The 48,202-nt window shown below is 71.1% G+C and carries 39 protein-coding genes, 1 tRNA gene and 1 pseudogene; 23 read left to right on the top strand and 18 right to left on the bottom strand.

Annotated features, from left to right (window positions below):
• Positions 1-226 precede the first annotated feature (226 nt).
• Positions 227-2,992: a S8 family peptidase gene (locus ACZ60B_RS28525; protein ID WP_469391812.1), complete on the bottom strand. Its 2,766-nt coding sequence runs from the start codon at positions 2,990-2,992 to the stop codon at positions 227-229.
• Between the two features lie 245 nt (positions 2,993-3,237).
• A complete protein-coding gene (locus tag ACZ60B_RS28520) occupies positions 3,238-4,902 on the bottom strand; it encodes a phospholipase A2 (RefSeq protein WP_469391810.1) in 1,665 nt (554 codons plus the stop codon).
• A 213-nt stretch (positions 4,903-5,115) separates the two neighbouring features.
• Here ACZ60B_RS28520 and ACZ60B_RS28515 point away from each other — a divergent pair, with 213 nt between their 5' ends.
• The 3 genes from ACZ60B_RS28515 to ACZ60B_RS28505 all read left to right on the top strand — a co-directional run bounded on the left by ACZ60B_RS28515 (position 5,116) and on the right by ACZ60B_RS28505 (position 9,471).
• Complete coding sequence (locus tag ACZ60B_RS28515; protein WP_469391808.1) at positions 5,116-5,754, top strand: hypothetical protein; 639 nt, start codon at positions 5,116-5,118, stop codon at positions 5,752-5,754.
• A 395-nt stretch (positions 5,755-6,149) separates the two neighbouring features.
• Positions 6,150-8,450: an ArnT family glycosyltransferase gene (locus tag ACZ60B_RS28510; RefSeq protein WP_469391806.1), complete on the top strand. Its 2,301-nt coding sequence runs from the start codon at positions 6,150-6,152 to the stop codon at positions 8,448-8,450.
• A 217-nt stretch (positions 8,451-8,667) separates the two neighbouring features.
• Complete coding sequence (locus ACZ60B_RS28505) at positions 8,668-9,471, top strand: endonuclease I family protein (protein WP_469391804.1); 804 nt, start codon at positions 8,668-8,670, stop codon at positions 9,469-9,471.
• A gap of 128 nt (positions 9,472-9,599) precedes the next feature.
• Here ACZ60B_RS28505 and ACZ60B_RS28500 read toward each other — a convergent pair whose 3' ends face one another.
• From ACZ60B_RS28500 to ACZ60B_RS28465, 8 genes are all read right to left on the bottom strand, one after another.
• Positions 9,600-10,256 (bottom strand): hypothetical protein, encoded by a 657-nt coding sequence (locus tag ACZ60B_RS28500; RefSeq protein WP_469391802.1) that lies wholly within the window; start codon positions 10,254-10,256, stop codon positions 9,600-9,602.
• Positions 10,257-10,327: 71 nt separating this feature from the next.
• Positions 10,328-11,110, bottom strand: a complete 783-nt coding sequence (locus ACZ60B_RS28495; RefSeq protein WP_469391801.1) for an ABC transporter permease — start codon at positions 11,108-11,110, stop codon at positions 10,328-10,330.
• The gene (locus ACZ60B_RS28490) at positions 11,107-12,144 is read right to left on the bottom strand and encodes an ATP-binding cassette domain-containing protein (RefSeq protein ID WP_469391861.1); all 1,038 of its coding nucleotides are present in this window, start codon (positions 12,142-12,144) and stop codon (positions 11,107-11,109) included. Before ACZ60B_RS28490 ends, ACZ60B_RS28495 begins: the two co-directional genes overlap by 4 nt.
• 102 nt (positions 12,145-12,246) lie before the next feature.
• On the bottom strand, positions 12,247-13,104 hold the full coding sequence (locus ACZ60B_RS28485) for a DUF4097 family beta strand repeat-containing protein (RefSeq protein WP_469391799.1): 858 nt from the start codon (positions 13,102-13,104) through the stop codon (positions 12,247-12,249).
• 82 nt (positions 13,105-13,186) lie between these two features.
• Positions 13,187-13,726 (bottom strand): hypothetical protein, encoded by a 540-nt coding sequence (locus tag ACZ60B_RS28480; RefSeq protein ID WP_469391797.1) that lies wholly within the window; start codon positions 13,724-13,726, stop codon positions 13,187-13,189.
• A 271-nt stretch (positions 13,727-13,997) separates the two neighbouring features.
• Positions 13,998-15,683, bottom strand: coding sequence for a thiamine pyrophosphate-binding protein (locus ACZ60B_RS28475; protein WP_469391795.1), 1,686 nt, complete (start codon positions 15,681-15,683; stop codon positions 13,998-14,000).
• Complete coding sequence (speB, locus tag ACZ60B_RS28470; RefSeq protein WP_469391793.1) at positions 15,680-16,645, bottom strand: agmatinase; 966 nt, start codon at positions 16,643-16,645, stop codon at positions 15,680-15,682. The genes ACZ60B_RS28475 and speB overlap by 4 nt, the downstream gene beginning before the upstream one ends.
• Before the next feature lie 54 nt (positions 16,646-16,699).
• On the bottom strand, positions 16,700-18,163 hold the full coding sequence (locus ACZ60B_RS28465) for a sodium:solute symporter family protein (protein ID WP_469391791.1): 1,464 nt from the start codon (positions 18,161-18,163) through the stop codon (positions 16,700-16,702).
• Between the two features lie 189 nt (positions 18,164-18,352).
• Here ACZ60B_RS28465 and ACZ60B_RS28460 point away from each other — a divergent pair, with 189 nt between their 5' ends.
• Both ACZ60B_RS28460 and ACZ60B_RS28455 read left to right on the top strand, forming a co-directional pair.
• A complete protein-coding gene (locus ACZ60B_RS28460) occupies positions 18,353-19,858 on the top strand; it encodes a PucR family transcriptional regulator (RefSeq protein WP_469391789.1) in 1,506 nt (501 codons plus the stop codon).
• Between the two features lie 103 nt (positions 19,859-19,961).
• The gene (locus ACZ60B_RS28455; protein ID WP_469391787.1) at positions 19,962-20,750 is read left to right on the top strand and encodes a phosphatase; all 789 of its coding nucleotides are present in this window, start codon (positions 19,962-19,964) and stop codon (positions 20,748-20,750) included.
• A gap of 139 nt (positions 20,751-20,889) precedes the next feature.
• Here the strand turns inward: ACZ60B_RS28455 and ACZ60B_RS28450 are convergent, their stop codons facing one another.
• The 5 genes from ACZ60B_RS28450 to ACZ60B_RS28430 form a co-directional block, all read right to left on the bottom strand.
• A complete protein-coding gene (locus ACZ60B_RS28450) occupies positions 20,890-21,237 on the bottom strand; it encodes a hypothetical protein (RefSeq protein ID WP_469391785.1) in 348 nt (115 codons plus the stop codon).
• Between the two features lie 258 nt (positions 21,238-21,495).
• Positions 21,496-22,482: a cation diffusion facilitator family transporter gene (locus tag ACZ60B_RS28445; protein WP_469391783.1), complete on the bottom strand. Its 987-nt coding sequence runs from the start codon at positions 22,480-22,482 to the stop codon at positions 21,496-21,498.
• Positions 22,483-22,487: 5 nt separating this feature from the next.
• Positions 22,488-23,360: an acyl-CoA thioesterase gene (locus ACZ60B_RS28440; RefSeq protein ID WP_469391781.1), complete on the bottom strand. Its 873-nt coding sequence runs from the start codon at positions 23,358-23,360 to the stop codon at positions 22,488-22,490.
• A gap of 35 nt (positions 23,361-23,395) precedes the next feature.
• On the bottom strand, positions 23,396-24,553 hold the full coding sequence (locus tag ACZ60B_RS28435; protein ID WP_162469361.1) for an acyl-CoA dehydrogenase family protein: 1,158 nt from the start codon (positions 24,551-24,553) through the stop codon (positions 23,396-23,398).
• Positions 24,554-24,659: 106 nt separating this feature from the next.
• On the bottom strand, positions 24,660-25,283 hold the full coding sequence (locus tag ACZ60B_RS28430; protein ID WP_469391778.1) for an SACE_7040 family transcriptional regulator: 624 nt from the start codon (positions 25,281-25,283) through the stop codon (positions 24,660-24,662).
• Positions 25,284-25,378: 95 nt separating this feature from the next.
• On the opposite strand from ACZ60B_RS28430, the gene ACZ60B_RS28425 reads away from it, so the two are divergent.
• From ACZ60B_RS28425 to ACZ60B_RS28375, 11 genes are all read left to right on the top strand, one after another.
• Positions 25,379-26,995, top strand: a complete 1,617-nt coding sequence (locus tag ACZ60B_RS28425; RefSeq protein ID WP_469391776.1) for a carboxyl transferase domain-containing protein — start codon at positions 25,379-25,381, stop codon at positions 26,993-26,995.
• A 14-nt stretch (positions 26,996-27,009) separates the two neighbouring features.
• Positions 27,010-28,941 carry an acetyl/propionyl/methylcrotonyl-CoA carboxylase subunit alpha gene (locus ACZ60B_RS28420; RefSeq protein ID WP_469391774.1) on the top strand — a complete coding sequence of 644 codons (1,932 nt, stop codon included), beginning with the start codon at positions 27,010-27,012 and terminating at the stop codon, positions 28,939-28,941.
• Positions 28,942-28,958: 17 nt separating this feature from the next.
• Complete coding sequence (locus ACZ60B_RS28415; protein WP_469391859.1) at positions 28,959-29,879, top strand: hydroxymethylglutaryl-CoA lyase; 921 nt, start codon at positions 28,959-28,961, stop codon at positions 29,877-29,879.
• Positions 29,880-29,884: 5 nt separating this feature from the next.
• Entirely contained in the window at positions 29,885-31,045 is a 1,161-nt protein-coding gene (locus ACZ60B_RS28410) for an acyl-CoA dehydrogenase family protein (protein WP_469391857.1), read from the top strand.
• A 272-nt stretch (positions 31,046-31,317) separates the two neighbouring features.
• Positions 31,318-32,367: an ABC transporter substrate-binding protein gene (locus ACZ60B_RS28405; protein WP_469391772.1), complete on the top strand. Its 1,050-nt coding sequence runs from the start codon at positions 31,318-31,320 to the stop codon at positions 32,365-32,367.
• A 32-nt stretch (positions 32,368-32,399) separates the two neighbouring features.
• Positions 32,400-33,266, top strand: a complete 867-nt coding sequence (locus ACZ60B_RS28400; RefSeq protein ID WP_469391769.1) for a siderophore-interacting protein — start codon at positions 32,400-32,402, stop codon at positions 33,264-33,266.
• A 224-nt stretch (positions 33,267-33,490) separates the two neighbouring features.
• A complete protein-coding gene (desA, locus tag ACZ60B_RS28395; RefSeq protein ID WP_469391767.1) occupies positions 33,491-34,933 on the top strand; it encodes a lysine decarboxylase DesA in 1,443 nt (480 codons plus the stop codon).
• Positions 34,917-36,200: a lysine N(6)-hydroxylase/L-ornithine N(5)-oxygenase family protein gene (locus ACZ60B_RS28390; protein WP_469391766.1), complete on the top strand. Its 1,284-nt coding sequence runs from the start codon at positions 34,917-34,919 to the stop codon at positions 36,198-36,200. Before desA ends, ACZ60B_RS28390 begins: the two co-directional genes overlap by 17 nt.
• Positions 36,197-36,745 (top strand): GNAT family N-acetyltransferase, encoded by a 549-nt coding sequence (locus tag ACZ60B_RS28385; RefSeq protein ID WP_469391765.1) that lies wholly within the window; start codon positions 36,197-36,199, stop codon positions 36,743-36,745. The genes ACZ60B_RS28390 and ACZ60B_RS28385 overlap by 4 nt, the downstream gene beginning before the upstream one ends.
• Entirely contained in the window at positions 36,742-38,511 is a 1,770-nt protein-coding gene (locus ACZ60B_RS28380; protein WP_469391764.1) for an IucA/IucC family protein, read from the top strand. The genes ACZ60B_RS28385 and ACZ60B_RS28380 overlap by 4 nt, the downstream gene beginning before the upstream one ends.
• 108 nt (positions 38,512-38,619) lie before the next feature.
• Positions 38,620-39,507 (top strand): DUF4429 domain-containing protein, encoded by an 888-nt coding sequence (locus ACZ60B_RS28375; RefSeq protein ID WP_469391763.1) that lies wholly within the window; start codon positions 38,620-38,622, stop codon positions 39,505-39,507.
• A 21-nt stretch (positions 39,508-39,528) separates the two neighbouring features.
• On the opposite strand, the gene ACZ60B_RS28370 is transcribed toward ACZ60B_RS28375, so the two are convergent.
• Positions 39,529-41,094 carry a purple acid phosphatase family protein gene (locus ACZ60B_RS28370; protein WP_469391762.1) on the bottom strand — a complete coding sequence of 522 codons (1,566 nt, stop codon included), beginning with the start codon at positions 41,092-41,094 and terminating at the stop codon, positions 39,529-39,531.
• Between the two features lie 165 nt (positions 41,095-41,259).
• Here ACZ60B_RS28370 and ACZ60B_RS28365 point away from each other — a divergent pair, with 165 nt between their 5' ends.
• Together ACZ60B_RS28365 and glmS are read left to right on the top strand one after the other, a co-directional pair.
• On the top strand, positions 41,260-41,517 hold the full coding sequence (locus tag ACZ60B_RS28365; protein WP_469391761.1) for a hypothetical protein: 258 nt from the start codon (positions 41,260-41,262) through the stop codon (positions 41,515-41,517).
• A 13-nt stretch (positions 41,518-41,530) separates the two neighbouring features.
• A complete protein-coding gene (gene glmS, locus ACZ60B_RS28360) occupies positions 41,531-43,348 on the top strand; it encodes a glutamine--fructose-6-phosphate transaminase (isomerizing) (RefSeq protein WP_469391760.1) in 1,818 nt (605 codons plus the stop codon).
• Between the two features lie 108 nt (positions 43,349-43,456).
• On the opposite strand, the gene ACZ60B_RS28355 is transcribed toward glmS, so the two are convergent.
• Both ACZ60B_RS28355 and ACZ60B_RS28350 read right to left on the bottom strand, forming a co-directional pair.
• The gene (locus tag ACZ60B_RS28355; RefSeq protein ID WP_469391759.1) at positions 43,457-44,023 is read right to left on the bottom strand and encodes a GPR1/FUN34/YaaH family transporter; all 567 of its coding nucleotides are present in this window, start codon (positions 44,021-44,023) and stop codon (positions 43,457-43,459) included.
• A gap of 150 nt (positions 44,024-44,173) precedes the next feature.
• Complete coding sequence (locus tag ACZ60B_RS28350) at positions 44,174-44,701, bottom strand: universal stress protein (protein WP_152894508.1); 528 nt, start codon at positions 44,699-44,701, stop codon at positions 44,174-44,176.
• Positions 44,702-45,005: 304 nt separating this feature from the next.
• Here ACZ60B_RS28350 and ACZ60B_RS28345 point away from each other — a divergent pair, with 304 nt between their 5' ends.
• The 5 genes and pseudogenes from ACZ60B_RS28345 to ACZ60B_RS28325 all read left to right on the top strand — a co-directional run.
• Positions 45,006-45,344: a hypothetical protein gene (locus tag ACZ60B_RS28345; protein ID WP_469391757.1), complete on the top strand. Its 339-nt coding sequence runs from the start codon at positions 45,006-45,008 to the stop codon at positions 45,342-45,344.
• A gap of 376 nt (positions 45,345-45,720) precedes the next feature.
• A complete protein-coding gene (locus tag ACZ60B_RS28340) occupies positions 45,721-46,953 on the top strand; it encodes a helix-turn-helix domain-containing protein (RefSeq protein WP_469391755.1) in 1,233 nt (410 codons plus the stop codon).
• A 202-nt stretch (positions 46,954-47,155) separates the two neighbouring features.
• On the top strand, positions 47,156-47,764 hold the full coding sequence (gene orn / locus ACZ60B_RS28335; protein WP_469391753.1) for an oligoribonuclease: 609 nt from the start codon (positions 47,156-47,158) through the stop codon (positions 47,762-47,764).
• A 110-nt stretch (positions 47,765-47,874) separates the two neighbouring features.
• Positions 47,875-47,947: transfer RNA gene (locus ACZ60B_RS28330), tRNA-His, on the top strand.
• A 70-nt stretch (positions 47,948-48,017) separates the two neighbouring features.
• Positions 48,018-48,202: pseudogene (locus tag ACZ60B_RS28325) on the top strand (hypothetical protein); the annotation flags it as partial.

The raw sequence follows: 48,202 nt of genomic DNA, 5'->3' as shown, positions 1-48,202 counted from the left end.
GGAGAAAGCCGTCATCGCGATGACGACCGTCGCCCAACTCGTTCTCTTCATGGTCCCTCAGTGAGCAGGGGGCTGGTCCTGGCCCGCCCGAGAAAAGGCAGGCGGGGCACGACTCGGCCCGGATCGACATGCGGGAGGTGCACCCGGGGAGCCTCCGGGACCCGTGGCGCGGATCGACCCGCGACGCGGATCTCGGAGGCTCCCTGCGGGCCGGATTGCTACGGGGCTACTTCACGACTGCGCCGAAGCGGACGCCGGCGGCCGGGAGGCCTCCGATGCCGGGGGCGTACGAGGTGGTCGCGGCCACCGTGCCGCCGGTCACGTTGGACCAGGGCAGCACGTGCGCCGCGCCGTACGTCGACGGGCCGTAGGGCATGCCGACGTACAGGTTCGTAGCGGTCGCGGTGATGCTGATGCCGACCTGCTGGTTGGTCGCCGGGGTGCCCGGCAGACCGGCGGCGCCCGCCTGGATCCAGTGGTCGGAGTCGCCCGGGGCGCCCAGCAGCGAGAAGGTCTGGATCGCGCCGGCCTTGGTGGCCGTGCCGACCGCCTCACCCGGAATGCCGACCGCGAGCTTCATGGTCGCGGCGGTGCTCTCCGAACGCGGTGCGGTGTTCATGACGGCCACCCGCTCGCCGAAGCGGTCGCCCGCCTCGGCTCCGCCGCTCACGCCCTCGTTCTCCTGGTGGATGTCGCCGATCTGGCTGACCACACCCGCGGCGGTGATCCGCAGGGTCACCACGCGTCCCGCGTTCGCCTTGTCGACGTCGGTCACGGTCAGCGACTCGCCCGGCGAGCCCACCGCGAGGATCGAGTCGGTCGCGGCCGTGGCCCCGGCCGGACGGTACTCGGTCATCGACAGCGAGGAGCCGAACTGGTCGCCCGCCTCGGCCGCACCGGAGATCCCGTCGGTGTCCTGGTCGATGCCGGCGAGCGGGGTCGGGATGCCTCCCGCGTTCAGCTTGTGGTCGAAGACGGCCAGTCCGCCGGAGGCCGCCAGCGTGCCGATGGCCTCGTTCGGGATGCCGACCGCGATGTGGTTGGCGTCACCGGCGACCGAGAAGCCGAAGCCGTCGTTGGCCTCCGCCGTGCCCGGCACGTCCGTCTTCTCCTGGTGGACCGCCACGTTGGTGGTGCCTCGCAGGTAGAAGATCTCGCCCGCCTTGGCCACCGTGCCGATCGACTCGCCCGGCACACCGATCACCAGCCACGGCTCGCCCGCCGTGGTCGTGCCCGCGGCCAGCGAGTAGCCCATGTTGTCACCGGTCTCGGAGGCCGACCCGAGGATCGCGCCGGAACCGGAACCCTCCTCCAGGTGCAGGGCGGCCGGGCCGGTGCCGAAGCCGCCGACCCCGCCGTACAGCACGTCGACGAAACCGGCGTCCACCACGGTGCCGACGTCCTCGTTCGGCGTGCCGACGACCAGGTCGGTGTAGCCGTCCTTGTTGTAGTCGACCGTCGCCATGGCCGCGCCGAAGCCGTCACCGGTCTCCGAGCCGCCCGGCACCCAGTCCAGGTCCTGGGTGATCTCGGCGGTGCCCTTGCCCCCGCCGTACACGACCCGCACCAGACCGGCCTTGGTGTGGGTGCCCACGGCCGCCTCCGGGTCGGCGATCGCGATGTCCTCGATGCCGTCGCCGTTGAAGTCGTTGAAGCTGCCGGGCGTGTAGGTGAGTGCCTGGCCGATGTCGATGCGGGGGGTGGTCGCGCCGGTGTAGGTGATGGGCTTCCCGGTGGTCTTCAGCAGCGACTCCAGATAGGCGACGCTCTTGGTCGGGAACGCCTGCCGCAGGACCGCGAGGGCACCGGCCACGTGCGGCGCGGCCATGGACGTGCCGCTCTTGGAGGCGTATCCGCCGCCGGGCACCGAGGAGACGATGCTGGTGCCGGGAGCGAAGAAGTCCAGCAGCGGACCCCGGTTGGTGAACGAGGACAACTGGTCCTCGTCGGTCGTGGCACCCACCGCCAGAGCCGAGGAGACACAGGCCGGCGCGGTGACCGCGTCCGTATACGCGTTGTTCCCGGCCGCCACGACCGTGGCGACACCCGCGGCGAGAAGGTCGTCGATCAGGCCCTTGCGCGGGTCGTTGTCACAAGCACTCGCGTAACGGCCGCTGCCCAGACTGAGGTTGGCCGCCACGATCGGGATCCCCGACTGCTTCAGATCCCACACCTTCTCCAGCCCCGAGAGCTGGGCACTGGTGAAACTGCCCACACACGGCGCGGCACCCGGCCCGCAGAAGTCCTCCGAGGTGAACTCGCTGAAGATCTGGATGGCGACGATGTCGGCACCCGGAGCCACACCACGAGCGGGCGCACCCGTGATACCCGCACCGTTGCCCGCCGCGATACCCGCCACATGGGTTCCGTGATCACACTCGGCGATCGTCGCGCACGGCCCGGACCCGGCATCGGCCGAACCCGTCCCCTCCTGCTCCTCCGTGCCGTTGGGGCACAGACTCACAGCGGAGTAGTCGGCGTCGATCGGCGAGAAGCACGCCTCCGAGACCACCCGCCCCTTCAGAAACGGATGACCGGTGGCAACACCCGTGTCCAGCACCGCGATCGCGCTGCCCTTGCCGGTCAGGCCGGACGCGGCGGGCGCGGTGGCACCGATCAGCGGGACGCTCTGGTCCAGCGACGGCCGCACCGGGGTGTCCTCGGTGACACTGACCACGCTGCTCTGAGCGGCCAGTTCGTCCAGACCGGCCGCGTCCACCTTCAACGTGACCAGCGGCAACGTCTCGAAAGTCTGCAAAGTCCTGCCCGCGTCCGCCGCGGCAGGCAGGTCCGCGCGCTCCTTGGTGAGCACGTTGACCCGGATCTTCCCGCCGTTCGCCGTCTTGTCGTACAGCGGCGGATCAATAGGCCCGGAGGCGTCGTCAGCGGCCGCCGTGAGGCCCCGCGGCACGGACGCCTGGGCCGGAAGCACAGCGCCGAGGGAGAAAGCCGTCATCGCGATGACGACCGTCGCCCAACTCGTTCTCTTCATGGTCCCTCAGTGAGCAGGGGGCTGGTCCTGGCCCGCCCGAGAAAGACAGGCGGGGCACGACTCGGCCCGGAGCGACGTGTGGGGAGCAGCGGAGCCGTGCCGCAAAGCGGTGCACGGGTCTGTCGGGAGGGGAGCCGGGCGGCGCGAGGTCCGCACCACCCGGCTCCGTCATGCCCGAACGGCTTGCTCGGTCGTGCTGTCGTACATGTCGTACGGTGCGCCGTCGGAAGGCGCCGGACCCTCGATCAGTGGGTCTTGTTGGCGCCGTTCTTCGGGTTGCCCTTCAGGCCGACGGCCTTGTAGTACGTGTACGCGACGCCGTAGCAGGCCGGTCGCTGCGTGATGAAGTAGTGCTTGCAGCTGTAGGTCTTCATCGTCGTGTAGAAGGCGTTGTCGACGTTCGACTTCTTGCTGCGGTCGAGGTAGTACTTGTAGCCCTTGTAGGTGTTGCCGATCAGGCCGTAACCGTAGTCGTGCATGTCGCACGCGGTCTTGAAGCTGTAGCCGAGCGGATTGTTGATGTTGGGGCCGGGCGTGCTGCAACCGTCGTAGTTGATGCCTATGACCCAGTTTTTGGTCGGCGTCTGCTTCCAGTACGGCTTGTGCCAGCCGTAGTGCGCGGCCCAGGCGGCGCAGCCGTCCTCGAGGTACCACAGCCAGTCCGTCGCGCGGTTGCAGTGACGGGGGTAGGCCTGCGGGTCGGTGATCTCTCCGTCGGAGAAGTCCGTCGCCGGCGGGGCGGTGGCGGTCGCGTCGGTGATACCGGACGCGCCCACGATGGGCGACTGGGCGGTCGGACGGGCGGGACCGTCGGGCTCGACGTTCGGGGCGGCGGAACTGTCCGGGAACGTCAGGTCCCAGTTGCCGTTGGACGGCGAGGTGACGTCGGAGACACGTCCGGTGGCGTCGTAGGAGTACGCCGAGACCGGCTCGGTGCCCTCGGCCGGGTCGGCCACCGAACGCAGCAGGCCCGAGGCGTCGTAGGAGTACCGCGCGAGCGTCTGCGTCGTCGCACCGGTGGTGACGGTGATCTCCTTGGCGCGACCGGCGAACTCACCGAGAGTCGTGCCTGCGGCCGTCGTGGCGGTCGAGTAACTGACCTTCAGCGACTGCTCCGGGGTGTCCCCGGCGGCCGCCTCCGTGACGGTGAGGACCCGGCCCGCGGAGTCGTAGCCGACGGTGGAGAGACTGCCGTCGGCCACCGTGCCGACGCCGGTGACACGCCACTTGTCGGTGCCCGGAGCGACCTGCTTCCAGGTGTAGGTGGGGGTCAGGCTGTCGAGACCGACGGCGGCGTCGGCGTCGTCGTCCAGGGACTGGTCCGCGTCCGGGACCGACCCGGCCATGCTGGTGGTCTCGACGATGGTGGACACCGAAGTGCCTGTCGCTTCGTCGAACTTGATGGTCTCGGTGAGCTTGTCACCGCCGGCGGTCGCGTACTTCCTGAGGCCACCACCGCTCGGGTAGTCGACGCTGCTCTTCAGGGCGTAGGTGATCGGGACGTTGACCGTGAGGTCGGTGACGACGACGGAGTCGGACTTCTCCTCCAGCTTCCGGCTGAGCTGGCCCCCCTCGAACTCGGCCTGCCAGCCCGGTCCGAAGACGCCCATGTCCGGGCGGGACGCGGGTGCGGACTGCGGCTTGGCGACACCGCTCGCCTGTGCGTTGACCGTGTGACTCCGGCTCATGAGGCCTTCTGCCACGTCAGTCTCGTAGATCTCGAAGGACTGGTCCGCGGTCGAGTACGTGCCGGGGCCGATCTGCTGGACTTCACCGTCCGCCAGCGGTGGATCGGCGACCGTGGCCGCCGCGGCCGGCGCCGCGCTCGAAGTCGCCGCTCCCGCCACCCCCTGAGGAAGCAGCAGGGATAAAGACAGTGCGGCAAACGCGGGCAGCACAATTCTGCGCACGAGTTCCCCCCTCGTGTCGAAATGATGAATGATCTTGCAGGAACGGTGCGGAGATTAGTTCAACCTTCACCGCATGTTCAAGTCCCGGCGACGAAGAGAATTGGCCCGCCGCCGTACGCCAAGGCAAAGTCGCCGACTGCTCAGCGCCGGCGCGGACACAGATGAGTACGTGTACTCATGCGGAGCACGGGATGCAGGCCGGAAGCTATGCGCATGACACAGATCCCCGCCTCCATCAGTGCCTTAGCCCACCCCGGACGCGTCCTCGCGGCCGCCGCCGTCGCGGCCCTGGCGCTCTCCGGCTGCGGAAGCGACAACCCGGGCGGCAGCGGGTCCCAGGCCGGGTCGGGCCGGAACGCCGCCGCCACGGCGAGTGCCACGGCGCCGTCGCCCGAGCAGGCGGCGTTCGCGGCGATGCTCGCCAAGATCGCACAGTCATGCCCTCCGAGCAGCGTAAACGCGCCGAAGCCGACCGGTCCCACGGGTGAGGAGAGCATCGCCCCCGGGGAGACCCCGCCGACCGACCCGATCGCGCCGGGCGCCCCGACAGGGCCCGAGGCGGAGTTGAACGATCGCGACTGGTGCGCGAGCACCCTTCACTCGCAGCGGATCATCGAGGCGCTGCTGAAGGTCCCGAAGCCCACCCCCGCCGAGGTCCGCAAGACCCTCAACGGCCTCGGCTACATCGACGAACGCATCCACGGCCTCAAGCAGGACGGCGAGACCACGCGTTTCTACCTCGACCTGCGCGAGAAGGGTGGCCGGCTCTGCGAGGCGGGTGTGGCCGCGGGCAGGCTGACGGACGTGACCGCGTGCACGGCACCCGCCACCGGAACGTTCGCAGTTGAATAGGGCGCCAGAAAACCGACCCCTATAAGGTCGTTTCACCCTGATTCTTCCATTCGGGGCACCGGTGCGCGCATTGGAGACATCTCCGACCTGACCGATGCCGCCGGTCCGAATAGTGGAACCTGCTGGAAGGCGCCGCAAGAATGGGCTTGGCCCCTTCTTGCGCAACGCCATCCCTTTATGCGGTCCGGCGATTCTCCGTGCCCGCTAACCGGAATCCTGTTAAATCATTTGACAGCGAGCCCGGAAGTCGCCGCATCCCGAAATCGGGAACAGGAACGCACGGGATCGCGGTGTCCCCACGTGCGTGGTGCGTCCCTCGCGGACCACTCCCCTCTCACAGGCTGCGCCCAGCTTCGCCACAGTCGGCACCCATCGGGCGTCTGCATGGTGCAGTGGTGACCTCTGCCACCGATCCACTCCCCCAGCCCACCGCGACCCCCGACCCGCCGCCGGTCACGCCACCGGCGCCGCCGCAGGGGTCGCCCCGCTGGTCGCTCCCCGCGCTGATCTCGATCCTGCTCCTCGCGGGGGTGCTCTACTCCTGGAACCTCTCCGGTTCCGGTCTGAACAGCTTCTACAGCTCCGCCGTGTTCAGCGGCACGCAGAGCTGGAAGGCGTGGTTCTTCGGCTCGCTGGACGCGGGCAACTTCATGACCGTGGACAAGCCGCCGCTCGCGCTGATGGTGATGGGCCTGTCCTGCCGGATCCTCGGTTTCGGGACCTGGCAGATGATGCTGCCGATGATCCTGGTCGCGCTGGCGACCATCTGGATCCTGCACGCCTCGGTGAAGCGGGTGTGGGGCCACGGCGCCGCGGCCGTCGCCGCCCTGGTGCTGGCGCTGACCCCGATCACGGTCGCCATCAACCGGGACAACAACCCCGACACCCTGCTGGTGTTCCTCATGGTGGCGGGCGCGGCCCTCGCCCTGCGGGCCACCACGAACGGCCGGCTGCTGCCGCTGCTCGGCTCGGCCGCCTGCTTCGGCCTCGCGTTCAACACGAAGATGCTCCAGGGCTACATCGCGCTGCCCGCCGTCTTCGCGGTCTACCTCTACGCGGCCACGCCGAAGCTCGGGAAGCGGATCGTGAACCTGCTGCTCGCGGGCGTGGTCCTGGCCGTCTCCAGCTTCTGGTGGGCGACGGCCGTCTCCCTCGTGCCCGCCGACGACCGGCCGTACATCGGCGGTTCGACGGACGGCACCGCCTGGGACCTGATCATGGGCTACAACGGCCTCGGCCGGGTCCTCGGCGGCGAGGGCAACGGCGGGGGCGGTGGAGGCGGCGGCTTCTCCGGCACCGCGGGTCCGGGCCGGCTGTTCAACGACGTCCTGGGCGGCCAGATCTCCTGGCTGATCCCGTTCGCGGCCGTCGCCCTGGCCGGCGGTCTGGTGCTGTGCGGGCGCGCCCCGCGCACCGACCTCACCCGCGCCGCGCTGGTGCTGTGGGGCGGCTGGACGCTGCTGCACTATCTGACCTTCGCCATGGCCGAGGGCACGATGCACCCGTACTACACGACCGCGGTCGCCCCGGGCATCGCGGTGCTGTGCGGGGGCGGCGGCGTCATGCTGCTGCGGGCCCTGCGCGGCGGCGACGCGCGCTGGTCGTGGGTGCTGCCCGCCGGGCTCGCGGTCACCGGTGTCTGGGCGGTCGTGCTGCTGCGCCGGGCCACCGACTGGAACGGCTGGCTGTGGCCGGTCGTCGCGGTGGTCATGGCGCTGGCGGTCGTGGGCCTGGTCCTGTTCCGCACCGGCCGGCGCGCCCGGCTGCTGGCCGTGTCCGTGGCCGCCGCGGTCGTGGCGGGCCTCGCGGGTCCGACGGCGTACGCGGTCGCCGTGCCGGCGAGTTCCGGTGGTGGCGGCATGGGCGGTACCAACCCGACCGCAGGTCCCTCGACCGGCAACGGGTTCGGCGGCGGGGGCGGTGGCGGCCGGGGCGGCTTCGGCGGCGGTCCCGGCGGCGGTGAACTGCCCGGCGGCACCGGGCAGGGCAACCAGGAAGCCGGCGGCGCGAACGGCGAGCTGCCCGGGGGCACCCAGGAGGGCGGCGGGAACGGCGGCTTCCCGGGCGGTGGCGAGGGCGGCGGCCAGGCCGGTGGCTTCCCCGGCGGCTTCCCGGATGGCGAGAACGGTACGTTTCCCGGCGGCACGACCCCGAACGGCTCGGGCGGACAGCCCGGCGGCGGGGGCGGCTTCGGCGGCGGCGGGAACATGGGCGGCGGACCGGGCGGCGGCATGGGCGGCGAGACCAGCAGTGAGCTGGTCGCGTACCTGGAGAAGCACCAGGACGGCGCCAAGTGGCTGCTCGCGGTGTCCAATTCGCAGTCCGCCGGGCAGCTCATCCTGAGCACCCACAAGCCCGTCATCTCCATGTTCGGCTTCACCGGCAGCGACAACGGCATGACGGTCGCCAAGCTCGAGGAACTGGTGAAGAAGGGCGAGCTGCACTACATCCAGATCGGCGGCGGGGGCATGGGCGGCGGCATGGGCGGTGGCAACAGCGCCAGTTCGGCCGTCACCGCCTGGGTGCAGAAGCACGCGACCGCGGTGAAGGAGAGCGAGTACAGCAAGACGGCGGGCACCGGGTCGAACTCGGGGTCCGGCTCCGGATCCACTTCCGACTCCGGCTCCGACTCCGGTGCGCAGAACGGGCAGTCGTCCTCGACGCTCTACCGGCTGGACCCGTCGGACGTCGGCTGACGCCACCCCGCTCCACACCGAACGGCCCCTGGATCCCGGCGGATCACAGGGGCCGTTTCGGCCATTCCCCGCCCAGGTCCATCAACTCGCGTAGACAAAACCTGACTTGCCCGTTCCCGCCACCCGATCGACATGTCAGATTCATTGCCACGTCTACATGTCCATGCCATTCTCCCGGTTGCCGCCTTCAATCAACCCGCGTAGATCGGACCCCCACATGCTGGCGACACACCTGCACCGATGGAAGTCGGTGGCCCTCACCACCGCCGCCGTCCTGGTCGGACTCACCGCCCCCGCGCTCACCGCGTCCCCCGCCGCGGCGACCACGACCGCGTACGACTCGACGTACTACAAGAACGCGGTCGGAAAGTCCGGCACCAGCCTGAAGTCCGCACTGCACACGATCATCAGCAGCCAGAGCAAGATCTCCTACTCCGCGGTCTGGGACGCGCTCAAGGTCACCGACCAGGACCCGAACAACACCAGCAACGTGCTCCTGCTGTACAGCGGTGTCTCGCGCAGCAAGTCCCTCAACGGCGGTGACGTCGGCGACTGGAACCGCGAGCACACCTGGGCCAAGTCGCACGGCGACTTCGGCGAGGTCACCGGTCCCGGCACCGACCTGCACCACCTGCGGGCCGCGGACGTCCAGGTCAACAGCACCCGTGGCAACCTGGACTTCGACAACGGCGGCAGCGCGGTCACCAACGGCGGCGGCAGCAAGGTCGACTCCGACTCCTTCGAGCCGCGCGACGCCGACAAGGGCGACGTGGCCCGCATGATCCTCTACATGGCGGTCCGCTACGACGGCGGCGACGGCTTCGCCGACCTGGAGCCCAACGAGAAGGTGAACAACGGGAGCAACCCGTACATAGGGAAGCTCTCCGTGCTCAAGGCCTGGAACGAGGCGGACCCGCCGAGCGCCTTCGAGGAGCGGCGCAACCAGGTCATCTACGACACCTACCAGCACAACCGCAACCCGTTCATCGACCACCCGGAGTGGGTCGAGGCGATCTGGTAGTACGCCCGCAAGAGCCTGACGGCTCTCCCGCGAAGCACGTCGAGCCGGTCGCCCCGGGTGGGGCGGCCGGCTCGTCGGCGTCGGGGCCCCGGAGCCGAGGGCTCAGGGGTCGGGGCAGGAGTCGGGGCTCAGGCGTCCGGCGCGGCGGGAGCTCCGTACCAGCGCCACCGCGTCAGGCGCGCGTGCCCCTCGATCTCCCCCCGGCCGGTGGCCCACAGCAGGGTGGCCCACCCGTCGGTACCGGACGGGGTGTGCGGGAAGAGCCGGGCCAGGACCCGGTCGCAGAGGTCCGCGTCCGGAGCCCACGCGACCCCGAGTCCGGCGGCGACGTCGTGCAGATGCACCAGGGTCTCGACGACCCCCATGGCGGCGAAGCCCTCGGGGTCGGAGGCGCCGAAGACGTGGTGCGCCCGGACGGTCGGCGCCGTCGTCCGCACCATGGCCGCCAGCAACGCCCCGCCGGCCTCCAGCACTTGCACCAGTCCGGCCGGTCCGGCGGCGCGGTCCGCGAAGACGACGTTCGCCGGGCCGCCGGGCCTCCTGGGACTCCACAGGAAGGGGACCTCCCGGTCCGACGGCGGCCGTTCGGGGCCCAGTTGGGCGGCGTAGGCGAACAGGTCGTCGGCGAGGTGCTCGACCGTCTCCCAGCAACTCCACTCCAGCGAACCGGCCTTGGCGTCCCAGTCGGCCGCCTCCGCCGCTCGCAGGGTACGGGCCGCCAGCCGGACTGCGGTGGTGACGTCGTCGGCGGTGACCGGATCGGAGGTGCGGCGCGCTTCGGGCATGACGAGACCGTACCAACGGCCGTCCCCGCCCGGAGCGGGGGCGGGGACGAGGGTGGCGGTGCCGCCGTCGTTCAGCGCTTGGTGTTGCTGTTGAAGAGCGAGCGCGACCAGAGGTAGCCGACCAGGGTGATGCCGGCGCACCAGGCGAGCGAGATCCAGCCGGCGTTGCCGATCGCGGAGCCGGAGAGCAGGCCGCGCAGGGTCTCGGTCATCGGTGTGAAGGGCTGGTACTCGGCGAACCAGCGCAGGCCCGGGGACATGGACTGGGCCGGCACGAACGCGGAGCCGAGGAACGGCAGGAACTGGACGAGCAGCGGCTTGTTGCTCGCGGACTCGACGGTCTTGGAGATCAGGCCGAGCGCCGTGGACAGCCAGGTCACGGCGAAGGCGATGGCCGTGAGCAGGCCTGCCGCGGCCAGCCACTCCAGCGGGGTGGCCCCGGACCGGAAGCCGACGGCGAGCGCGACGCCGACGACCAGCACGGCGCTCAGCATCGTCTGGACGACGCTGCCGACGACGTGTCCCGTCATGAACGACGAGCGCGTGATGTTCATGGTGCGGAAGCGGTTGATGATGCCCTCGGTCATGTCGGTGCAGACCGCGATCGAGGTGGACATCGAGCCGGCGGCCACGCCCATGATGATGATGCCGGGGGTCAGATAGTTCAGGTAAGCGTCCCGGCCGCCGCCCATGCCCGCGCCGATCGAGTCGCCGAAGGCGTACACGAACAGCAGCAGCATCAGGATGGGTGTCATGGCGGCGCCGAGGCCCACGGACGGATAGCGGATCGCGTGCTTCAGGTTCCGCCGCAGCATCGTCATCGAGTCGTGCACGGCGTAGGTGAGGGTGCTCATCGCTGGGTCTCCTTCACGGGAAGCGCGGAGTCGGAGTCGACGTCGGTGCCTGGGTCGGTGCCCGTGCCGCCGTCGCCGGTCAGGGCGAGGAAGACGTCGTCGAGGTCGGGGGTGTGCACGGAGAGGTCGGCGGCGGCGACCCCGGCCGCGTCGAGCCGGTCGAGCAGGGCGCGCAGCGCGTCGAGGCCGCCGTCGCCCGCGACGCGCAGGGCGAGTTCCTCGTCGTCGCGGACCGCGCCGGGGAAGGCGGCCACGGCACGCTCGTACTCGTCGGGGCCGGTGAACCGCAGGCGTACATGGCTGCCCGGGATCTGCGCCTTGAGCTCGTCGGCGGTGCCCTCGGCGACGATCCGGCCGCCGTCGAGCACCGCGATCCGGTCCGCGAGCTGGTCGGCCTCCTCCAGGTACTGCGTGGTGAGGAAGACGGTGACACCACCCGCGACCAGCGAGCGCACCGTCTCCCACATGGTGCGGCGGCTGCGCGGGTCGAGACCGGTCGTCGGCTCGTCGAGGAAGATCACCTTCGGGTCGCCGACCAGGGTCATGGCGAGGTCGAGCCGGCGCCGCATACCGCCGGAGAAGGTGGCGGCGCGCTGGTGCGCGACGTCCGCGATGCCGAACCGCTCCAGCAACTCCTTGGCCCGCTCGCGCCCTGCGCGCTTGCCGAGGCGCAGCAGGTCGGCCATGAGGAGCAGGTTCTCCTCGGCGGTGAGCAGGTCGTCGAGTGCGGCGAACTGCCCGGTGACGCCGATCGCGGCGCGCACGCCGTCCGGCGACGCGGTGACGTCGTGGCCCGCGACCTGGGCCCGTCCGCCGTCGGCGGCGACGAGCGTGGAGAGGATCTGCACGGTGGTGGTCTTGCCCGCGCCGTTCGGCCCGAGCAGCGCGAACACGGTGCCGGCCGGGATCCGCAGGTCGATGCCGTCGAGGACGGTCTTGTCGCCGTACGACTTGCGCAGCGCGACGGCGGAGACGGCGGCGGGCGGCTGCCCGCCGTCCGACCGTCCGGGCAGGGGTTGTTTGGGCATGGGCATGACAGAAAAAGGCATGGGGTCCTCCCCCTCGAAGACGTGCGAAAGAGTGCGAAGGCGTGCGAAGCGGTGCGGTGGCCTCGGCCGTACGCGGCCGGGGGCGGGTCAGGAGCGGGCGCGGCGGATGTCGATGTTGCCGTAGCGGGTACGGGCCCTGACCTCGACCGTGTCCTCGGACTCGGCCGGGCCCTCGGAGGCGGTGAGCACGTTGTGCACCTGGCCGGAGCCCGAGCCGGCGTCGATCCAGGCGGCCGTGCCCTTGCGGATGCCGATCTCGATGGCGCCGTAGGAGGTCTCCAGCTGGACGGTGCCGCGGGCGACGTCGCCGACGCGCAGGGTGCCGTGGGCGGTGGTGGCGGTGACCGAGCCCTCGGCGCGCCCGATGAGGATGTCGCCGTTGGCGCCGCTGGCCCGCAGGTCGCCCTGCACCTCGTCGACGGTCGTGGTGCCGTGCGAGTTCTTCAGGACGGCCTGGCCCTCGACGGTGCCGACGCGCAGGCTGCCGGAGCTGGTGGTGATCTCGGCCGGGCCGTGCACGTGGTCGACGGTGATGCTGCCGTGGGACGCGGTCAGGTGCAGCGGGCCGGTGGTGTCGAGGCGGACGTCGCCCGACGAGGTCTTCACCCGGACCTCGCCGAGGCGGCCCTCGCCGTGCACCTGGGTCCAGGCGCCGGCCACCTCCACCCGCGAGCCCGTGGGCAGCTCGACCGTCACGTCGGCGACACCGGAGGGTCCGACGGCCCAGCGCCCCTTGGGCGTCCTGATGGTCAGCAGGCCGCTCGCGCAGTGCACCTCGGTCTGCTCGGCGGCCCGTACGTCCCTGTCCTTCTTCGGGTCGCGCGGCTGTACGTCGACGAGCGTGTCGAGGCGGTCGGTGGCGATGAAGCGGATGGATCCGGCTTCCACCTGGGCGGTGACCGAGATCGGTTCGGGAGTGTGGAAAGGAGCGTCGAAAGAAGGCATGGCTGTCCCGTCCTCTTGAGTCCTCGTGGCGTCCCTGCAGGTGGGACGTGGTGTGGGTGGTGCGGGGCGGGGCAGGGCGCGGCTAGCGCACCCAGCCCGTGAAGCTCTGCCCGACGGTGCGGGTCGTACTGGTGGCGCGGGTCTTCCCGGCCGCGGGCGACGCGGTACCGCCGTCGACCGCGGCCGACACGGCCCGTACCAGCCAGGCGTTGACCGACAGGCCCTCGCGGCCGGCGGCGTCCTCGGCGCGTGCCTTGAGGTGCGCGGGCAGGCGCAGGTTGACGCGGGCGGTGCCGCCCTCGTCGGCGTCGGCGGGTGCCGGGGCCGGTGCGGCGAGCGGCTCGGCGGGCCCGCTCCTGTCCCGGTACGGCTCGTCGCGCGGCGGTGGTGTCACCACGAAGTCGGGGTCCAGTCCGCGCAGTCGTACGTCGACCGAGCCGGGGGCGAGGTCGCGGGTGATCTCGTCCATCGCGGCGGAGAGCACGTTGAGCATGGTCAGGCGGGTCGCCGACTCCAGGGGAGCGGTGAGCCGCTCGGCCAGCTCGCGGGCTTCCTCGCCGCCGGCCTCGGCGGCCACCGCGAGTTCGCGGCGGAGGGAGTCGACATACGGCGTGAGGTCCATGACGCCATCATGGCACCATCATGGCGCCACACGCAACCTCATGCCGGAGGCAGCAGCGAACCTCGACGCAACAAACGGCTCTGACCTGCGAAAACGTATGCACATTTGAAGGCATCGGCACGGTGCCACGGGAAGCTCCGAACCATCGTGACGCCCTCGATGGCACCACTTGACATCAAGTGGCGCCACTCGGCGCCATGTGGTGCCACATGACGCCATACGGTGGCGCCGAAGGCGTCATCCCCGGACGTCCGGACGTCCGGACGTCACCTCAGCCGAGGTGGGTCGGCGCGAACATCCGCAGCAGGGCGGGGAGGACGACCACCGACGGACCGGGGGACGCCAACGCCTTCGCCAGGTCGGCCGCCAGGGCCTCGGGGGTCGTACGGATCCCCGGGACGCCGAACGACTCCGCCAGTGCCACGTAGTCCGGGCGGCTCAGCTCGGTCGCCGTGGCCTGTCCGAAGGTGTCGGTCATGTATTCGCGCAGGATGCCGTAGCCGCCGTCGTCGATGATCAGCCAGGTGACGTCCAGGTCGTACTGGCGGGCGGTCGCCAGCTCGGCGATCGAGTACAGAGCACCGCCGTCACCGGAGACCGCGAGGACCGGGCGGCCGGGGTCGGCGGCGGCCGCGCCGAGCGCCGCCGGGAAGCCGTAGCCGAGGCCGCCCGCGCCCTGCGCGGAGTGCATGGTGTTGGGCGCCTTCGCGTCGAAGGCCGACCAGGCCCAGTAGGCGAGGATCGTCATGTCCCAGCAGGACGGGGAGTCGTCGGGCAGGGCCCGGCGGACCGACTCCAGCACCTGGCGTTCCAGGGTGAGTTCCTGGGCGTCGATACGCTCGGCGACCTTGGCGAGCAGGGTGCTCACCCGGTCCCGGGCACTCGCGTCCGCCCGCTCCGGCACCGTCTCCAGCAGCGCCTGCAACGCCATGCGGGCGTCCGCGTGGATGCCGAGCGCGGGGTGGTTGGACTCCAGCTTGCCGAGGTCCGCCTCGATCTGGATCACCCGGCCCCGCGGCTTGAACGTGTGGTAGTTGGAGGAGAGTTCACCCAGGCCCGAGCCCACGACCAGCAGCACGTCCGCGTCCTCCAGGAGGTCCGTGGTGTGCCGGTCCTCCAGCCAGGACTGGAGGGACAGCGGGTGGTTCCAGGGGAAGGCGCCCTTGCCGCCGAAGGTGGTGACCACGGGCGCGTTCAGCTTCTCGGCCAGCTGCCGCAGCTTGCCGGAGGCGTCGGCCCGGACCACTCCCCCGCCCGCGATGATCGCCGGACGGGCGGCGCGCGCCAGCAGATCGGCCGCCACGGCGGTCAGTTCGGGGCGCGGCAGCAGCTCGTCCGGGGTCGCGTCGACGGCGGTGACCACCGGCAGGGAGGTCTCTGCCAGCAGCACGTCCTGCGGGATCTCCACCCAGACGGGACCGTGCGGGGCGCTCAGCGCGGACTTCCAGGCCTCCGCGATCGCCGACGGGATCTGCGAGGCGGCCCGGACCGTGTGGACCGACTTGACGACGCCCCGGAACGAGGCCGCCTGGTCGGTCAGTTCGTGCAGATAGCCGTGGCGGCCGCCACCGAGTCCCGCGGTGGGGATCTGGCTGCTGATCGCCAGAACGGGGGCGGAGGCCGCGGCCGCCTCCTGGAGCGCGGCGAGCGAGGTCAGCGCGCCGGGGCCGGTGGACAGCAGCAGCGGGGCCACCTCACCGGTGATCCGTCCGTACGCGTCCGCCGCGAACCCGGCGTTGTTCTCCACCCGCAGGCCGATGTAGCGCAGGTCCGAGCGGCGCAGCGCGTCGAACATGCCGAGGGCGTGCTGGCCGGGCAGACCGAAGACGGTGGTCGCGCCGAGCCCGGCCAGGGTCTCCACTACCAGGTCTCCGCCGATGCGGCCGGGGGGCGGGTTGAGCGCCGCCTCCGTCTGGGCGGGCGTCGGACGGAGTTCGAGGTCGTGGTCGTGGGTCACTTCGCGCGGGCCTCGGCAATCTGGCGGGACATGATCGTGGTCAGTTCGTAGGCGGTGTGGGACGCGGCCACCGAGGTGATCTCGGCGTGGTCGTAGGCGGGCGCCACCTCGACGACGTCCGCCGAGACGAGCCGGCAGGAGGCCAGGCCGCGCAGGATCTCCAGCAGCTCGCGGGAGGTCATGCCGCCGGCCTCGGGCGTACCGGTGCCGGGGGCGTGCGCCGGGTCGAGGCAGTCGATGTCGATGGAGATGTACAGCGGCCGGTTCCCGATGCGCTGCCGGAGCTGGTCGGCGACCTCGTCGGCGCCGCGCCGGTAGACGTCCGCGGAGGTGACGATGCCGAAGCCGAGCTTCTCGTCGTCGGTGAGGTCCTTCTTCCCGTACAGCGGGCCGCGGATGCCGACGTGGGAGAGCGCCTCGGTGTCGAGGATGCCCTCCTCGACGGCCCGGCGGAACGGGGTGCCGTGCGTGTACTCCGCACCGAAGTAGGTGTCCCAGGTGTCCAGGTGGGCGTCGAAGTGGAGCAGCGCGACCGGGCCGTGCTTCTTGGCCACGGAGCGCAGCAGCGGCAGCGCGATGGTGTGGTCGCCGCCGAGGGTCATCAGTCGGGCGCCGGTGGCGAGCAGGCCGTCGGCGGCCGCCTCGACGGTGTCCACGGCCTCGCCGATGTGGAACGGGTTCACGGCGATGTCACCGGCGTCCGCGACCTGGGCGAGCGCGAAGGGAGAGGCGTCCTGCGCCGGGTTGTAGGGGCGCAGGAGCCTGCTCGCCTCGCGGATGGCGTTGCCGCCGAAACGGGCGCCGGGCCGGTAGGAGACGCCCGCGTCGAACGGCACGCCCACGACGGCGACATCGGCGGTGCCGACCTCGTCCAGGCGGGGCAGCCGGGCGAACGTCGCGGGTCCGGCGTACCGCGGAATGCGGGAGGAGTCGACGGGCCCGCGGGGCGTCTCGCTGGTCATGGAACTGCCTTCTTTCTTGCACGTCACCGCATATGTGCTGCTTGTTTCCCGACTTTACTGGGCGACGGGGACCGGCTCGGGCGAGGCTTCGGGGGTCCGGCCCGCCAGACGCTCGCGCCAGGCGGCGAGCACGGTGGCGTCGGTCGCCGGGGTGGCCAGGGAGACCACCAGGTAGACGGCCAGCGAGGCCAACAGGCCGTAGTAGACGGGCTCGTTGGCGAGGATTCCGTACGTCGCCATCAGGCCGATCACGGCGAGACCGCCGACCACGACGGAGGCCAGGGCGCCCTGCACGGTGCCGCGCTTCCACAGCAGTCCGCCGAGGATGGGCACGAGCAGTCCGCCGACGAGCAGGTTGTACGCCACGGTCAGCGCCTCGACCACGTTGTTGAGGGCGATGGCCGTGCCCACGACGGCGACACCCATGATCAGGATGAAGGCGCGATTGCCCTTGACCTCGTCGTGCGCGTCCTCGGCCGCCCTGCCGAGCCCGCCCCGCAACCGCGCCCAGATGTCGTTGTTGGCGACGGTGGCACAGGCGATGAGGGCGCCGGAGGAGGTCGACATCACGGCGGCGAGCGCGGCGGCCAGCACCAGGCCCCGGACGCCGACCGGCAGTTCGTGCTTGACGATGGTCGCGAAGGCGTCGTCCGCGCTGGCCAGGTTCGGGTAGAGGACCTTGGCGGCCGTGCCGATGACGGCGCCGGCGAGGGCGTACGCCAGGCAGTAGGTGCCGGCGACGGTGCCGCCCCACTTCGCCGTCCGGTCGTTGCGCGCGGTGAAGACGCGCTGCCAGATGTCCTGGCCGATCAGCATGCCGAAGGTGTAGATCAGCACGTAGGTGAAGATGGTCTCGCCGCCGATGCCCAGCGGGTCGAAGTAGGTGGTGGGCAGCTTGGCCTTCATCTCGCCGAAGCCGCCCGCCCTGATCACCGCGATGGGCAGCAGCAGGAGCAGCACGCCGATCGTCTTCACCACGAACTGCACCATGTCGGTGAGGGTGATCGACCACATGCCGCCGAGCGTCGAGTACGCGACGACGATCGAGCCGCCGAGGACGATCGCGAGGGTCCGGTTCATGTCGAACAGGACGTCGAAGATCGTGGCGTAGGCGATGGTCGAGGTGACGGCGAGCATGAGGGTGTACGCCCACATGACCAGGCCCGAGATGACGCCGGCCCGGCCGCCGTAGCGCAGGTCCAGCATCTCGGAGACGGTGTAGACCTTCAGGCGGGCGATACGGGCGGAGAAGAAGACGGACAGGGCCAGGAGGCCGAGGCCGATGGTGAAGACCATCCAGGCGCCGGAGAGTCCGTACTGGTAGCCCAGCCCGACCCCGCCGATGGTGGAGGCGCCGCCGAGGACGATGGCGGCCATGGTGCCGGAGTACATGGCCGGGCCGAGACGGCGGCCCGCCACGAGGAAGTCGCTCTTGGACTTGGCGCGGCGCATGCCCCACCAGCCCATGGCCAGCATGCCGGCCAGATAGACGACGATCACTGTGTAGTCGACGGCCATGCGGGGCCCTCCTTCGCGCTTCGCTCGGTGGCGTGTCGTGCAGGTACGGGGGACGGCCGGCTGCGGTGCGCGGGGACATACGCCGGTACCCGCGGCTGCCGGTCGGGACTGACACTAGGTGGCCGGAAAGCGACGGCGAAGTGTACGTTTCCTCCACTTGCACCGTCCCGGAAGGAGGAAACGCACACCATGCCGGACGCATCCGCACCGGCGGTACCGCCCACGCCGCCCGTCGCGCTGTCGGCGCTGCTGGCCCGCGAGGACCTGGCCCTGCGCCTGATCGCGGGGCCGTCCGACCCCGGTCTGGTGATCCACTGGGTGCACACCTCCGAGATGGCGGACCCGTACCCGTACCTGCTGGGCGGCGAGCTGTTGCTGTCCGCCGGGGTGCACATCCCGGAGGCGGCGGGCTCGGGCACCTACTTCGACGACTACGTCTCGCGGATCGTCGCGGCGGGCGGCGCGGCCCTCGGTTTCGGGCTGGCACCGGTGCACGACACGGTGCCGCAGGCGCTGGTCGCGGCCTGCGGGGCACACGGCCTGCCGCTGCTGGAGGTGCCCCCGCAGACCACGTTCTCGGGCGTGGCCCGCGCGGTCTGGCAACTGATGGCGCAGGCCCGGCTGGCCGAGCTCCGCCGAGTCACGGAAGCCCAGCAGAGTCTGGCCGCCGCCGCCTCCCGGGCGGACCCGGTCCCCTCGATCCTGCGCCGGCTGGCCCAGCGGGTGAGCGGCTGGGCGGTGCTGTACGGCCCGGACGGGACGGAACTCGCCACAGCGGGCCGCCTGCCCGCGACCGCGGCGGCCGGGGGCGGAACCGGGGGCGGGGAGGACGCGGCCCGGGTGCGGGTGGCGCTCGCCGGGCTCGCGCAGGTCGTCACCAGCCGGCCGTCCACCACCGCCACCGACACCGCCGCCGGCACGCACCTCGCGGCGTACGCCCTCGGCACCGGGCAGGGCTTCGTGCTCGGGGTCGCGACCCCGCACCGCGACCCCGGCGACCACACCGTCGCCTCGATGGCGGCCGTGCTGCTTTCCCTCCTCACCGGCGAGCACCAGAGCGGCTCCGGCGCGGCCCGTTCGTCGGCCCTGGTGCGCCTGCTGCTGGGCGCCGAACCGGAGACGGTGGCCCCGCTGTTGGGTGCCGGCAGGTGGCGGGTCGTGCACGCCCGCCCGGACAGCCAGGCCGCCGATCCGGTGGCCGCCTCCGCGCTGGGTGCGGCGCTCGGCTCCGCGCTGGTCGATCTCGCCGACGGCGAGGTGCGGGTCCTGGTGCCCGCCAACCGTGAACCGGCCGAGCAGCCCGGCTGGACGCTGGGTGTGAGCGCGGCCGTCACCCCGCAGGACTGGGCGGCCGCCGACAGTCAGGCGGCCCGCGCCCTGGCCCGCGCCCGGGCCACCCGCGCCCCGCTGATACGCCACGGTGCCCGTCCCGGCCTCGCGGAACTGGTCCCGCGCGACGTGGCGGCGGCCCATGCCCGCGCCCTCCTGGCTCCGATCGCCGACGTCCCCGTGCTCACCGAGACCCTGCGCACCTGGCTTTCCCTGCACGGCAGCTGGGACCGTACGGCGGTGGCCCTTGCGGTGCACCGCAACACCGTGCGGCAGCGGATCGCCCGCTGCCGCACGGTGTTGGGGGCGGACCTGGACGACCCGGACGTACGCATGGAGCTGTGGTTCGCGCTGAAACAGCCGTGACGCACGGGCCGTGACGGACCGGCAGGGGCCCTGGTGAGTGACGCGTGTCCCAGCGTGCGGGACGTCAGGTGCGCACCCGGTCCGCTGCCTCACAATGGGGACCATGCCGATACCCGGGACACCCAGCCGCGCCGAACTCGTCGACCACCTCGTACGGACGCGCATCGCGGGGGACGTCGCCACCCCCCGCGAGAACAACCTCTCCCATTACCGCAGGCTGGCGAACGGCGACCGCAACTACTGGCTCGGGCTGGAGCTCGGCGACCGCTGGAGCGACGAGCAGGACGTGCTCGCGGTGATGGCGGAGCGGGTGGGCGTCAACGACGACGCCGCGTACCGGTACGGCCAGGACACCATCGACCCCGAGCTGACCGTCGCCGCGCTGGAGCGGCTGGCGGGCCGGCTGCGCAAGGCGGCCGAGGGCCGGCAGCGGGTGCTGCTCGCCACCGGTCATCCGGGCGGCCTGCTCGACGTGCACCGGGCCACCGCCGCCGCGCTGCGGGCGGCGGGCTGCGAGATCGTCGTCATCCCGGACCTGCTGCAGACCGACGAGGGCTACGTCATGCAGTTCGCGGACGTGGCGGTGCTGGAGCACGGCGCCACCCTGTGGCACACCCACTCCGGGGAGCCGATGCGCGCGATCCTCACCGCGCTGGAGCGCGAGGACCGTCCGCTGCCCGATCTGGTCGTCGCCGACCACGGCTGGGCGGGCTACGCGGGGCAGCACGGCGTCGACTCCGTCGGTTACGCCGACTGCAACGACCCGGCGCTCTTCCTCGCCGAGGCGGAGGGCACCCTCCAGGTGGCCGTGCCGCTGGACGACCATGTGCTCAGCCCGCGCTACTACGACCCGCTGACGGCGTATCTGCTGGCGGAGGCCGGACTGGCCTGAGCCGGCGGCGGCCCGGTCCGGTGCGGCCCGCCGACACCGGAGCAGGCTGTACGACGCCGCGATGCGCGGTCCCGGGAAGCGGGGCCGCGCATCGCGCGTTCACCGGGCCGGAGCCGGTCCGGTGCGGTCGACGGCAGCCTCACCAGCCGTCGTAGCCGTTCCAGTTGCCCCAGTTGTTGTAGCCGTTCCAGTTACCCCAGTTGTTGTAGCCGTTCCAGTTGCCCCAGTTCCAGTTGCCCCAGTTGTTGTAGTTGTTCCAGCCGCTGTAGCCGAAGCTGTAGTCGCAGTTGCCGTTGTTCCACCAGCGGCCGTAGCCGGCGTAGTCGTAGCAGTAGCGGTTGTGGCCGGGAGCCTGGCTGGAAGCCTGGCCGGGAGCCTGGCTGGGGGTCGCCGAGGCGGTACCCGCCGCACCGATCGCGGCACCACCGGCCAGAAGCAGACCGGCGGCGGACGTCGCGAGGAGACGCCTCACACGTTGGACTTGCATGGAAAACCTCGTTCCATCGTTTCTCGCGGTCCCGGGGGAACGCACGAGGCTGATGGCCGCTGCCGCAGGGGCGAAGCGCTGCGGCGCGGTCTCGGGATCACCGCTTCTTCAGAAGAGATACGCGCGCGGCCGCCGGTGCCTTCGGGTCGCTCGGGCTCGTCCGGCGCGGGGTTTCACGCACGCGATGGCGGGCGCGGTCCGTACTGACGGAAACCGCGTCGGCCGTGTGCCGTGTCTTGCGGCGTTCAGTAATCGAGCCTAGTCCTGCATCCGCGACTCGTCACCTCGAGCGACGACCTGTCGCGCGGGGCCCGGCGTCGGGTCCAGGTACACCCGGCTCACCACCGGGAAGGCCGCCCGCAGCCGCTGCTCGGCCCGCTCGCAGGCCCGCTCGATCTGGGCCGCGCTCGCCGCGTCCCGGAAGTCGACCTTGGCGGCGACCAGGGCCTCCCGCGGCCCCTGCACCAGGGTCGTCAGCTCCAGTACGGCCTCGACGTGCTCGATCCTCAGCAGCTCCTCGCGGATGCGCAGCCGCACGGACTTGGGCAGCGGCCTGCCGACGAGGAGTTCGGCGTTGGAGCGGCCCAGGATCCAGGCGACGTACAGCAGGAGCAGGCCGATGAGGAGGGACGCGACGCCGTCCCAGACGCCGGAGCCGGTGAGCTGCCCGCCGAGCAGTCCGCCGGCCGCGAGGACGAGGCCGACGAGCGCGGCGGAGTCCTCCATGACGACCGCCTTCACGGCGGTGTCGGGGGTCCGGCGCAGATAGCGCCGGAAGGGGGTCCCGGAGCGGTCGGCCTCGCCGCGGGCCTGCCGGACGCCGGTGCGCAGGGAGAAGCCCTCCAGCAGGAAGGCGACGCCGAGGACGACGTAGGAGACGAGCGGGTCGCCGAGGTCCTCGCCGGCGACCAGGGTGTGGACGCCGTCGTAGAACGAGAAGACGGCGCCGCCGACGAAGGTGGCGACGGCGGCCAGCATCGCCCAGATGTAACGCTCGGCGCCGTAGCCGAGGGGATGGTCCTCGTCGGCCGGTTTCCCGCTGCGTTTGAGCGCGGTGAGCAGCAGCACCTCGGTGACCGTGTCGGCGACCGAGTGCGCGGCCTCGGAGAGCATCGCGCTGGACCCGCTGATCACCCCGGCGACCGCCTTGGCGAGGGCGACCCCGAGATTGGCGAGAGCGGCGACGATCACCGTGAAGACGCTCTCGCCGCCGTCGTGTGCTGGTGGTGCTTTCCCCTCGGCCATGCCCCTCAGTCTTGCCGAGGGACGCGGACCACGCCTTCCTGGATCACCGAGATGGCCAGTTGGCCGTCCTGGGTGTAGATGCGGGCCTGGCCGAGACCACGGCCGCCGTACGCGGACGGCGACTCCTGGTCGTACAGGAGCCATTCGTCGGCGCGGAACGGGCGGTGGAACCACATGGCGTGGTCCAGGGACGCCCCGACGACGTCGCCCACCGCCCAGCCGCCGCGGCCGTGCGCGAGCAGGACCGAGTCGAGGAGCGTCATGTCGGAGACGTAGGTGGCGAGGACGACGTGCAGCAGGGGGTCGTCGTCGAGCTTGCCGTTGGTGCGGAACCACACCTGGGAGTGCGGCTCGCGCGGCTCGCCGAACTTCCCGTAGGGCGGTTCGTCCGCATAGCGCAGGTCGATCGCCTCGCGCGCCTCCAGGAACCGCTCCACCACCTCGGGGTCGAGGTGGTCGTAGCCCCGCAGCCGCTCCTGGGAGGTGGGCAGGGTGGCGGGGTCGGGCGCGGGCGGCATCGGGGCCTGGTGGTCGAGTCCGTCCTCGTACGTCTGGAAGGACGCCGACAGGCCGAAGATCGGCTTGCCGTGCTGGACGGCGACGACCCGGCGGGTGGTGAACGACGCGCCGTCGCGGATGCGGTCGACGTTGTAGACGATGGGCGCGCCCGGGTCGCCCATCCGCAGGAAGTACGCGTGCAGGGAGTGGGCGAGGCGGTCCGGGGGAACCGTCCGCCCGGCGGCGACCAGCGCCTGCGCCGCGACCTGCCCGCCGAAGACGCGCGGGACGACGGCGGACCGGGACCGGCCGCGGAAGATGTTCTCCTCGATCTGTTCGAGGTCGAGCAGATCGAGGAGAGACTGAAGTGCCTGACTCATGCAGCCATTTCTACCGGCGGGGAGTTGCGCGGACCTTACAGACCCATGTCCTTGGCGATGATCGACTTCATGATCTCGCTGGTGCCGCCGTAGATGCGGTTGACGCGGTTGTCCGCGTACAGGCGGGCGATCGGGTACTCGTTCATGAAGCCGTAGCCGCCGTGGAGCTGGAGGCAGCGGTCGATGACGCGGTGCGCGACCTCGGTGGCGAACAGCTTGGCGCTGGCGGCCTCGGCGGGGGTCAGCTCACCGGCGTCGAGGGCCTCCGTGGCGCGGTCGACGACGGCCTCGGCCGCGTCCACCTCGGCCTGGCAGGCGGCCAGTTCGAACTTGGTGTTCTGGAAGGACGCCACGGTCTGACCGAAGACGGTGCGCTCCTTGACGTACTCCTTGGCGAACCGGACGGCGGCCTTGGCCTGCGCGTAGGCGCCGAAGGCGATGCCCCAGCGCTCGGAGGCGAGGTTGTGGCCGAGGTAGTAGAAGCCCTTGTTCTCCTCGCCGAGGAGGTCCTCGACGGGGACCTTGACGTCGACGAACGCCAGCTCGGCGGTGTCGGAGGTCTTCAGGCCGAGCTTGTCCAGCTTGCGGCCGATGGAGTAGCCCTCGGCCTTGGTGTCCACCACGAACAGGGAGATGCCGTGGCGGCGGTCCTCGGCGGTGGGCGCGGAGGTACGGGCGCAGACGATCATGCGGTCGGCGTGCACGCCGCCGGTGATGAAGGTCTTGGAGCCGTTGAGGACGTAGTGCGTGCCGTCCTCGGAGAGCTTGGCGGTGGTCTTCATGCCCGCGAGGTCGGAGCCGGTGCCCGGCTCGGTCATCGCGATGGCCCACATCTCCTCGCCGGAGGCGAACTTCGGGAGGTAGCGCTTCTTCTGCTCGTCGGTGGCGAGCAGCTTGATGTAGGGCAGGCCGAGCAGCACGTGCACGCCGGAGCCGCCGAAGGTGATGCCCGCGCGGGCGGTCTCCTCGTAGACCACGGCCTCGAACTTGTACGAGTCGATGCCGGCGCCGCCGTACTCCTCGTCGACGCGGATGCCGAAGACGCCCAGCTCGCCGAGCTTGTAGTAGAAGTCGCGGGGCGCCTGGCCGGCCGCGAACCACTCGTCGTAGACCGGAACGACCTCGGCCTCGATGAAGGCGCGCAGGGTCTCCCGGAACGCCTCGTGATCCTCGTTGAACACCGTACGGCGCACGCCGCCACCTCCAGGTCTTTGCCGTCGTCGGCTGTCTAAGCGCTTGCTCAGATCAACCGTACCGGCCGGTAGTGACAGGCGTCGAGGGGATCGGCCGTAACGCTCGTCACGCCCGCGCGGGGTCCTCCGGCTCCTCGGGCCCGGCCGCCGCGCCCAGGGCGCCGCGCGCCATCCGGTGCAGCAGCCGCGCCGTCACCGCGCGCCCCGGCAGGGACCCCGGGCGGCCGAGGTGGGGGGTGGAGTTCAGCAGACCGAAGACCGAGTGCACCGCCGAGCGGGCGGCCGGCTCGGCCAGCGCCGGATAGACCTCGCGGACCAGCCCGACCCAGAGCTCGACGTACTGCCGCTGGAGCTGGCGCACCAGCTTGCGGTCGCTGTCGCGCAGCCGGTCCAGCTCGCGGTCGTGCAGGGTGATGAGCGGGCGGTCGTCGAGCGCGAAGTCGATGTGCCCCTCGATGAGCGAGTCGAGGACCGCCTCGGCGGACCCGCCGTCCGCCTCCTCCAGGCGCCGGCGGGCGCCGGTCAGCAGCTGGCCGCTGATCCCCACCAGCAGCTCCGCGAGCATCGCGTCCTTGCCCGGGAAGTGCCGGTAGAGCCCGGGACCGCTGATGCCGACCGCGGCACCTATCTCGTCGACTCCGACACCGTGGAAGCCGCGCTCGGCGAACAGCCGGGCGGCCTCCTTGAGGATCTGCTCGCGCCGGGTGGGGGCGTCGGTTCTCGTGGCCATGGAAGCAATTCTAGACAGGGAGGTTAGCGGTCGTTAACCTGAAGGAAATGGTTAACGCTCATTAACAGTCGATCGCTGGGTGAGGGGACCGCAGGATGCAAGAGGCACCGGAGCTGACGAGCGCGGCCGATCCCGCGTCGGAGGCCTGGCAAGCCAACGAGGAGGCGCACCGCGCCCTCGTGGAGGAGCTGCACGCGAAACTGGCCGCGGCCCGGCTGGGGGGCGGTGAGAAGGCGCGGGCCAGGCACACCGCGCGCGGGAAGCTGCTGCCGCGGGACCGGGTGGACACCCTCCTGGACCCCGGCTCGCCGTTCCTGGAGCTGGCCCCGCTGGCCGCCGAGGGGATGTACGAGGGACAGGCCCCGGCCGCCGGCGTGATCGCCGGGATCGGGCGGGTGAGCGGCCGGCTGTGCGTGGTCGTCGCCAACGACGCCACCGTCAAGGGCGGCACCTACTACCCGATGACGGTGAAGAAGCACCTGCGCGCGCAGGAGGTGGCGCTGGAGAACCGCCTGCCGTGCATCTACCTCGTGGACTCCGGGGGCGCCTTCCTGCCCATGCAGGACGACGTCTTCCCCGACCGCGAGCACTTCGGGCGGATCTTCTACAACCAGGCGCGGATGTCCGGCGCGAAAATCCCGCAGATCGCCGCCGTGCTCGGCTCGTGCACGGCCGGCGGGGCGTACGTGCCCGCGATGAGCGACGAGGCCGTGATCGTGCGCGACCAGGGCACCATCTTCCTGGGCGGGCCGCCGCTGGTGAAGGCGGCCACCGGGGAGGTCGTCACCGCCGAGGAGCTCGGCGGCGGCGAGGTCCACTCGCGGGTGTCGGGCGTGACCGACCACCTCGCCGAGGACGACGCCCACGCGCTGCGGATCGTGCGGAACATCGCCGCCACCCTGCCCGCGCGCGGCACCCTGCCCTGGGAGGTCACCACCCCGGTCGAGCCGAAGGTGGACCCGGCCGGGCTGTACGGCGCGGTGCCGGTCGACTCCCGCACCCCCTACGACGTCCGCGAGGTCATCGCGCGCGTGGTCGACGGGTCGCGGTTCGCCGAGTTCAAGTCCGAGTTCGGGCAGACCCTGGTCACCGGCTTCGCCCGGATCCACGGCCACCCGGTCGGGATCGTCGCCAACAACGGCATCCTGTTCTCCGAGTCCGCCCAGAAGGGCGCGCACTTCATCGAGCTGTGCGACCAGCGCGGGATCCCGCTGGTGTTCCTCCAGAACATCTCCGGCTTCATGGTGGGCAAGGCCTACGAGGCGGGCGGCATCGCCAAGCACGGCGCCAAGATGGTGACCGCGGTGGCGTGCACCAGGGTGCCGAAGCTGACGGTGGTGGTCGGCGGGTCGTACGGTGCGGGCAACTACTCCATGTGCGGGCGGGCGTACTCGCCGCGCTTCCTGTGGATGTGGCCCAACGCCAAGATCTCCGTGATGGGCGGCGAGCAGGCCGCCTCCGTCCTCGCGACCGTCAAGCGGGACCAGCTGGAATCCCGCGGGGAGTCCTGGCCGCTGGAGGACGAGGAGTCCTTCAAGGACCCGATCCGCGCCCAGTACGAGCGCCAGGGCAACGCCTACTACGCCACGGCCCGGCTCTGGGACGACGGTGTGATCGACCCGATGGAGACCCGGCAGGTACTGGGCCTGGCCCTGACGGCGTGCGCGGGCGCGCCGCTGGCCGAGCCCGCCTTCGGCGTCTTCCGGATGTGAGGGGACCACAGACCATGTTCGACACAGTCCTTGTGGCCAACCGGGGCGAGATCGCCGTACGCGTCATCCGGACGCTGCGCACGCTCGGGGTGCGCTCGGTGGCCGTCTTCTCCGACGCCGACGCGGACGCCCGGCACGTGCGCGAGGCCGACACGGCCGTACGGATCGGGCCGCCGTCCGCGGCCGAGAGCTATCTGTCGGTGGAGCGGCTGCTGGAGGCCGCCGCCCGCGGCGGCGCCCAGGCCGTCCACCCCGGGTACGGGTTCCTCGCGGAGAACGCCGGGTTCGCCCGCGCGTGCGCCGAGGCGGGCCTGGCCTTCATCGGACCGCCTGCGGACGCGATCTCCCTCATGGGCGACAAGATCCGCGCCAAGGAGACGGTGCGGGCGGCCGGCGTCCCGGTCGTGCCCGGATCCAGCGGCAGCGGGCTCACCGACGCCGAGCTGGCCGACGCCGCCCGCGAGATCGGCATGCCGGTGCTGCTGAAGCCCTCGGCGGGCGGCGGCGGCAAGGGCATGCGGCTGGTGCGCGAGACCTCGGCGCTGGCCGACGAGATCGCCGCCGCCCGCCGCGAGGCCCGCACGTCCTTCGGCGACGACACGCTCCTGGTCGAGCGCTGGGTCGACCGGCCCCGGCACATCGAGATCCAGGTCCTGGCCGACGCGCACGGGAACGTGGTGCACCTGGGCGAGCGCGAGTGCTCGCTCCAGCGCCGGCACCAGAAGATCGTCGAGGAGGCGCCGAGCGTGCTCCTGGACGAGGCGACCCGCGCCGCGATGGGCGAGGCCGCCGTCCAGGCCGCCCGCTCCTGCGGCTACCGGGGCGCGGGCACGGTGGAGTTCATCGTCCCCGGCGGCGACCCGTCCTCGTACTACTTCATGGAGATGAACACCCGCCTCCAGGTGGAGCACCCGGTCACCGAGCTGATCACGGGCGTCGACCTGGTGGAGTGGCAGCTCCGGGTGGCGGCGGGCGAGCCGCTGCCGTTCGCCCAGGACGACATCCGGCTGACCGGCCACGCCGTCGAGGCCCGCGTCTGCGCCGAGGACCCCGCCCGCGGGTTCCTGCCGTCCGGCGGCACCGTGCTGCGGCTGGCGGAGCCCCAGGGCGACGGGGTGCGCACCGACTCCGGGCTCAGCGAGGGCACCGAGGTCGGCAGCCTCTACGACCCGATGCTGTCCAAGGTCATCGCCTACGGGCCGGACCGCGCGACCGCGCTGCGCCGGCTGCGCGCGGCCCTCGCGGACACGGTCACGCTGGGCGTGCCGACCAACGCGGGCTTCCTGCGCCGGCTGCTGGCCCATCCGGCGGTCGTCGCGGGCGAGCTGGACACCGGCCTGGTCGAGCGGGTGGCGGCGGACCTGGTCCCCACCGAGGTGCCCGACGAGGTCTACGAGGCCGCCGCGGCCGTCCGCCTGGACGCGCTGCGTCCGGCCGGCGGGGGCTGGACCGACCCCTTCTCGGTGCCGAGCGGCTGGCGGCTGGGCGGCCGGCCCCGGCCGGTCGGTTTCCACCTGCGGGTGCAGGACCCGGTGGAGTACGTGCCGCGCGGCACCCACACCGTCACCGAGGACCGGGTGTCGGTGACCCTGGACGGGGTCCGGCACACCTTCCGGCGCGCCGCCGACTGGCTCGGCCGGGACGGCGACGCCTGGCACGTGCGCGACCACGACCCGGTCGCCGCGTCCCTGGACCGCGCCGCGCACGGCGGCGCCGACTCGCTCACCGCGCCCATGCCCGGCACGGTCACCGTGGTGAAGGTGGCCGTCGGCGACGAGGTGACGGCCGGTCAGAGCCTGCTGGTCGTCGAGGCGATGAAGATGGAGCACGTCATCTCCGCCCCGCACGCGGGCACGGTCACCGAGCTGGACGTCAGACCGGGCAGCACGGTCGCCATGGACCAGGTGCTCGCCGTCGTCGCCCCGCACGAGGAGGTGGCGCCGTGACCGCCGCCGGACTGCCCATGGCCGTGCCGGACCCGGAGCTGCCGGCGCGGGTGCGCATCCACGAGGTCGGCGCGCGCGACGGCCTGCAGAACGAGAAGGCGACCGTGCCGACCGAGGTGAAGGCGGAGTTCGTGCGCCGACTGGCCGGGGCGGGGCTGGGCACCATCGAGGCGACCAGTTTCGTGCACCCGAAGTGGGTGCCCCAGCTCGCCGACGCCGAGCAGCTCTTCCCGCTGGTCGCCGATCTGCCGGTGCGGCTGCCGGTGCTCGTGCCCAACGAGCGCGGGTTGGAGCGCGCCCTGGCGCTGGGAGCGCGCCGGGTCGCCGTCTTCGCCAGCGCCACCGAGTCCTTCGCCAAGGCCAACCTCAACCGGACGGTGGACGAGGCGCTGGCGATGTTCGAGCCGGTCGTCGCGCGGGCCAGGGCCGAGGGCGGGCACGTGCGCGGCTACCTCTCCATGTGCTTCGGCGACCCGTGGGAGGGCGCGGTGCCCGTCGACCAGGTCGTCCGGGTCTGCAGGGCCCTGATGGACATGGGCTGCGACGAGCTGAGCCTCGGCGACACCATCGGGGTCGCGACCCCGGGCCATGTGCGCGAACTGCTCGTCTCACTGGGCGCGCAGGGCATCCCCGCGGACGTGCTGGGCGTGCACTTCCACGACACCTACGGCCAGGCCCTGGCCAACACCCTGGCCGCGCTCCGGCAGGGCGTCACCACCGTCGACGCCTCCGCCGGAGGTCTCGGCGGCTGCCCCTACGCCAAGTCCGCGACCGGCAACCTCGCCACCGAGGATCTCGTGTGGATGCTGCACGGCCTCGGCATCGACACCGGAGTCGACCTCGGCCGTCTCGTCGCCACGAGCGTGTGGATGGCCGACCGACTGGGCCGACCCAGCCCGTCCCGCACCGTACGAGCCCTCTCCCACCAGGAGCAGTGAACACGATGGACCACAAGCTCTCCCCCGAACTGGAAGAACTCCGCCGCACGGTGGAGGAGTTCGCCCACGACGTCGTGGCACCGAAGATCGGTGACTTCTACGAGCGGCACGAGTTCCCCTACGAGATCGTCCGCGAGATGGGCCGGATGGGCCTGTTCGGGCTGCCGTTCCCGGAGGAGTACGGCGGCATGGGCGGCGACTACCTCGCCCTGGGCATCGCGCTGGAGGAACTGGCCCGGGTGGACTCGTCCGTGGCCATCACCCTGGAGGCGGGCGTCTCGCTGGGGGCCATGCCGATCCACCTCTTCGGCACCGAGGAGCAGAAGCGGGAGTGGCTGCCGCGGCTGTGCGCCGGCGAGATCCTCGGCGCGTTCGGCCTGACCGAGCCGGACGGCGGCTCGGACGCGGGCGCGACCCGCACGACGGCCCGCCTCGACCCCGAGACGGACGAATGGGTCATCAACGGCAGCAAGTGCTTCATCACCAACTCCGGTACGGACATCACGGGTCTGGTGACGGTCACCGCGGTCACCGGCCGCAAGCCGGACGGCAGGCCCCTGATCTCCTCGATCATCGTCCCGTCGGGCACCCCCGGCTTCACGGTCGCGGCGCCCTACTCGAAGGTCGGCTGGAACGCCTCGGACACCCGTGAGCTGTCCTTCGCGGACGTGCGGGTCCCGGCCGCGAACCTGCTGGGCGAACAGGGCCGCGGGTACGCGCAGTTCCTGCGCATCCTGGACGAGGGCCGGATCGCCATCGCGGCCCTGGCCACCGGGCTGGCGCAGGGCTGTGTGGACGAGTCGGTGAGGTACGCGAAGGAGCGGCACGCCTTCGGCCGCCCGATCGGCGCGAACCAGGCCATCCAGTTCAAGATCGCCGACATGGAGATGCGGGCGCACATGGCCCGCGTCGGCTGGCGCGACGCCGCGTCCCGCCTGGTGGCGGGCGAGCCCTTCAAGAAGGAGGCGGCGGTCGCCAAGCTGTACTCCTCCACCATCGCGGTGGACAACGCCCGCGACGCCACCCAGATCCACGGCGGCTACGGCTTCATGAACGAGTACCCGGTGGCCCGCATGTGGCGCGACTCCAAGATCCTGGAGATCGGCGAGGGCACCAGCGAGGTGCAGCGCATGCTGATCGCCCGGGAGTTGGGGCTGGCGGGCTGACCGCCCTCCGCGGTCCGGGGCCGCGGAGGGCGGACGCGGGCAGGTCGTCGTCGACGGCCTGCCCGTCCGCATCCGGACGGAGCATTCCGGAACGGGCACCGGATCCGAACAACTCGCCGCACAACAAGCCGAGTTGGCCGACACGCCGGGCCCACAGGCCATCCACAGGGTGAAGTGGTCGACCCCACCCCCTGGGACATCAGTTGAGGTTAGGCTAACCTACCTTCGAATTGTCCGGCGGGTGATCCGCCCTGTTCGAAAGCAGCGTAGCCATGCCCAACGCCAGAGCCACCCACCTCTCCCGTCGCGGCATCCTCGCCGCGGGCGGAGCCCTCGGCCTCGGCGCCGTGCTCGCCGCGTGCGGGGACGACGACGCGAAGGACGGCGGTTCGGCCAAGGAGACGGCCGCTGCCGCCAAGTCCGGCCCCTGGACGTTCAAGGACGACCGTGGCACCACGGTCAAGCTCGACAAGATCCCCGCGAACATCGTCGCCTTCACCGGCGTCGGCGCCGCCCTCCACGACTACGGCATCTCGGTCAAGGGCGTCTTCGGCCCCACCAAGACCGCCGACGGCAAGGCCGACGTGCAGGCCGGCGACATGGACGTCAGCAAGGTCACCGTCCTGGGCAACGTCTGGGACGAGTTCAACGTCGAGAAGTACGCGGCCCTGGCGCCGGACGTGCTGATCTCCACGATGTTCGACGACGCCGGCACCCTCTGGTACGTCCCCGAGGCCTCCAAGGACAAGATCGCCAAGCTCGCCCCGAGCGTCGGCGTCTCCGTCTACGACCGCCAGCTCGACAAGCCGCTCCAGCGCATGTGGGAGCTGGCCGAGTCGCTCGGCGCGGACATGAAGGCCGCCGCGGTCACCGACGCCAAGAAGCGCTTCGAGACGGCCGCCGCCCGGCTGCGCGCGGCCGCCAAGGCCAAGCCCGAGATCAAGGTCATGGCGGGCTCCGCCAGCCAGGAGCTGTTCTACGTCTCCGGCACCAACCTCTCCATCGACCTGGAGTACTTCAAGTCCCTCGGTGTGAACTTCGTCGAGCCCCCGGAGAGCGCCAAGAAGGAGGGCGGCGGCTGGTACGAGAGCCTCAGCTGGGAGAACGTCGACAAGTACCAGGCCGACATCATCATGATGGACGACCGCTCCTCGACCATCCAGCCGGCCGACATCACCGAGGCCACCTGGAAGAAGCTCCCGGCGGTCAAGGCGGGCCAGGTCATCGCGCGTTCGCCCGAGCCGATCCTGTCCTACGCCAAGTGCGTGCCGCTGCTCGACAACCTCGCCGAGGCGCTCGAGAACGCGAAGAAGGTCAGCTGACCGCCCACCCTTCCTGAGCCCCAGGAGCTCCCATGACCACGGCCGTGGCCGCCCCGTTCCGCTTCTTCTCCCTCCGGGTCGTACGGACGAGGCGGCTCGGCCCGTCTCTGGTCCGGATCACCTTCGGCGGGTCCGACCTCGCCCACTTCCACTCGCACGGGCGCGACCAGAGCCTGTCGCTGTTCCTGCCGCACCCCGGCCAGCACGAGCCCGCGGTGCCGATCGAGCTCGGCGACAACTGGTGGCAGGGGTGGCGTGAACTCCCCGACGACGTACGGGCGGTGATGCGCTCGTACACCCTGCGCTCGCTGCGCCGGGACGCGTTCGGCGACACCGCCGAGATCGACATCGACTTCGTGCTGCACGGCGTGGAGCCGGGCGCGGACGCCCCCGCGGGCCCCGCCTCCCGCTGGGCGTCACGGGCGGCCGCGGGCGACCGCGTGCGGCTGCTCGGCCCGGCGGTCGCCGACAACCGCGCGATCCGCTTCCGCCCGCCCGAGGACACCGACCTGGTGCTGATCTGGGGCGACGAGACGGCCCTGCCCGCCGTCTCGTCGATCCTGGAGTCCCTCCCGGCCGGCACCCGCGCCCGGGTGTGGCTGGAGGTGGACCACGCGGGCACCGTCCAGGACCTGGCCACGGAGGCCGACGCCGGGATCACCTGGCTCCTGCGGGACGAGCACGCCGCCGCGGAGAGCCCCCTGGCGCTCGACGCCCTGCGCGCGGCGCACCTCCCGGACGCGCGGCACCCGTACGTCTGGATCGCGGGCGAGTCGGGCCGCGTGAAGCAGTTGCGCCGGCACTTCGTCGGCGAGCGGGGCGTCGACCGGCGCCGGGTCACCTTCGTGGGCTACTGGCGCCAGGGCCTGTCCGAGGAAGAGCTGCGCGAGCAGGAGTGAGCCGCCGGGCCCGGCCGAACGGGCCCGGCGGCCGCCGCTCCGACCGAAAGGGGGTCGGCGGCACGGCGGATGAGGCAGCCGCGCCCAAGTGATCGCGGTCACGGGGGAGTCGGCGTTTCGGTCCCGTTAATTAGGTTAGGCTTACCTAAGTTGAAGCCGGGAACTTCGCCGCCTTCTCCCCCTTCTCGTCCCGCACGGACTCTCCCCATCCGGAGGACCCCCACATGCGCTCGCACCTGCTCAATGACCTCACCGCGGAGGACTACCGTCGCTCCGTGACCGAAGGAGTCGAGCGGGTGGCGGCCAAACTCGCCACCACCGAACGGCCGTTCACCGGCATCACGGCAGACACCCTCGCCCCCCGCATCGAACAGATCGACCTCGACCGGCCGCTGCACGACACCACGGCCGCCCTGGACGAGCTCGAAGAGGTGTACCTGCGCGACGCCGTCTACTTCCACCACCCCCGCTACCTCGCCCACCTCAACTGCCCGGTCGTGATCCCGGCCGTGCTCGGCGAGGCGGTCCTGTCCGCCGTCAACTCCTCGCTGGACACCTGGGACCAGTCGGCCGGCGGCACCCTGATCGAGCGCAGGCTCATCGACTGGACGGCCGCCCGGATCGGCCTCGGCCCCTCCGCCGACGGGGTGTTCACCTCCGGCGGCACCCAGTCCAACCTCCAGGCGCTGCTGCTGGCCCGCGAGGAGGCCAAGACCGACAGCCTCGACCGGCTGCGCATCTTCGCCTCCGAGGCCAGCCACTTCAGCGTCAGGAAGTCCGCGAAACTGCTCGGCCTGAGCGCGGACGCGGTAGTCGGCATCCCCGTCGACCACGACCGGCGGATGCAGACCGTCGCCCTCGCCCACGAGCTGGAGCGGTGCCGCAAGAACGGCCTCGTCCCCATGGCCGTCGTCGCCACCGGCGGCACCACCGACTTCGGCTCCATCGACCCGCTGCCGGAGATCGCCGAACTGTGCCGGCAGTACGGCGTGTGGATGCACGTCGACGCCGCCTACGGCTGCGGCCTGCTCGCCTCGGTGAAGTACCGGGACCGCATCGACGGCATCGAGCGCGCCGACTCGGTCACCGTCGACTACCACAAGTCCTTCTTCCAGCCGGTGAGTTCCTCCGCCGTCCTGGTCCGCGACGCCGCCACCCTGCGGCACGCCACCTACCACGCGGACTACCTCAACCCGCGCCGCATGGTGGAGGAGCGCATCCCCAACCAGGTGGACAAGTCCCTCCAGACCACCCGCCGGTTCGACGCGCTCAAGCTGTGGATGACGCTGCGCGTGATGGGCGCCGACGGCATCGGCTCGCTCTTCGACGAGGTCTGCGACCTCGCGGACGAGGGCTGGCGACTTCTGGCCGCCGACCCGCGCTACGACGTGGTGGTCCGGCCGTCCCTGTCCACCCTGGTCTTCCGCTACATCCCGGCCGCCGTCACCGACCCGGCCGAGATCGACCGCGCCAACCTGTACGCCCGCAAGGCCCTGTTCGCCTCCGGCGACGCCGTGGTCGCGGGCACCAAGGTCGGCGGCCGCCACTACCTGAAGTTCACCCTGCTCAACCCCGAGACCACCGCGGACGACATCGCCGCCGTCCTCGACCTGATCGCCGGCCACGCCGAGCAGTACCTGGGAGAATCCGTTGACCGCGCTTCCTGAGTCCCGACCGGGGACCTACGACTTCGTGGGGATCGGGCTCGGCCCCTTCAACCTCGGCCTGGCCTGCCTCACCGAACCGATCGCCGGACTCGACGGCGTCTTCCTGGAGACGAAGCCCGACTTCGAGTGGCACGCGGGGATGTTCCTCGACGGCGCCCACCTCCAGACGCCGTTCATGTCGGACCTGGTCACGCTCGCCGACCCGACCTCCCCGTACTCCTTCCTGAACTACCTCAAGGAGCGCGGCCGGCTCTACTCGTTCTACATCCGCGAGAACTTCTACCCGCTGCGGGTCGAGTACGACGACTACTGCCGCTGGGCCGCGAACAAGCTGAGCAGCATCCGCTTCGGCACGACGGTCGAGACGGTGACGTACGAGGACGCGGACGCGCACTACGTCGTGACGACCACCGCGGGCGACACCTACCGCGCCCGTCACCTGGTCCTGGGCACCGGCACCTCGCCGCACCTGCCCGACGCCTGCCGGGACCTGGGCGGCGACTTCCTCCACAACTCCCGCTACCTGGAGCACAAGGCCGAGTTGCAGCGCAAGGAGTCGATCACCCTGGTCGGCAGCGGCCAGTCGGCCGCCGAGATCTACCAGGACCTCCTCGCCGAGATCGACGTGCACGGCTACCAGTTGAACTGGGTCACGCGCTCACCGCGCTTCTTCCCGCTGGAGTACACCAAACTCACGCTGGAGATGACCTCGCCGGAGTACGTCGACTACTTCCGCGAGCTGCCCGAGGACACCCGCTACCGGCTCACCGCCGAGCAGAAGGGCCTGTTCAAGGGCATCGACGGCGATCTGATCAACGAGATCTTCGACCTGCTGTACCAGAAGAACCTCGGCGGTCCGGTCCCCACCCGGCTGCTCACCAACTCGGCCCTGACCGGCGCCCGGCACGACGACGGCACGTACACCCTGACGCTGCGCCAGGAGGAGCAGGGCAAGGACTACGAGCTGCGCAGCCAGGGCCTGGTCCTGGCCACCGGCTACGCCTACGCCGAGCCGGAGTTCCTCGCCCCGGTCCGCGACCGGCTGCGCTACGACGGGCACGGCAACTTCGACGTGGCCCGCAACTACGCGATCGACGTGACGGGCCGGGGCGTCTTCCTCCAGAACGGCGCCGTCCACACGCACAGCATCACCTCGCCCGACCTGGGCATGGGCCCGTACCGCAACGCCTACATCATCCGTGAGCTGCTCGGCACCGAGTACTACCCGGTCGAGAAGAAGATCGCGTTCCAGGAGTTCGCCATATGACCGCCCCCCGCACCGGCATCGGGACGTTCACCGTCCGCCCGCTCGACCCGCTGGACGACGCCGAACTGCTGCACGGCTGGGTCACCCACCCCAAGGCGGCCTTCTGGATGATGCAGGACGCGAAACCGGAGGACGTCGAGCGGGCGTACATGGAGATGGCGGCGGACGAGCACCACCACGCGCTGCTGGGCCTGCACGACGGCGTGCCGGCCTTCCTGATGGAGCGGTACGACCCCGCCCACCGCGAGCTGGTCGGCCTGTACGAGCCGCTCCCCGGCGACGTCGGCATGCACTTCCTCGTCGCCCCGACGGACACGCCCGTGCACGGTTTCACCCGCGCGGTGATCACCGCCGTGATGGCGCACCTCTTCGCCGACCCGGCGACCGCCCGGGTCGTGGTGGAACCCGACGTCGGCAACAAGGCCGTGCACGCCCTCAACGAGGCGGTCGGCTTCATACCCGACCGCGAGATCGAGAAGCCGGAGAAGACGGCGTTGCTGAGCTTCTGCACCCGCGCGCAGTTCGAGAAGGCGGTGGCCGCATGACCCTCGCCGACTCCGTGGCCCACCTCTCCCCCGAGCGCTGGGAGCGGGCCAACCGGCTGCTGGTCCGCAAGGCCCTCGCCGAGTTCGCGCACGAACGGCTGATCAGCCCCGAGCCGGACGGCGAGGGGTACGCCGTGCGCGGCGACGACGGCCAGACCGTCTACCGGTTCACCGCCGTGCGCCGCGCCCTCGACCACTGGCAGGTGGACGCCGACTCCATCACCCGCCATCGGGACGGCACCGAACTCCCCCTGGCGGCGCTGGACTTCTTCATCGAGCTGAAGAAGTCCCTGGGGCTGAGCGACGAGATCCTGCCGGTGTACCTGGAGGAGATCTCCTCCACCCTCTCCGGCACCTGCTACAAGCTCACCAAGCCGCAGATCCCCTCGGCCGAGCTGGCCCGTGCCGGCTTCCAGGCGATCGAGACCGGCATGACCGAGGGCCACCCCTGCTTCGTGGCCAACAACGGACGGCTCGGCTTCGGCGTCCACGAGTACCTGTCGTACGCGCCCGAGACCGCGAGCCCGGTACGGCTGGTGTGGCTGGCCGCGCACCGCTCGCGGGCCGCGTTCACGGCGGGCGTGGGCATCGAGTACGAGTCGTTCGTACGGCAGGAGCTGGGCGAGGAGACCGTCGAGCGCTTCCGCGCCCGGCTGACCGACCTGGGACTCGACCCGGCCGACTACCTCTTCATCCCCGTCCACCCCTGGCAGTGGTGGAACAAGCTCACCGTCACCTTCGCCGCCGAGGTCGCCCGCCGGCACCTGGTCTGTCTGGGCGAGGGCGACGACGAGTACCTCGCCCAGCAGTCCATCCGGACCTTCTTCAACTCCTCCCACCCCGAGAAGCACTACGTGAAGACGGCCCTGTCCGTCCTCAACATGGGGTTCATGCGGGGCCTGTCGGCCGCGTACATGGAGGCCACCCCCGCGATCAACGACTGGCTCGCGCAGCTCGTCGCCACCGATCCGGTGCTGCGGGCGAGCGGTCTGTCGATCATCCGCGAGCGGGCCGCCGTGGGCTACCGGCACCTGGAGTACGAGGCGGCCACGGACCGCTACTCGCCCTACCGCAAGATGCTCGCCGCGCTGTGGCGCGAGAGCCCGGTGCCGTCGCTGGAGGAGGGCGAGTCCCTGGCGACCATGGCCAGTCTCGTCCACGTGGACCACGAGGGCGCCTCGGTCGCGGCCGCGCTGATCGAGCGGTCGGGGCTGGCGCCGGCCGAGTGGCTGCGCCGCTATCTGCGGGCCTACTACACCCCGCTGCTGCACAGCTTCTACGCCTACGACCTGGTGTACATGCCGCACGGCGAGAACGTGATCCTGGTCCTGAAGGACGGGGTGGTGCGGCGCGCGATCTACAAGGACATCGCCGAGGAGATCGCGGTCATGGACCCGGACGCGGTGCTGCCGCCCGAGGTCCGGCGCATCCGCGTCGAGGTGCCCGAGGACATGAAGCTGCTGTCGATCTTCACGGACGTCTTCGACTGCTTCTTCCGCTTCCTCTCCGCGAACCTCGCCACCGAGGGGGTCCTGACGGAGGACGAGTTCTGGGGCACGGTCGCCGAGGTCACCCACGAGTACCAGGAGGCGAACCCCGAACTGGCCGACAGGTTCCGCCAGTACGACCTGTTCGCCCCCGCGTTCGCCCTGTCCTGCCTCAACCGCCTCCAGCTGCGCGACAACCGGCAGATGGTGGACCTGGCGGACCCGTCCGGCGCGCTCCAGCTGGCCGGCGACCTGGCGAACCCGCTCGCGGGCCGGTAACGCTCCCCCTGCGGACGGGCGCCCCGCGGTACGGTCCCGCGGGGTGCCCGTCGCCCGCGGCGGAGAATCGCCGGGGCCGGAGGACTGCCGTGATGGAAGAATCGCCGTATGGCGGAGATCATCCAGAAGGACGGCACCTGGGTCTTCGACGGGGACGCCGTGCGGCTGACCCCCGGACGGGACAAGAGCGTCGGCCTGCTGCGCCGGACGCTGGGCGAACTCGTCGTACCACTGGAGGCGTTGGCCGGGGTGTCCTTCGAGCAGGGCCGCAAGTCGGGGCGGCTGAGGCTGCGGCTGCGCGAGGGCGCCGACCCCCTGCTCCAGGCCACCGGCGGCCGGCTCACCGAGCCGCACGACCCCTACCAGTTGCTGGTGGAGCCCGAACGTCACGGCGTCGCCGAGTACTTCACCGACGAGGTGCGCAACGCGCTGCTGCTGGACGAGGTCGGCTCCGGCCCGGTGGACCGGTTCCTGCTGCCCGGCCCGTCCGTGCCGCTGTCGGTGTCCGCCGGGGACGGCACGGCGAGCTTCGACGGGGACCAGGTGCGCCTGGAGTGGAACTGGAAGACGGAGGACGCCAAGGCCGCGGCCGGCGCCCGTACCCTCGCCGTCCGCGACCTCACGGGCGTCGAGTGGCACCCGGCCGTCGGCCTGGAGAACGGTTCGCTGCGCTTCCTCGTGCGGGGCGCGTCCACCAAGGCCCCGCCGAAGTACGACCCGAACTCCGTGGAGCTGTGGGGCTTCAAGCGGGACCCGCTGATGGCGCTGGTCGCGGCGGCCGTGCAGGCCCGGCTGCCGCATCCGGCCGCGGCCGCCGAGGAGGACGTACGGCCGTCCGGGCCCGTGGTGCCCGGACAGCTCGGGCCCGCCTCCGCCGAGGACGGGCACGACGCGCTGCTGCGGCGGCTGCGCGAGCTCGGCGAGCTGCACCGCACGGGGGTGCTCACCGACGAGGAGTTCACCACGGCCAAGCGGGCGATCCTCGGACGGATGTGAGGACCGCCCGCCCGGCCCCGCCTACTTCGCCCTGCGGGCCACCGTGAAGTGGTCGATGCGGTCGCCGGTCTCGGCGATGCCCTGGACCTTCAGGGTGGCGTAGCGGCCCTTCTGCGCCGGGACGACGTCCACGCGCAGGAAGGAGTAGTTCAGGTAGCGCACGCGCGACCAGGTGACCGTCTCGTTCTGCTTGCCGCCCTTGAGGTTGACGAAGGAGGCGACGGAGTCGACCTCGTTCTCGTGGCCCTCGTAGGAGTCCGGGGCGGTGAAGGCGTACAGGCTGCGGCCCGCCGCGCCGGCCGTGACGTACACGGTGCCCTCGGTGTCCGAGTAGGCCGTCTCGCCGATCGGGAGCTTCTTGACGACCCGGTCGCCCTTGATCACGTCGGTGCGCTCGTACTGGTGGTTGTGGCCGTTGATGACCAGGTCGACCTGGTACTTGTCGAACAGCGGCACCCACTCCTGGCGCACGCCACCCTCCGAGGCGTGCGCGGTGGAGGTGCAGTACGCGCAGTGGTGGAAGAACACGATGACGAAGTCGATGTTCTTCGAGGCGCGGAACTTCTTCAGCTGTCCCTCGAACCACGTGGTCTGGGTGCCGCCGGAGATGCCGAGGTTGGCCGGGATCTCGAAGGAGACGTCGTTGGGGTCCAGCGAGATGATCGCGGTGTTGCCGTAGACGAAGGAGTAGACGCCCGGGAGGTTCTTGGGGTCCGGGCCGTTGTCCGGGAGGGTCCAGCGGGCTTCCTCGCCGCCGTAGCCGTTGGGCGAGTACCAGGCCTCCATGTCGTGGTTGCCGTACGAGACCATCCACGGGATCTGCTTGGCGACCGACTCGGTCTGGTACAGGAACTGGTCCCAGGTGCGCGAGTCGAACCCGGTGTCGGTGGTCTTGCCCTGGCCCGCCGGGTCGCCGTAGGCGATGTCGCCCGCGTGCAGGTGGAAGGCCGGGTTCTGGCCGAGGATCAGGCTGTCGTTGGCCAGCGCGTGGTAGCTGACGCCCTGGTCTCCGAAAGCGGTGAAGGTGAACGGCTGCTTGCGGTCGGGCGCGGTGGTGAAGGTGCCCAGCGTGCCGGCCAGGTGCGCCTGGGCCGGGTCGAAGCCCTGGTGGCCGACGCCGTAGTAGTACGTCCGGCCCGGTCGCAGGTGGGTGAGCTTGGCGTGCAGGTAGTACTGGTTGTGGTCACCGCTCGCGCCGACGCCGGCCGGGGTGTACAGGGTGCGCACCTCGGCCTCGATCTTGCGCGAGAGGTCCCAGGGGTGGGCGCCGATCCGGATGAACGGCTTCTTCACCGCAACCGGGACCTGCCACGAGACCGTCATCTCGGTGCTCGGGTCGTTGCCGTAGGCGAGGTGGCGGCCGAAGGGGGCGACGAGGGCGCCGTCCACCGTCTCGGTGGCGGGCGCGGTGGACTGGGCGGGCACGGCGGCCTGGGCGGTGGCACCCGGCACGAACGCGCCACCCACGACGGCGCCCACGGTGACCGCGCCGCCTCTGATCATCGTGCGCCTGGAGAATCTGGCGCGCAGGTATTCGTGCTGTTCGGCCATGCTCATGCGCTCGGCCAGCTGCTCGGGTACGCCCATGCGAGGAATGTCCATGGCGTCTGAAACTCGTCCCCCAAGGCAACGGACCGCAAGACTCAGGATGGACAGCTGACGAACAGCGCCTCATAAGAGATTCAACACAGCCCTGCCCGAAATCGGGCAGGATTCTTGCGGATCCACCGCCGGTACCCCAGGATCTACCGAGTGCACGACGAACTCGTTGATCACCTGACACGGTCCACGCCCCTCAACCGGGGTGAGGCCCTGCGGGTGATCCAGGACGTGCTCGCCTACTTCGACGAGACGACCGAGGACTACGTCCGTCGCCGCCATCGCGAACTCCAGGCCCAGGGCCTGGTGAACGTGACGATCTTCGAACGGATCGAGGCGGACCTGAAATACCGGGCGGTGTCGCCGCCGGAGCTCTCGCTCCGACAGCTGCGCCGCATGGTCTACGGCTGAGGAATACCTATATATGTGCGGAATTGTCGGATACATCGGTCGGCGTGACGTCGCCCCCCTTCTCCTGGAAGGTCTCCAGCGTCTGGAGTACCGCGGCTACGACTCCGCGGGCATCGTCGTCACCTCGCCGAAGACGCCCGGCCTGAAGCTGGTCAAGGCCAAGGGCCGGGTCCGCGACCTGGAGGCCAAGGTCCCGGCGCGCTTCAAGGGCACCACGGGCATCGCCCACACCCGCTGGGCCACCCACGGCGCCCCGTCCGACGTCAACGCCCACCCGCACATGTCGGCCGACAGCAAGGTCGCGGTCGTCCACAACGGCATCATCGACAACGCCTCCGACCTGCGCAAGAAGCTCGAGGCCGACGGAGTCGAGTTCCTCTCCGAGACCGACACCGAGGTGCTCACCCACCTCATCGCGCGCTCCCAGCACGAGAAGCTGGAGGACAAGGTCCGCGAGGCGCTGCGGGTGGTCGAGGGCACCTACGGCATCGCCGTGATGCACGCCGACTTCAACGACCGCATCGTGGTGGCCCGCAACGGCTCCCCGGTCGTCCTCGGCATCGGCGAGAAGGAGATGTTCGTCGCCTCGGACATCGCCGCCCTGGTCGCCCACACCCGCCAGATAGTCACGCTGGACGACGGCGAGATGGCCACCCTCAAGGCCGACGACTTCCGGACGTACACCACCGAGGGCACCCGCACCACGGCCGAGCCGACCATCGTGGAGTGGGAGGCCGCGTCGTACGACATGGGCGGCCACGACACGTACATGCACAAGGAGATCTTCGAGCAGGCCGACGCCGTGGACCGCGTGCTGCGCGGCCGCATCGACGACCGGTTCTCCACCGTCCACCTCGGCGGGCTGAACCTGGACGCCCGCGAGGCGCGCCAGATCCGCCGTGTGAAGATCCTCGGCTGCGGCACCTCGTACCACGCGGGCATGATCGGCGCCCAGATGATCGAGGAGCTGGCCCGCATCCCCGCGGACGCCGAGCCCGCCTCGGAGTTCCGCTACCGCAACGCCGTCGTCGACCCCGACACGCTGTACATCGCCGTCTCGCAGTCCGGTGAGACGTACGACGTGCTGGCGGCCGTCCAGGAGCTGAAGCGCAAGGGCGCGCGGGTGCTGGGCGTGGTCAACGTCGTCGGCTCGGCGATCGCCCGCGAGGCGGACGGCGGCGTCTACGTGCACGCGGGACCCGAGGTCTGCGTGGTCTCCACCAAGTGCTTCACCAACACCACGGTCGCCTTCGCGCTGCTGGCGCTGCACCTGGGCCGCACCCGCGACCTGTCGGTGCGCGACGGCAAGCGGATCATCGAGGGTCTGCGCAAGCTGCCCGCGCAGATCACCGAGATCCTGGAGCAGGAGGCGGAGATCCAGAAGCTGGCCGAGGAGTACGCCGAGGCCCGCTCGATGCTCTTCATCGGCCGCGTCCGGGGCTACCCGGTGGCCCGTGAGGCCTCGCTGAAGCTCAAGGAGGTCTCCTACATCCACGCGGAGGCCTACCCGGCCTCCGAGCTCAAGCACGGCCCGCTGGCGCTGATCGAGCCCGCTCTGCCGACGGTCGCGATCGTCCCGGACGACGACCTGCTGGAGAAGAACCGCGCGGCCCTGGAGGAGATCAAGGCCCGCAGCGGCCCGATCCTCGCGGTCGCGCACCGGGAGCAGGAGAAGGCCGACCGGACGATCGTCGTGCCGAAGAACGAGGACGAGCTGGACCCGATCCTGATGGGCATCCCGCTCCAGCTCCTCGCCTACCACACGGCGAAGGCCCTGGGCCGGGACATCGACAAGCCGCGCAACCTCGCCAAGTCGGTGACGGTGGAGTAGGACTTCCGCTCCTCGCGCAGTGACATGAACGACCCCCTGTGAGCCACCGGCACAGGGGGTCGTTCTTTCAGGGGCCGGGGCCGCCCGGTGCCCCGGCCCGCGCCTGCCTCAGCCGGTGGCCGTCACCCCCCGGCCGGCGGCGCGTCCGGGAAGTGCCGTGGGCCAGTGGGCCAGGGCCGCGGTCGCCGCGTACCAGGCCACCGCTCCGGCGGCCACGGCGAACCAGCCGCCGGCCTTGGCCAGGCCGCCGCTGCCGTTGAAGGCGGCGACGGCCAGCAGCAGGAGCGAGACGAAGAACAGCCCGTAGGTGCCCTGGCCGAGCTGGTCGCCGCCCGCCAGGGTGAGGCTGAGCGCCACCAGGGCGAACAGCAGCAGGAAGAGTCCCGCGGCGTTGTCGGAGGCCTGGGTGCCCGCCGAGACGGCCCAGGTGAACCAGAGTGCGCCGAGAACGGTGTAGGCGGTGCCGTTCGCCGTGTCGCGGTCGCGCAGGGCGAGCAGCCCGGCGAGGAACAGGGCGACTCCGCCGACGTAGTGGGCGAGGGTCACGGCGTCTGCCGCCGTCACACCGTCGATCAGGTCCGTGTAGCCGAGTCCGAACGCCAACAGGGTGATTCCCAGGGCGAGTCGGCCGAAGATCGTGGTGGTGGTGCTTCCCGCAGAGACGTCGTTGTCCACGGCGGGCTCCCTTCATGCATGTGCGTTGCGCGGTGAGCGATATATGCCCTTCACAAGGGCACAAACACTTGCTACGCGCGAGTAGATTCGCGCCGCGCACCAAGGGAGTTGAGCCGGTCCGCCGGACATCTCGCCTGCGGACGCGGGGAGTTACGGAATGACGATGACGGGCCGCTTGGCCCGCTTGGCGAGCCGCCCGGCGACCGAGCCGAAGATCCGGCCGACGATGCCGTGCGTGGAGCCGACGACGATCGCGTCGGCCTCGTACTCCCGCCCCACCTCTTCGAGTTCGTGGCAGATGTCGCCGCCGCGCTCGACCAGGATCCAGGGCACCTCCGCGAGGTACTCCGCGCAGGCGAGTTCCAGACCGAGCACCTCGGTGCGGTGGTCCGGCACGTCCACGAAGACGGGCGGTTCGCAGCCGGCCCACACCGTGGTCGGCAGTCGGTTGGCGACATGGACGATGATCAGGCCCGACCGGGAGCGGTGGGCCATGCCGATGGCGTACGCGAGGGCCCGCTCACTGGACGTGGAGCCGTCGAAGCCGACGACGACGCCGTGCTTGAAGGCGGGGTCGCACGCGTGGCGTTGCTCTTCCGCCGCGAGGGGCTCGGCCGCCGTGGGGTCGGCGACGGGCCGCTTGCGGTCCGCGGGTTCGAAGAATTCGTGACCGGCCATGACTGTCTCGGCGTTCAGATCCTCGTGGGTGGGGACGACGGCGGTGGGACGGAGGTGTGTCCGGGAATCATCTTCCCAACCCCATACCCCAAGGGTACGGCGGCACTCCTCCTTCGCCCATATCCCGCGCGCGCTCCGTGCGGGTTCCCCGGAGCATGCACGAGGGGATGCCCAGGACGCAATGGTTGCTGCCCCGTACAGGCTGTTCGCACAGGATTCAACAGGATTCCCTTGACCGGTCCTGGTGACCGAGCGACCGGGCGGGCGTTGAACCCGCGTGAACGACCGCCACAGGGAGCACGCCATGCCCTCACCCCGCACCGGCCCCGAGGCCGGGCGCGCCGCCGCGCCGGCCCCGGACACGGCGACCGACGTGGTCCGCTGGGCCGCCTTCAGCTGTGTGCTGGTCCCGGTGGTGCTGCTCTGGTACGGCTCCTCGCTCGCCGGCGCCGTCGGTACGGCGCTCGGTCTCGCCGCCGTCACTGTCGCGTGCCGCGCCCTGTTGCGCCGGTCCGAACGCGGCGCGGCCCTGCTGCGGGCCGGGGCGGACGCGCCGTCCGCGACCCGCGGACGGCGTCACAGGGCCGGAACGGGGGCACAGGGGGGCGGACGTCGCCCCGGCGGAAGTACACCGGTCGGCTGACCGGTTTTTATGCACGGGAGCGCTTGTTTTCAGCCAACTTCCCGCTCCCGCGCATCCCTTGCCCCGAGTACCCCCCTCACCCCGTTCGACCTGCACGGATAGGGCCTCGGGGGCCCTGCGCACCCTACGGGGATTGGCCACTGCCACGAGGCGCACTTCCCTGCACGCCCCACGAGTGCAACGCTTCGTGATCGAATGCTTCACGCCAAGTTGCCATGTCGACAATGTGCCCAGTGGTGAACTGGTCACGACGGCACCACGCGACACAGTAGATTCGATCTTGACTGTTACGGCGGGGGACTCGTGCAGGACCGAGGGGAAACGTGCAGGAGCGACACAACCGAGGAGCCGCGACCACCGAGGGGGGCTTAGCAGTATGAGCCACGACTCCGCTGCCGCGCCGGAAGCCGCGGCCCGGAAGCTTTCCGGGCGACGCCGCAAGGAGATCGTTGCGGTGCTGCTGTTCAGCGGCGGCCCCATCTTCGAGAGTTCCATACCGCTGTCGGTGTTCGGGATCGACCGCCAGGACGCCGGCGTGCCGCGCTACCGACTGCTGGTGTGCGCAGGCGAGGAAGGCCCACTGCGGACCACAGGGGGCCTGGAACTCACCGCACCACACGGCCTGGAGGCGATCGCCCGGGCGGGCACGGTCGTCGTGCCGGCCTGGCGTTCGATCACCTCGCCGCCACCGGAGGAGGCGCTCGACGCACTGCGCCGGGCGCACGAGGAGGGCGCCCGCATCGTCGGGCTGTGCACCGGCGCCTTCGTCCTGGCGGCCGCGGGCCTGCTGGACGGACGACCGGCCACCACGCACTGGATGTACGCGCCGACGCTGGCCAAGCGCTATCCGTCGGTGCACGTGGATCCGCGCGAACTCTTCGTCGACGACGGCGACGTGCTGACGTCGGCGGGCACCGCGGCCGGAATCGATCTCTGTCTGCACATCGTGCGGACGGACCACGGCAACGAGGCGGCCGGTGCGCTGGCCCGCCGGCTGGTGGTCCCGCCGCGCCGCAGCGGCGGTCAGGAACGCTACCTCGACAGGTCTTTACCAGAGGAGATCGGCGCCGACCCGCTGGCCGAGGTCGTCGCCTGGGCGCTGGAACACCTCCACGAGCAGTTCGACGTGGAGACCCTCGCGGCGCGCGCGTACATGAGCAGGCGGACGTTCGACCGACGCTTCCGCTCGCTCACCGGCAGCGCGCCGCTCCAGTGGCTGATCACCCAGCGCGTGCTCCAGGCGCAGCGCCTGCTGGAGACGTCGGACTACTCGGTGGACGAGGTCGCGGGCCGCTGCGGCTTCCGCTCGCCGGTGGCGCTGCGGGGTCACTTCCGGCGTCAGCTGGGCTCGTCACCGGCCGCCTACCGGGCCGCGTACCGGGCCCGGCGCCCGCAGGGCGAGCGGCACCTGGAGAGCGAGGGCCCGTCCGCCCCGCTCCCGGCGGGGCCGGTGCCCGCGCTGCACCCGGAGGGCGGGCCGGTCCCGCCGCAGACCCGCCGTACACCGGCGGCGGCGCTGGCCGCCTCGGCGTCCGGCGCCGGGGACGGCGGCCGGGAGGCGTACCTGTCGGGCCGGGCGAGCCTGCCCGGCCAGCGCAGCGCGACGTGACGGCGCACGGGACGACGTACGTGACGATGTGACGTGCGGCACGGGAAGGGGTGGTCGGGGCCGGATCTTCCGGCCCCGACCACCCCTTCGCCTTCTCTTCCCCCACTGCCGCCCCTCCCGCCCCTCCCGCCCCGGGAGTCCGCGCCACAAGCTCGCCGCACGACCGGTTCGGCCCACGGCGACGCGCCGTAAGGTTAGACACATGAACGATCGCATGGTGTGGATCGACTGCGAGATGACCGGCCTCTCGCTGTCCGACGACGCTCTCATCGAGGTGGCCGCCCTCGTCACCGACTCCGAGCTCAACGTGCTCGGCGACGGCGTGGACATCGTCATCCGTCCGCCGGACTCCGCACTGGAGACGATGCCCGAGGTGGTGCGCCAGATGCACACCGCCTCGGGCCTGCTCGACGAGCTGGCCGGCGGCACGACGCTGGCGGACGCCGAGGCACAGGTCCTGGCGTACGTACGCGAGCACGTCAAGGAACCCGGCAAGGCCCCGCTGTGCGGCAACTCGGTCGGCACCGACCGCGGCTTCCTGCTCCGCGACATGCCCGCCCTGGAGAACCACCTCCACTACCGGATCGTCGACGTCAGCTCGGTGAAGGAGCTGGCCCGGCGCTGGTACCCGCGGGCCTACTTCAACAGCCCCGAGAAGAACGGCAACCACCGCGCCCTCGCCGACATCCGCGAGTCCATCGCGGAACTCCGGTACTACCGCGAGGCCGTCTTCGTGCCCCAGCCCGGCCCCGACTCGGACACCGCGAAGGCGATCGCGGCGAAGCACGTCCTGCCTGCTCAGCAGGTGTAGCAGGGGCTCGGGAAGCGCCGCCGTAAAAGGTGTGCGCGAGCACCCCTCAAGACCCTGTACACTTTTTCTCGGCCGGTAGGGGAAACCGAAAAGTCAACCACCGGCCCATGGTGGGTGTAGCTCAGTTGGTAGAGCACCTGGTTGTGGTCCAGGTGGCCGCGGGTTCGAGTCCCGTCACTCACCCTGAAGGTTCAGCGGGTGACCTCCTCACGGAGGTCACCCGCTGACGCGTTTCCGGGAGACTCACCTCACCGTGCACACCGAACCCCCGCACACCGAACCCGTGCGAGCCGAGCTCGTGGGCACCGATCCCTTGCGCGCCGAACTCGTGGACCCCGAGACCGTGGGCACCGATCCCTTGCGCGCCGAACTCGTGGACCCCGAGACCGTGGGCACCGATCCCTTGCGCGCCGAACTCGTGGACCCCGAGACCGTGGG

The organism is Streptomyces sp. NPDC104096, assembly GCF_055584385.1.
Note: the sequence above shows the minus strand (reverse complement) of the source record. Positions and strands in the feature narration are given on the sequence as shown.

What these genes read in the sequence shown, in the direction of transcription:
- ACZ60B_RS28405 (WP_469391772.1), top strand. Translation starts at nt 31,318, where the DNA reads ATGCCCAACGCCAGAGCCACCCACCTCTCCCGTCGCGGCATCCTCGCC.
- ACZ60B_RS28420 (WP_469391774.1), top strand. Translation starts at nt 27,010, where the DNA reads ATGTTCGACACAGTCCTTGTGGCCAACCGGGGCGAGATCGCCGTACGC.
- ACZ60B_RS28525 (WP_469391812.1), bottom strand. Translation starts at nt 2,992, where the DNA reads ATGAAGAGAACGAGTTGGGCGACGGTCGTCATCGCGATGACGGCTTTC.
- ACZ60B_RS28445 (WP_469391783.1), bottom strand. Translation starts at nt 22,482, where the DNA reads ATGGCCGAGGGGAAAGCACCACCAGCACACGACGGCGGCGAGAGCGTC.
- ACZ60B_RS28400 (WP_469391769.1), top strand. Translation starts at nt 32,400, where the DNA reads ATGACCACGGCCGTGGCCGCCCCGTTCCGCTTCTTCTCCCTCCGGGTC.
- ACZ60B_RS28460 (WP_469391789.1), top strand. Translation starts at nt 18,353, where the DNA reads ATGCCGGACGCATCCGCACCGGCGGTACCGCCCACGCCGCCCGTCGCG.
- ACZ60B_RS28430 (WP_469391778.1), bottom strand. Translation starts at nt 25,283, where the DNA reads ATGGCCACGAGAACCGACGCCCCCACCCGGCGCGAGCAGATCCTCAAG.
- ACZ60B_RS28345 (WP_469391757.1), top strand. Translation starts at nt 45,006, where the DNA reads ATGCCCTCACCCCGCACCGGCCCCGAGGCCGGGCGCGCCGCCGCGCCG.
- ACZ60B_RS28465 (WP_469391791.1), bottom strand. Translation starts at nt 18,163, where the DNA reads ATGGCCGTCGACTACACAGTGATCGTCGTCTATCTGGCCGGCATGCTG.
- speB (WP_469391793.1), bottom strand. Translation starts at nt 16,645, where the DNA reads ATGACCAGCGAGACGCCCCGCGGGCCCGTCGACTCCTCCCGCATTCCG.
- desA (WP_469391767.1), top strand. Translation starts at nt 33,491, where the DNA reads ATGCGCTCGCACCTGCTCAATGACCTCACCGCGGAGGACTACCGTCGC.
- ACZ60B_RS28425 (WP_469391776.1), top strand. Translation starts at nt 25,379, where the DNA reads ATGCAAGAGGCACCGGAGCTGACGAGCGCGGCCGATCCCGCGTCGGAG.
- ACZ60B_RS28370 (WP_469391762.1), bottom strand. Translation starts at nt 41,094, where the DNA reads ATGGGCGTACCCGAGCAGCTGGCCGAGCGCATGAGCATGGCCGAACAG.
- ACZ60B_RS28485 (WP_469391799.1), bottom strand. Translation starts at nt 13,104, where the DNA reads ATGCCTTCTTTCGACGCTCCTTTCCACACTCCCGAACCGATCTCGGTC.
- ACZ60B_RS28350 (WP_152894508.1), bottom strand. Translation starts at nt 44,701, where the DNA reads ATGGCCGGTCACGAATTCTTCGAACCCGCGGACCGCAAGCGGCCCGTC.
- ACZ60B_RS28495 (WP_469391801.1), bottom strand. Translation starts at nt 11,110, where the DNA reads ATGAGCACCCTCACCTACGCCGTGCACGACTCGATGACGATGCTGCGG.
- ACZ60B_RS28410 (WP_469391857.1), top strand. Translation starts at nt 29,885, where the DNA reads ATGGACCACAAGCTCTCCCCCGAACTGGAAGAACTCCGCCGCACGGTG.
- ACZ60B_RS28415 (WP_469391859.1), top strand. Translation starts at nt 28,959, where the DNA reads ATGGCCGTGCCGGACCCGGAGCTGCCGGCGCGGGTGCGCATCCACGAG.
- ACZ60B_RS28515 (WP_469391808.1), top strand. Translation starts at nt 5,116, where the DNA reads ATGACACAGATCCCCGCCTCCATCAGTGCCTTAGCCCACCCCGGACGC.
- ACZ60B_RS28440 (WP_469391781.1), bottom strand. Translation starts at nt 23,360, where the DNA reads ATGAGTCAGGCACTTCAGTCTCTCCTCGATCTGCTCGACCTCGAACAG.
- ACZ60B_RS28480 (WP_469391797.1), bottom strand. Translation starts at nt 13,726, where the DNA reads ATGGACCTCACGCCGTATGTCGACTCCCTCCGCCGCGAACTCGCGGTG.
- orn (WP_469391753.1), top strand. Translation starts at nt 47,156, where the DNA reads ATGAACGATCGCATGGTGTGGATCGACTGCGAGATGACCGGCCTCTCG.
- ACZ60B_RS28455 (WP_469391787.1), top strand. Translation starts at nt 19,962, where the DNA reads ATGCCGATACCCGGGACACCCAGCCGCGCCGAACTCGTCGACCACCTC.
- ACZ60B_RS28490 (WP_469391861.1), bottom strand. Translation starts at nt 12,144, where the DNA reads ATGCCCATGCCCAAACAACCCCTGCCCGGACGGTCGGACGGCGGGCAG.
- ACZ60B_RS28450 (WP_469391785.1), bottom strand. Translation starts at nt 21,237, where the DNA reads ATGCAAGTCCAACGTGTGAGGCGTCTCCTCGCGACGTCCGCCGCCGGT.
- ACZ60B_RS28385 (WP_469391765.1), top strand. Translation starts at nt 36,197, where the DNA reads ATGACCGCCCCCCGCACCGGCATCGGGACGTTCACCGTCCGCCCGCTC.
- glmS (WP_469391760.1), top strand. Translation starts at nt 41,531, where the DNA reads ATGTGCGGAATTGTCGGATACATCGGTCGGCGTGACGTCGCCCCCCTT.
- ACZ60B_RS28380 (WP_469391764.1), top strand. Translation starts at nt 36,742, where the DNA reads ATGACCCTCGCCGACTCCGTGGCCCACCTCTCCCCCGAGCGCTGGGAG.
- ACZ60B_RS28500 (WP_469391802.1), bottom strand. Translation starts at nt 10,256, where the DNA reads ATGCCCGAAGCGCGCCGCACCTCCGATCCGGTCACCGCCGACGACGTC.
- ACZ60B_RS28375 (WP_469391763.1), top strand. Translation starts at nt 38,620, where the DNA reads ATGGCGGAGATCATCCAGAAGGACGGCACCTGGGTCTTCGACGGGGAC.
- ACZ60B_RS28505 (WP_469391804.1), top strand. Translation starts at nt 8,668, where the DNA reads ATGCTGGCGACACACCTGCACCGATGGAAGTCGGTGGCCCTCACCACC.
- ACZ60B_RS28340 (WP_469391755.1), top strand. Translation starts at nt 45,721, where the DNA reads ATGAGCCACGACTCCGCTGCCGCGCCGGAAGCCGCGGCCCGGAAGCTT.